This window comes from Sporanaerobacter sp. PP17-6a (assembly GCF_900095615.1).
GTDB lineage: Bacteria > Bacillota > Clostridia > Tissierellales > Acidilutibacteraceae > Acidilutibacter > Acidilutibacter cellobiosedens.
Genome location: NZ_FMIF01000017.1, coordinates 1 through 57,671 on the forward strand (window position 1 = coordinate 1; position 57,671 = coordinate 57,671).

Genomic DNA, 57,671 nt, shown 5'->3' on the forward strand with positions numbered 1-57,671 from the left:
ATAAGTTTTAAGGAATGTGATATGTTTATGATATATTTGTATGGGGATGATTGTGTGCCAAGACAAGCAAGAGTTATAAGCAGTACCGGAATTATCATGTCTTTAGTTCCCTTATTATCGCAGTATATAAGAAATTCAGGATAGTATTAATATTATCTGTAATCTATATAATATCTAACTGTCTGAGATATTTAAACCAATAGATATATTATTAGATTTAAACTATCTATTTATTTTAGTTTATATTTTAATAATATATATTTTTATTTCAAATATATGTAATAGTATAAGAAAAAAATTATATAAAAGTAGTTTATGCAGTGTTCATAGGTGGGGGGACGAATGTTGTTTAGGAAAAAGAGAGTAGTATTTTTGACCATTTTACTGGGTTTAGTTATATTGATTATTATAAAGGGCATTCCCTTTATAGATAGAAATTTTAAATCTTCGAAGAGAGTAATAGTAGTTGATCCCGGGCATGGAGGTAAAGATCCGGGAACTATCGGGTTTAGCGGTAATTATGAAAAAGAAGTCAATTTAGAGATTTCTAAAAAGCTAAAGAAAAAATTAAAGTCAAATGGCTATAAAGTTATTTTAACCAGAGATAGTGATGAATATGTGGACAATCTGTTAAGAGCGAAGACAGCAAATAAAAAGAGGGCTAGGGTATTTATTAGTATTCATTGCAATTCTATGGAAAATAATAGTTCTGTAGATGGGGTTCAGGTACTTTATTATCCAAATAGAGAAAGTACAATTGGGGATTTAAACAATAATGAATTGGCACAAATTATGATGAATTCAATGGTTAATGGAACCGGAGCTAAGGATAAGGGAATAATAGAAAGAAAAAATTTAATTGTACTGAATCAGACAAAAATGCCGGCAATAATAATTGAGTGTGGATTTTTATCTAATAAAAACGAAGAAAAACTTTTGCTAACAGAGGATTATCAAAATAAGATAGTGGATTCAATAATAGATGGATTGGAAGAGTATCTTAGTCTGAATACTGGTAGTGAAATGAGGAAGTAGAGCTTTATTAAGATGGTAATTGTTATTATGTACAGGATATGCTATGATTACATTAATTTGATTCAAAATTATAATTTATTATGTAACAAAAATTTATATTGTATTTATATATAGGAGGTAAAATTAATATGAGCCTGACGGGTGATAAAATTTTTATTCGCTTTTTTGAAGATACAGATGCAGAAGCTTTACTTGATTTACATTTAAGGAACAGTGAGTTTTTTCAGAAGTATTCGCCAACTTTTGACGATGACTTTTACACAATTGATTCAACACGTAAATATATCAGTGATTCAGTAAAGCAGAGAGAAGAAGATAAAGCCTATTCTTTTGGTATATGCTTAAAAGATAACGGAAAATTGGTAGGTGATATATCCATTTTTCATATATTTCGAGGTTCACTCCAGAAATGTTTGATTGGTTATTCATTGGATAAACAATATAATGGTAATGGATATACCACGGAAGCGGTCTCTTTGGTAGTAGAATTTGCGTTTAATGAATTACACCTACATCGTGTTGAGGCAGGCGTAATGTTAAGCAATATAGGTTCAATGCGAGTATTAGAAAAGGCAGGTTTTCATAGAGAAGGTATAGAACAAAAAGGTGTAAAAATTAATGGCCAATGGCAAGATCATCAGATATTTGCTATAATATCAGATAATAACTAAACTTTATTTAGTTAAGTGCATAAAATTTTATTATATTTAGGAGTAGTATAAAATAATCTGTGTTTTTGTGAAAACAAATTCTCTTTCCTGTTGCTAATATTTACAGGAGATTTTTTTGTATATAAATAATGCGTAACTACATTTTTAATTTTCTATAAAGAGTTCTTAGACTTAAACCAAGCTCCTTTGCAGCTTTTTCTTTCCCTTTGACATCCCATCCATTCTTATCTAAGGCATTTATTATTAATTGATACTCGGTTTCTGAAACCCTATCTTTTATATTTGAGTTAGAATTAACATAGTGTGTAATTCTAGTAGGCAGACTACTAACCTGTATTATTTTTGTTTCCTCCATATTTAAGGCATATTCAATACAATTTTCCAGTTCTCTAATGTTTCCCGGCCAGCTATATGATTTTAATGTTTCTAAAGCCTCATCCGATAAAGAGCTAATTTTTTTATTAAGTCTCTTATTATATACATTTATAAAATGATTTGATAATAACTCTATATCACCTATTCTTTTGATTAGAGGAGGTAAGTGTATTTGAATCACGTTTAAGCGATAAAATAGGTCTTCACGAAATTTATTTTCTTCAATCATTTCTTCTAAATCTCTGTTAGTTGCAGCAATAACTCTGATGTCAATAGGTATAGGTGTTATACTTCCAAGTCTTTGTATTGTATGGTTTTGAAGGACTCTAAGTAGTTTTGCCTGCAGATATAGGGGCAATTCTCCGATTTCGTCAAGAAATATTGTTCCGCTATTGGCCAGTTCAAATATTCCCTGTTTACCGCCTTTTTTAGCTCCCGTAAAAGCTCCTTCCTCATATCCAAATAACTCTGATTCGAATAAAGAATCTGGGATATTTGCACAATTTATTGGTATAAATGGATTATCTTTCCGATTGCTTGTATAATGGATGGCCTCGGCAATCATTTCTTTACCGGTGCCGGTTTTTCCGGTTATAAGGACCGATGATGATGAGGTAGACAATTTTATAATCTTTCTTTTAATTTCATTAATAATATTATCATTTGATATTATTTTTTCAAGATAATTAAAATTTGTAGATACAGATAATACCTTATCTTTTTCGAATTTTAAAGAGTAGCCGATTACCTCATCATAAGATGTTAATGGTGATACGTATATTAATCCGTTAAATGTGTTGAGACTAAAATATCTTTTTATAGGCTTTTTAACGGATAAAATCCAATCCGAAACATCTTTTGGTAATATTTGATATATAGATTGAGCAAATAGATCACAATATGGAAGCAGTTCATTAGTTCCTTTATTACAATAAATCAACATCCCATTTGCGTCTATTAGCAAAAAATATTCATATTCATTTGTAATTAATTCATCTATGGCATTATGTAATATTTGAGAATCTTTTTTTGAAGATTCATTTGAAGCGAACATAGATATTAAATTAGAAATGTAGTCTATAATTTCCACATAATTACTGATGTTCTTTTCTATCGTGACATGTCTTTCTTGAGAAAAAGAAGTCATACTGACTACACCTATTGGAATGCTATTTATTTTTATACAAGATAATATTTCAATAGTAGAAGGACAATTATTCACAAATCTGCATCCAATACATGATTTCATATGGCCGGGCTTATTAACTACAATGTTGCCTTGAGTCAAAACCTCTTCAATAGAAGCCGAATGAACAGTTCGGCCTTTCCTTTTAAGATAGGTCCTTGTACTCGTAATTAAATGTGAATCGGCATCAAAAATTGCATATTCTAAATTTGTTAGATTTGACATTGTTGAAACGATATTATCCAGGCTCGGCCTGATGTCTTTTAAAATCATGATATCCCTCCTATTTGACAAATATGACAATTAATTTGACTTAAATGGCAATTATATATGATTATTTTATCACATTACCGGAAAAGAAAATTAAAAATTTTCAAAAAACATTGGAATATAGCATATAAAAATTTTTAATAAAAAAAGTATAAACTAAAATATTGGTATAAAAAATGCGACGTAATATTATAGTCAAAGATAAATTATCTTTGACAGGTAAAATGACAGTTATATCTGAATATGTTTCAGGAATCGGACTGGAAGCCCGGGGAACTAAAAAGTGGTGATAAAGCTGATACACATTGTACTGTGAAGGGAGGAAGTGTAAAAATTGCTTATATAATGATTTAGCATTATGAATAGCAGGCGCCGCACTTGTTGTTGAAAGTGAAGGAATTGCATAAATTTTAATAGGAGGTACCAAGTATGACAAATCATGGATTTAGAAATCATCCGTATATTCCTAACTCAGATGAGGATGTACAAAAGAAGATGTTAAGGGAAATAGGTTTAAAAAATTTAGAGGATTTACATAGTGAGATTCCTGAAGAATTAAGGTTTAAAAGAAAATTAAACTTACCTGAACCATATACTTCAGAATATGAATTGAAAAGAGAAGTTGAGAAACTGTTACGAAAAAATATATCTTCCAATGAATATATAAATTTTTTAGGGGCAGGCTGCTGGCAGCATTATGTTCCGGCTATTTGCGATGAGATAGCTAATAGAGCAGAATTCCTTTCGGGATATGCCGGAGAACCTTATAATGACCATGGAAGGTTTCAAGCCTTGTTTGAATATGAGTCATTGGTTGCCGAGCTTGTAGATATGGATGTGGTGAATGTTCCTACTTTTGACTGGGCGCAGGCTGCGGCAACTGCGTTGAGAATGTCATCAAGAATAACTTCCAGGGAAGATGCTTTAGTAGTCCGAACTATTAGCAGGGATAAGCTGGATATAATTAAGAATTATTGTGATCCCGGAGTAAATATTATTTTAGTTGACTATGATACAAAAACCGGAATGATTAATATGAATGATTTAAAAAATAAGATATCTGATGAAACTGCCGCAGTTTACTTTGAAAATCCTTCATATTTAGGGTTCATTGAAGAACAAGGAAATGAAATTTCCAAGGTTGCCCGCGATGCCGGAGCACTTTCAGTTGTAGGAGTTGATCCAAGCAGCTTAGGTGTAATGGAGACTCCGTCAGCATATGGAGCAGATATAATTTGTGGAGATTTACAGCCTTTAGGAATGCATATGAATTATGGGGGAGGGCAATCTGGATTTATTGCTACAAGAGATGAAAAGAAATTTGTACTTGAGTTTCCTTCCAGATTATTTGGCATCGCGCCAACTATAAAAGAAGGAGAATACGGATTTGGGGATATAGCATATGAAAGGACTTCCTTTGGAAATTTAAGAGAAAAAGGAAAGGAGTATGTAGGTACTCAAACAGCATTATACGGTATTACTGCAGGGGTTTATCTTTCATTAATGGGTCCCCATGGAATGTTTGATTTAGGGAAAAATATTATGCAGAAATCTCAATATGCCATAGAAGAATTAACTAAGATAGAAGGTGTAAAAGGTTCTAAATTCAGTAATGTAAGCTTTAAGGAATTTGTAGTTGATTTCAATGATACGAATAAGACCGTTAAAGAAATAAATGAAAAATTATTAGCAAAAGGCATATTCGGTGGAAAAGATCTTTCTGAAGAATTCCCTGAATTAGGACAAGCGGCGCTATATTGCGTAACAGAGGTTCATTTAAAAGAGGATATTGATACCTTAGTCAATGAAATAAAAAAAATAGTCAGAGGATAGACAGCAGAAAGGGATGATATGATGAAGCGAATTATTAGAAATTCTAAAATCAGAGATTTCCATCAGGCCAGGTGGAATGAACCAATTATAAATGAGCTAGGGCATAAAGGCGAAAGGGGGATAATAGTTCCTCAAACCGAGGAAGCCATTGAAAGACAGGTAGGAGATGGGATATCTAAACTTCCCCAATCTGTGAGAAGAAAGAAACTGCCTAATTTGCCTGAGATAAATCAAAAGAGAGTTCTCATGCATTATTTGAGGCTTTCACAGGAAACTTTGGGAGGTGATATAAATATTGAAATCGGACAAGGCACATGTACTGTTAAATATAATCCGACAATAAATAACAAAATTGCCGATTCCGAAAAGATGACTGAATTGCACCCCCTACAGGATGAGAGTACTGTCCAGGGGATATTGGAAATCATGTATAAAACCGATTTAATGATGAGAGAGATTTCCGGTATGGATTATTTCAGTTTTCAGCCGGGAGGAGGTTCTCAAGCTACTATGACTATGGCCTCAATAGTCAGGATGTATCATAGGTTACGCGGTGAAGAGGAGCAAAGGGATGAAATCATAACGACTATATATTCTCATCCGTCAGACGCGGCGGCTCCTGCGTTAAAAGGTTATAAGATTATTAAGATTATGACGGATGAGAAGGGTCATCCTGATTATGAGGCATTTAAGGCTGCGGTGAACAATAGAACGGCTGCATTTGTCGCAGCCAATCCGGAAGATACCGGAATATTTAACCCAAGGATAAAGGAATTTACTGATTTAGTTACTAAAGCCGGTGGTCTGAATTGCTATGATCAAGCTAATGCAAATGGTTTGTTTGGAGTGGCGAGAGCTAAAGAAGCAGGTTTTCAAATGTGTTATTTTAACCTTCACAAATCTTTTGGAACTCCTCATGGCTGCGGAGGGCCCGGTTCAGGTGCTGTCGGAGTCATTAAGGAATTGAAAGATCTTTTGCCGAAACCGTTGGTTGATTTTGACGGGAAGAAATATTATTTAAACTATAATATTAAAAACAGCATTGGAAAAGTTAAGTCTTTTATTGGAACACCCCAGGTAGTGTTAAAAGCATATTCTTGGATTATGAGCATGGGCGCTGAAGGATTGTATGAGGTTGCAAAGATTGCAGTTTTGAATAATGTTTATTTAATTAAAAAGTTATTGAAGTATAAAGGCCTTACAGTTCCATATGATGTAAATATTCAAAGAATCGAGCAAGCCAGATATTCAATGGAACAGATAACTAAGGATACCGGAATAGGTATTGAAGATATTACAAGAAGAGTAATGGACTTCGGAACGCATATTTGGTCAAGCCATCATCCCTTTTATATTCCCGAACCTATAACACTGGAACCAACAGAATCTCCGTCTAAGGAAGATTTGGACGAGTATATAGAGACAATACATCACATATTGGATGAAGCCTATAATAATCCCGAGATAATTCATAGTGCTCCAAACAATAGTACAATTCATCAGGTTGATGAATCGAGCCTCGATGATCCTGATGAGTGGTGTCCGACGTGGAGAGTATATCTAAGAAAAACTAAGACTGATTAGCCAGGTATGTAATATGAAAACTATTGGCTTAATTATAAATCCGATATCCGGTATGGGTGGAAAGGTAGGGCTGAAAGGAACAGACGGAGCGATTACTTTAAATAAGGCTGTTAAACTTGGAGCTGTTAGGGAGGCTCCATGCAAAGCCTTGAAAGCATTAGAAAAGTTAATTCCGTTGAAAGATGATTTACTGATACTGACTTCATCAAATGATATGGGAGAAATTCAATGTAAATCTTTGGGATTTAACTATAAGATTGTGTACAAGACCGGAAATTTTACAAATTACCGTGATACTATAAATGCCGCAAGGATTTTTGAGAAATTAGGCGTTGAATTGATACTCTTCGCAGGTGGTGACGGTACTGCAAGAGATATTTATAAGGCCGTGGAAATTAGAATTCCTGCTTTAGGAATTCCCACAGGGGTGAAAATCCATTCTCCTGTTTATGCCAACACTCCGGAATTAGCGGGTGATTTGGCTCTTATGTATTTAAAAAACGGTAATTTATGCTTGAAAGATGAAGAGGTCATTGATATTGACGAAAAAGAATTCAGAAATAATAGGGTGGTAACGCGTCTGTTCGGATATTTGAAGGTTCCGTATAAAAAGAGACTGCTGCAGAATAAAAAATCTCCGACTCCTTTAGGAGATGAAGAAAGCCAGAAAGCGATTGCCCTTGATATTATAGATAATATGCTGGAAGGTGTTTATTATGTTATAGGACCGGGGACTACAACGAGAGCAATAATGGAGGAATTGAACTTACCCAACAGCCTTCTCGGAGTAGATATAATTAGAGATAGAAAAATAGTGAAACTGGATTGCAATGAAAGCGATATTTTAGACATTGATTTAGAACGTGTTTGTAAACTGGTTATTGCGCCAACAGGCGGTCAGGGATATCTGCTGGGGAGGGGCAATCAGCAGATCAGCTCTCGAGTAATATCTAGAATTAAAAAAGAAAATATAATAATTATATCATCAAATAGCAAGATTATCGAGTTAAGAGGAAATCCGCTTTTTGTATATACAGGTGACCCTGCAGTCGATAAATACTTAGAGGGCTATTACAGGATTAAAGTTGGTTATGGGAATGATCTTATATATAAAGTTTCAGGAGGTGAGGATGGTAAGACTTTGCTCTAAAATTTCAAAATATTTTGCATAATATTATTTATTTAATGAACAGGAGGATGAGTATGGCTAAATACGAAGATTTAAAAGGCAAAAGAGTAATTGTAACAGGAGGGGCAAGCGGTATAGGTTTTGCTACCGCTAAACGGTTTGCGCAAGAGGGAGCAAAAGTTGTAATTTTTGATGTAAACAAAATTGCTTTAAAAGAAGTTCTTTTAAGTAACCCGGAACTAATCGGAGGGGAAGAGGTAGATGTTTCAAATGAAGAAAGTGTAAGAAATGGTTTTTTAGGATCTGATGAACTTATAGGAGGTATTGATGTTCTTGTTTCCAATGCGGGAATTAGCATAAGAAATTTATTTAAAGATACAACTTATGAACAATGGAAAAGAGTGTTGGATATAAACTTGGGCGGGATGTACTTATGTGCAAAGGAAGCATTGAAGAGAATGGCGGATCAAAAATCAGGAGTAATACTTTTCACAGCTTCAACGAATGGAATGGAAGGACATCCTTTCTATGCAGATTATAATGCTTCCAAAGCCGGTGTTATATTGCTTGGAAGAACTTTGGCCTTGGAATACGCTCCTTATATTCGAGTAAATTCTGTTTGTCCGGGATATGTATTGACTCCAATGCAAAGAGCAGAATATACAGAAGAAATGTTACAAAAAGTAAATGAGGGCATACCTATGAAAAGGCACGCAAAGCCTGAGGAGGTAGCTGGATTATATGTATTTTTGGCATCTGATGAAGCTCAATATATTACTGGACAGCATATTCCATTAGATGGCGGAGAAACAGCTTAATAATTAAAAAAGGAGGCATGTCATGAAATCATTAATTGCAATTTTCAGTTATATGAAACAAGATGAAATAGATATAGAGAAGGAAATTTTAAAAGGAACTGATACGGTTGTTGAGTTTTTCAATTCAGAAGAAGAAATAGAAAAAAGATTTAAGGAAATTAGTGTCCTAATCTTAGCTAATCCTGAAATTAAGCGAGATACAATAAACAGATTGAGCAATTGTAAAGCAATTATCAGACGTGGCGTTGGGGCTGATAACATAGATATAAAATCGGCAACAGAAAACAAAATTATTGTATGTAATGTACCTGATTATTGTTCTTCTGAGGTCTCGGATTTAGCTCTTGGATTAATTCTCAGTTTGGTAAAAAGAATTCCGAATTATATCTCAGATGTGAAAAATGGTATTTGGCATATAGATAGTCCGAAAGTATTGCCTCTGTCAAGGGGATTGCAAAATATGACTCTGGGCTTAGCAGGATTTGGCGGTATTTCAAGAGCTCTTGCTAAGAAAACCAAGAGTTTATTCAGAAATATTATTTCTTCTGACCCATATGTTTCATCTGATATAGCAAAGGAATATGGTGTAGAACTTGTTTCCATGGATAAATTATTTAAATTATCCGATGTTATCTCTTTGCATATGCCAAATACTAAAGAAACTTATCACTTTGTTAATGATGAATTATTGTCTTCTATGAAGGAATCTGCATATTTAGTAAATACTGCCAGAGGACAACTGATTGATGAAATAGCATTGTATAAGGCTTTAAAGAATAGAAAGATTGCAGGGGCTGCATTAGATGTAACAGAGATAGAACCCCCAGAAGTAGATAATCAGCTTTTAGAGTTAGATAACCTATTTATTACTCCACATATTGGATTCTATTCTTTAGATTCCTTTAAAGAATTAAGAATAAAGGCAGCAGAAGAAGCGAGGAGAATCATTATGTCAGAAAAACCACTTCATCAAATAAACCATTTTTAAATATGAAGGAGGTCATGTGATGAAATTACCAACCAAAAGAATGAGTAATATTCCATTTACTGGAGGAATACGAGAAATTTTAAGCAAAGCCGATAAAATGGAGAAAGAAGGTAGAAAGATAATCCACTTGGAAATTGGAAGGCCTGATTTTGGTTCTCCAGAAGTTGCAATACAAGCTTTAATTAAATCAATTAAGGCTGGCCAAATGCATTATAGCGATATTTCAGGAGTTGAAGAGCTTAGAGCTGCAATCGCAGACAATATTAAAAGAACAATCGGAATTGAAGTAAATCCTTATAATGAAATAGTTGTAGGAGTTGGAGCAGTAGAAGGATTAATAAATTCTATGATATCATTACTTGATGTTGGAGATGAAATCATATTTTTGACGCCGTGCTTTCCAGCATACTTTGATGAAGCTTTTTTAGCAGGGGTTATACCTGTAGAGGTGCCTCTTAAGTTTTCAGATAACTATTCACTAGATATTAATGAATTGAAAAGAAAAGTAACAAATAAAACAAAAATGATATTAATTAATAGTCCAAATAATCCTACCGGTGCTATATTGTCAAGAGAAGACTTGGAGAAAATAGCTCAAATTGCTATTGAGAATGACTTATTCGTTGTATCTGATGATGCTTATAGTGAATTCTATTTTGATCAGAAGTGGACAAGCATAGCTACTATACCCGGAATGAGAGAAAGAACTATAATAGTAAATACTACTTCAAAAGCATTTTCAATGACCGGTTGGAGAGTTGGTTATACGATTGCTCGGCCTGAGATAACAAGGTATTTATGCAAGACTCACCAGAACATGACTACGCAACCAAGCACCTTTGCCCAATATGGCGCTGTTGCGGCATATGAGAGTGGTAAATCTTGGACTGAAATGATGGTTAAAGAATTTAAGAGAAGACGGGATTTAGTTATAAGATATTTAGATCAGATACATGGAATAGATTACATCAAGCCTGAAGGAGCATTCTACTTTTTTTTATGTATTGATAAATTAAATATGAGTTCAGATGAATTTTGTGATTATATTATAAGAGAAGCAGGGGTTGCCTTAGTTCCCGGAGATGCATTCAAAGGCGAGAAAGGCCGCCATTTTGTCAGACTAGCGTATGCAAATTCTTACGAAAACATTGAAGAAGGTATGAAAAGAATAAAGAAAGCTATAGAAAAATTATAATTTATTATATTGCATTTGAAACAATTACTCTGTTCATAAACGATGAGCTTAAGTAATTAGTGGATTTAGGAACAATTTAATACGTCAAAAGGGAATTAAGCAAAAAGTATATAAAACTTATTAGAGCTAAAAACAAGAAAGAAGGGAGATTATGGAACATACTAAAATAAAGAAAAAGAGATTTGAAATGCCACATGTATATATAATATTAATGTCAATGATGTTATTGGTAATAATTATGTCATTTATCGTGCCAAGTGGAGAATATGTAAGAACTGTTGATCCTGTGACAGAAAATACAATTGTGGACCCTGATAGTTATCATACAGTTGAAAAACCGACACCAACTTCCCCATTAGGTTTCGGGGTAGCAATTTATAACGGTGCTATGAATGCAGCGTCAATATTTTTTCAAATAATAATGGTTTGTGGTACGTTGGAATTTCTCCAGACAACAGGTGCATTTGAGGCTGGTGTAGGAAAATTAGTTAATACGTTCTCTAATCATATTAGTTTACTTCCGGCTGTAATTTTATTAATTTTTACAATTTTAGGGAATATAGGAATGCAGGATGGATGTCTTCCGTTATATCCAATAGCCGCAGGTATAATGATTAGAGCTGGATATGATAAAGTATCTGCAGTGGGAGCAGGTATCTTGGGAGAGGCTATAGGTTTTAGCGGTGGTGCATTAAACATGTTTACTGTGGGAATATCACAGGAAATATTAGGAATACCGATATTTTCAGGTTTTTCGTTTAGATTGATGGCTTCGACATTATTTTATATAGTAACCGTTTCATACTTATTATGGTATTGCAAAAGAATTAGAAAAGACCCCACAAAAAGTGTAATTGCTGATGAATATATTAATCAATTGTCAACACAAAAAGAATCCGAATCATTACCCTTAACTTGGCAGAGGTCTGTTGCATTAATAGGATTGCTTATTGCAGTGATATTACAGGGGTATGGTCCTCTTAAATTAGGTTGGGGGATTGCTGAAATAACATCTTTATATGTGATTCTAACGTTTGTTATTGTAATTATATTCAAAATCAATCCTAATAAAGCATGCGAAATTTACATGGAAGGTGCAAAAAATATTCTTCCTGCAGCCTTTGTTTTGGCATTTTCAAATGCAATTTTAGTATTAATGAATAATGCTAAAATCATAGATACCGCTATCCATACGTTAGTTCAGGCACTTGAAGGAAAAGAAGAAATTGGGATTTTAATAATCCTATTCTTCGCAATTATGGCTTTTGAATTTTTAGTTTCATCCGGCACTGGAAAGGCCATGCTGATTATGCCAATTTTAAAACCGATTGGTCAGATAATAAATATGAGCAGGCAGCTTATAGTCGTTGTATATCAGTACGCAGAGGGCGCTACACAATATATTTGGCCCACATCCGGTACTCTTTTAGCTGCACTTGGGCTGTGTAAAGTTAGATATCAGGATTGGGTTAAATTTGCATGGAAACCGATTTTGTTGATAACTCTTACAAACATTGTGATGGTTATATTGGCATATAAATTACAAATAGGACCTTTTTAACTACTATTCAAGATTAAGAAAATAGATGCTAAAATTAAAATGTTAGAATAGCTTAATCTATTTTTAAAAGCTAAGACAATCAGATTAAGCTATTCTAAGTAAATATAAAATAAAAGGTGAGTGTATATGAATTTAATTATATTAAACGGAAATATTTATACAATGAATAAAAGAAATCCAAAAGCAGAAGCATTATTTATTGAAGATGGAATATTTAAGAATATAGGATCTAATAAAGAGATTTCAGAATTAATAAATAAAAGCAGCCTTGTAATTGATGCAGATGGGAAAACCATATTACCGGGTTTTATAGATAGCCACATGCATTTAGCCATGTTTGGTTCAAATCTGTATGAATGTAATTTAGTAGGGACAAAATCAATAGAGGAATTAATTAATAAAGTTAAGGATTATATTTCTTCAAAGAAAATTCCGAAAGGAGACTGGGTAATCGGAAAGGGATGGAATGAAGACTATTTTAATGTTAAAAGACTTCCTAACAGATATGACTTAGATAAAATTTCAAAAGAACATAATATTTGTTTAACCAGAGGATGTTATCATATGTGTGTCGTAAACAGTAATGTTTTGGATGAAATTGGGATCAACAAGGAAAATCATGAGATAAATAATGGAATTTTTGATATAGACCAGAATAGTGTTCCAACAGGTATTTGCAGAGAGAGTGCAATGAAGTTGGTATACTCTAAGCTGCCTAAGGTATCTAAAGATAGGTTTAAAGAATATATAAAGCTTGCATCAAACTATGTATTATCAAGAGGTATTACTTCTTTATGCACTGATGATTTTATGCTACCGGGAATAGAGTGGCAGAATGTTATTGATTCGTATACTGAAATGAACAGAGACGGTGAACTAAAAATCAGAGTCTATGAACAATGCCTGCTTCCAACCTTAGAATATATTAAGGAATTTGCTTCTAAAGGATATAAGACCGGGATTGGCGATGATCATTTTAAAATCGGACAGCTAAAAATATTAACTGATGGGAATTTAGGAACCAGAACGGCTTATTTATCGGAACCGTACAGCGATGACAATTCTACTTTCGGGATACCGCAATACACACAAAATGAACTGGATAATTTGATTTTAACTGCAACTGAATCCGGATTGCAAATTGCTTCCCATGCTATAGGAGATAAATCCATAAATATGGTTATTGATGCTTTGGAAAAATTACCGGAAGAATATAAGAAAAGAGATTTAAGAAGCAATATTGTGCATTGTCAGGTTACCAATGACAGGCTGCTGAAAAAATTTAAGAAATTGAACATTGTTGCTAATGTGCAACCTATATTCTTAAACTATGATATTCATATGGCTGAATCTAGGCTTGGGCCAAGCAGAATTACTAATTCATACAATTGGAAGACATTATTGAACGAAGGCATAAAAGTGGCATTGGGTTCGGATAGTCCCGTTGAGCTGCCTGATACAATGCTTGGTATATATTCGGCAGTAACCAGAAAGGATTTAAATGGCTTCCCAAATGGAGGATGGTTTCCGGAAGAAAAATTGACAGTTGATGAAGCACTTCATGGATTTACTATTGATGCTGCATATTCTTCTTTCAGCGAAGATATTAAAGGTTCAATAGAAATTGGGAAATTAGCCGATTTTGTTGTATTATCAGAAAATATATATGAAATTGAACCTGAAAATATTAAGAATGTTAAGGTCTTGAAAACTTTTATTGATGGTAAGTTAGTATTCGATATCGAAAAGATTTAGGTATATTAGGATAATAAGAAATGCTTCGGATGGATTCAATAAATCCATCTACAAAAATATCGATACACAGGGCAAAACAGTAGGAAAAGCTGAGGATTATAAATTAAAGGAAGATAATTGCTGTAAAAGCTATATATATAATAAATATACCTGGTACTGTAAAATATTATTATATTTTTAGGTTCTCGATAATAAGGCTTTCTAAGGATTCAACTCCTTTGGAATTTAAATGTACACCATCTTGGTCAAAGTACTCAGGATGTTTAGAAGCCGTAGAATACCAGTCAATTAATGTCACATTTTCCCGTTCTTCAGCTTTTTCTTTTAAGATTTTGTTGACCTTGCTTTCCCAGGAACGTGGCACACGAATATTTATTAAAAAGATATGTGATTTTGAGAAAGAATCAAGCAATTTATCAATTTGTTTATTTGTAAAATAGCCATTTGTTCCTAATTCAATGATAACCGCTTTATCAGAATCATTAAATGTGGTATACTTAGCAGCTAAGGTTGCTGCTTCCGACATTTGCCTTCCAATTTTTCCGTCGATTGTAATGTTATTATATTTTTCGTTAAGGCTTGGAGCAATATCTAATATAATAGAATCTCCAATAGCTAATATATCCTTATAAGTTCCATTTTCTGCTGATGAGGTTTTTTCATCATTTTCAGTAGATACTTTTATATCCTTTTTATTGAGGTTTTTATTAGAAGCTTTTTTTTCGGGAGTTTGAGCTGTATTTATTTCGGATGAATATGCTTCGGCCTTTTCTAAGTTTGATTTTATTTTTGCCATACTGGTAATACCAATAGCAAGGGACATGATCACTAAAAATGATATTATAGTGGTAGTTTTTTTTGCTGAGATTAAGTAATGGCAATATTCTCGAAACCCAAATTTTCGTATTGGCAGCTCTATAAAACGATATGAGAATTCTGCAATAATACATGTAATAATTAGTTGAAAAAAGACACGTAAGTATGATGGGTTTCCTATTTCATAAATAAGGGTACTTAAGACCATAATAGGATAATGCCAAAGGTATATTTCATAGGATCTTGTACCAATCCAGCGCATAGGTTTCCACGAAAGTATAGGACCTAAAATTCCTTGTGGATGACAAACACATGCTATAAGTAAAGCCGTGTTTAAACTAAACAGAAATAATCCGCCTCTGTATAAAAAGGAATTATATTCATCTATAAATATGACACTAAAAATAAAGATAGAAAAAGAAATAATGCTTATGAGTTTTAACTCATTTTTTTGTTTCGGAGAAACTTCCTTAGTGAAATGTTTCTTGTTTGCCAAAACAGTTGCTAAAAAGCTTCCTATTAATAATTCAAAAGCACGAGTATCTGTGCCATAATATACACGGCTTGGGTCGGCAGTTGGATCATAAAGTATACCCATCAAAGTTGCTGAAAGCAAAGCTCCAATAAAAACTATACGTGAAAACTTGCCGATTTTTTTAGTGATTTTTAGTCCTATTATAAGTATAAATGGCCATAAAATATAGAATTGCTCCTGTACTGCCAAAAACCACATATGTTTCAAGGGAGATGGTGAGCCAAAGCTATCAAAGTAAGAAATCTTGTGAAAAATAAACCACCAATTAGTTGTATATGAAATAGAAGACATTGCATCTCCTAAGAGGCTTGTCAAAAGTCTATGGTTAAAAAGTATTACCCATAAGACAGTGACTATAATCATTAAATAAGCAGATGGTAATATTCTGCAAAGACGATCTTTCCAAAAAGTTTTTACTTTAAAATTTTCTCCTGTTAATAAAATTTTAGAGGTTACTAAATAACCAGATAGGACAAAAAAGATATCAACTCCTAAAAAACCACCTTTAGCCCAACTAAAGGTGAAGTGATAAAAAACTACAGATAAAATTGCAAAGGCGCGAAGTCCATCTAATCCTGTTATGTAACGACGATTGTGTATAGTGTTCAATATGAAATCTCCTCTACTTCCTATAATATTAATTATAACCTCTAACTTAAGTATATTAGTCTATGGTTTAAAAAAGGTTTCAAATAAGTTATATAAAGATTACAATATAGTTACAAATATTATTGCTTCATCTGTAAACATGGATGAGATAACAAAAAAATGTGGAATATCTAAAGAATTACAGCAGTTTACTACTGAGATACCGAATATGTTCTTCGAAAATTCAGAAGAAATTAAAGCCAAGATAAAGAAATATAATGTATATTTATATATTATCAGTTTATATATTTAATTTCATTGGTAATTAGCGGATGGTTTTCCAAAGTCATATAGATGGAAGAGGGCTGAGAAAATGTTTAACAAAATGGTTTGTGAAAACGGCGTTTATGATGAAAATATCATTAGAAATAATGTTGATAAAATTATAATTTTTTATAAGATATATTTTGAGATAAATAAAAGTAATTGAGGAATTATTTTCGATGGATATTGATTATATAAAAGTAAATAAGTTATAATTGAATTTAAATCAATGATATCAAACTTTGTAACATTTTGTAATAAATGATTTTAATAAAAAATTAGTAGCATTTATTACTTTAGCACTTTTAATTTATAATTCGGAGAAAAAAGTTATCTTTTAATTATGAGGTTATAAACTTATATTGTTTGATATTAATGGGAGAGGAGTTCGGTATAAGATGAAGAAAGTTGTTATTGGAGGGGTTTTATCATTAATCGGAACATTAGGCTTATTAACTGTTTGTATCATAGTTGCAAATGATGTGGTGTCGGGATGGAGTACACCGCCTGGGCGTTTTATGACTACGGTATTTTCTTTAGGAATGACTCCTATATTGGTGTTTTAAGGCGAGAAGTCCTGCCTGAAATAAACAATCGTATTTCGTTGATGGCATTATATGGAGCAACATCGGATTGTAAGGATATATTAATAAATTTCATAGAAGAAGTTTATAAAGGTGAAGAATAAGAAGAAAGATTAAAATAATTATTTAAAGAGGTAGAGAAATGAGTAAAATTGTATTTTTTTGTATACCAGCCTATGGACACACCAATCCAACAATAGAAGTGGTCCGTGAACTTACAAAAAGAGGGCATGAAGTATGGTACTATTCCTTTAGTATGTTCCGTAAAAAGATAGAAGGAGCAGGTGCTAAATATATTGAATGTGATAAGTATGTACCTGAACTGAAGGCTGAAGATGAAAAAAAAATAGGAAAGGATTTTGCAGCGCTTATTGAAATGACAGTGGATACTACTATAGCCTTAGACGAGAAAGTTTGCAAAGAACTAAATGAATTTCATCCTGATTGTATTGTTTCAGATTCTTTGTGTTTTTGGGGAAAATTATTTGCAGCTAAACTGAATATAAAATATGTTTGCTCTACCACTTCCTTTGCTTTTAACCAATATACCGCAAAGATGATGAAACAAAATTTAATGGAAATGGTACGGATGATTAAAGGAATGCATCGTATCAAGAAAAAAATTAAACAATTGAATGACTATGGATATGCTGTTGATAATTTTATTTCTCTCATCCAAAATGACAATGAAACATACACTATTGTGTATACTTCAAAGGAGTTTCAACCGTTAGCGAACACATTTTCAAATAAATATTTTTTTGTGGGTCCTTCTGTTTCCGATATATTGGCGGGACCACGAAATAGTGATAAGAAACTTATCTATATTTCCCTTGGGACCGTAAACAATAAAAATAATGAATTTTATAAAAAATGTTTGATGGCATTTGGTGATGGCGAATTTGATGTTATCATGTCCGTAGGCGAAAGCACGGATATTTCATCGTTGGGAGAAATACCTGAGAATTTTGAAATAAAGAACAAGGTTGAACAAATAAAAGTATTACAAAATACAGATGTTTTTATAACACATAGCGGAATGAACAGCGTTAACGAAAGCTTATATTATGGCGTACCGATGGTATTATTTCCCCAGCATCAAGAACAACGCATGGTAGCTGAAAGAGTTGTGACTTTAGGTGCCGGAGTTTATTTAAAAAATGATAACCCCAAAGATATGAAAGAAGCGGTGCAGACGATTCTAGAATATGATTCTTATCAGGAAAATGCCGTAAAATTATCAGAAAGCCTTAAACTATCCGGGGGTGCAAAAAAAGCAGCGGAGGTTATCGGCAGGATTGCAGAAGAATAGATGTGGCTGAAATAGGATAATTTAGATATTAATGACTATATCCTTGGATTATCAACAGATGAATTTATTAATGGACTGCTGGATATAAATTTAAATACGGAGGAATAACAAATGCATTTAGAAAAACCGGAATGGATTAAAGTAAAAATACAAGGTGGAAATGTATCAGGTAAGGTAAACTCTTTGATTTCAGAACTTTCTTTAAATACCGTATGCAATGAAGCCAATTGTCCTAATAGGATGGAGTGCTATGAAAGAGGAACTGCCACATTTATGATATTAGGTAGAAATTGTACCAGAAACTGTACCTTTTGCAATGTAACTAAGAAAAAGCCCGAAAAAATAAACCCCATGGAACCGGAAAACGTAGCTAAGGCTGTAGCTAAGCTTGGTTTAAAACATGCCGTTATTACATCTGTTACTAGGGATGATTTGGAAGATCAAGGAGCTAATCAGTTTGCAAGAGTTGTAGAGAAAATAAGAAAGACTGCCCCAAAGGTAACAATTGAACTGCTTATACCTGATATGCAAGGAAATAAGGAATTAATAGATATTATCATAAATTCAGAACCAAACATACTGAATCATAATGTAGAAACAGTACCGGAATTATATTATAAGATTAGACCTATGGCGGTATTCGATAGATCTATAGAATTACTTGGTTATGTAAAGAAGACAAAACCAAATATGAGGACTAAATCGGGTATGATGTTAGGCTTGGGTGAAACTAAAGAACAGATAATAAATGTATTTAGAAGATTAAGAGAAGTTGATTGTGACATGCTGACATTGGGGCAATATTTGCAGCCCAGCAAATCCCATATTCCGGTAGTGGAATATGTTACTCCTGAAACATTTTACGAATATAAAGAAATCGCGTTATCCATGGGTTTTAAGAGAGTGGCATCGGCACCTCTCGTTAGAAGTTCTTACTATGCAGAGAATTTTTAAGACATGAAGGGGACGGTAAGACTGCAGAAATATTTCTCTCCGCTTTTGTTCAAAATATTTTTTCCCTCTGTAACGAAACATTCGTTTTTGGGATATATAAGCAGAATCAATTAAAAGGAGGCGAGGTAGTGGGTGCCCGCATTGAAGAAATATACAAAGAATACGCCCAAAGCGTGTACAAATGGAGGTCGAACAGCATTTAAAGGAATGTGACGATTGCCGCTCGGACTATGAAAAGATGAAATCTCCTGTCAATATACCGCTGCCGCCAACGACGGATAAAGAGGTAGACTTTTTGAAGAAAGTTAGGCGCAAGGCCTGGTGTATCGCTGCCTGTCTCTTTGTCATCGGGATATTGATTGGCATTGCCGGCATTTACATTGGGGAAACCGATGACGCACCCGGCGCTGCGCTAATTGGTATCCTGCTGATGATAGGATTAGTGGTGTTTGGCGTAAGAGCTGCTTGGCGCAGACGTTGATGGCAAAGTAAAATTTGTCTTGACAATTGATATCACTATATTTAATATAATAGATGAGAATTGAATATAAGAATGAATAGGGCTAGGGAAGCAGGGTGAAAATCCCTCACGGTCCCGCCGCTGTAAAGGAAGAGTCTTTTCTAAATGTCACTGGGAAACTGGGAAGACAGAAAAGATGATGAATCTTAAGTCAGAAAACCTACCTATTTATTAGCAGAAATAACTCTACGGTGGATGGAGAAAGCTGATTATTATTTTAGAAGAATTTTTGCTTTATTGAATTTTATATAATAAAGATTATTTAATAAGCTTATAAGAACTTCATTAGCCATGATTATTGCTTTAATGAAGTTCTTATTTTTTTATAAAAAGAGAGGATGAAAAAGGTGAAGTTCTATAAAAGGATATTGTTGCCATTAGTTGTGATTATGTTGATATTTAGCGTTTCGGGGTATACTAAAACTACTGAGACAGGCGGGTTGAGCAATACTCAAGACCTTCCCATAACTGTAGAGGGAAATAATTATCCGTTAAAGATAAAGGATTTTCTCAAGAAAGAAACTATCTTAGAAAAGAAACCGGAAAAGGTAGCTGTTTTATCAGGCACCCCCTTAAATATATGGTACGATTTGGGGGGAAAATCCATATGTACGTCTAATATAACAGATAATTTAAAATTGATATCCGAATATAAGAAGGAAATAAACGATCTTCCACAGATAGGGCCTGTATATTCCATAGATATGGAATCCGTAGTATCCCTTAAACCGGATTTAATTATAGCTCAGGCCGGCACTCAAGGGACACAGGCGGATAAATTAAGGGATATTGGGTTTAAGGTGATTACTACTAATATAAGAAGCTATGATGATGTAATAGCAACTTATAATGCCTTCGGCAAGATACTGGGAAATGAAAAATCAGCTGAAGCAAAGATAGAAGCTCTAAAGAATAAGAAAGAAGAAATAGTATCTAAACTGCCCAAAGACAATAAATCCGTGGTCATATTATATATAACAGCCAAAACTATTGCTGTTAAGTTGGACAATAGTATAGCAGGAGATGTAGCTAAAATTTTAAAACTTGACAATATTGCATCCGATTTGCCTCCCGATACTATAGGCTCGGAAACTACTCCGTTGGATGTGGAATACATAGTGAAAAAGAATCCTGATTATGTTCTGGTTACAAGTATGATATCTGATGACGAAGAGGCCAAAAAGACTATGGAAGAGGAATTTAAGAGTAACCCCGTATGGAAGGGAGTAAAAGCCGTTCAAGAGGGACGAGTTATTTATCTTCCCCAACAGTATTTCTTATATAATGCAGGTCCTTATTATAGTGAAGCAATAGAATATATGGCAAAGAGTATATATCCGGAAATATATGGAGAGGTGACTCATCAGGATGGAAAATGATATTTCTCTCAGGGACAAAAAGGGATTTAAAATAACTGTTATTGCTATCTTAGCGATGCTCTTCTTTATATCTTTTATATTAGGGCTTACAAAAGGAACTCTTGAGGTAGAGGTGAAGCGGATATTTGAAGTTATTTCTAAGGATGACGGAAGTCCAGAGAGAATGGTAATTTGGAATATCAGGCTTCCAAGAATGATATTGGCAGCTTTGGTAGGAATAAATCTTGCTCTGTCAGGTGCTATTTTACAAGGGGTAATGAAGAATCCCTTAGCTGATCCCAGCATAATCGGTATAAGCAGCGGAGCAGGACTATTTGGAATTATTGTATTGGTCGTTTTTCCCCAGTATATAAAAATGGTGACTATTGCAGCTTTTATGGGAGCCATGTTGGCTGCCTCCATAATATATCTTTTATCCTGGAAAGGCGGCATAAAAACTATAAGGGTAGTATTAGCAGGAGTAGCTGTATCGTCTCTTTTTGCCGCAGGGATTTCAGGAATATTGGTCTTTTATAGTGATCGGGTCCATGGAGCATTGAATTTTATGAATGGAAGTTTATCATCAAGAAGCTGGCCGGAAGTTTGGACTATTTTACCTTACACTATAATTGGTTTTGTTTTAGCAAATATATTTGCGGACAAACTTAATATTTTGATATTGGGGGACGATGTTGCACGGGGTATTGGCTTAAATGTTGAAGCAACAAGATTTGGATTTACGGCTTTAGCCGCTTTTCTTGCGGCAAGTGCAGTAAGTGTTGTGGGACTTTTAGGATTTGTAGGGCTTATAGTGCCTCACAGTATAAGGTTAGTTATTGGGAACGATTATAGATACATGTTTCCTGCAACTGCTTTATTTGGCTCTGTACTCCTAATGCTAAGCGATACTTTTGCAAGAACTGTTTTAAGCCCCATGGAGATACCGGTAGGAATTGTAATGGCGGTACTGGGAGTTCCTTTCTTTTTATTCTTGCTAAGAAGGGAGTAAAAGGCTAAAGATGAATAAGAATATTATATTATCAATTGAGGGTTTAAGCGTAAGCTATAAAAATAAAGATGTTTTAACGGATATAAATTTACAGATAGAAAAAGGGAAGGTCTATTCTATTATTGGTCCAAATGGCTGTGGAAAGACTACTTTAATACGGACCATTAACAGAAGTATAAAACCTAAAAAGGGAAAGATTTTTTTAAATGGAGAGAATATATTCAAAATGAAAAACAAAGATGTAGCTAAAAAGATAGCCATATTAAATCAAAATAATAATACGATGAACGATGTAACTGTAAAAAGATTAGTTCAATATGGGCGATATGCTTATAAAAATTGGTGGGAGACCGTTGACGGAAAAGATAGTGAAATAGTTCAATGGGCAATGGAGAAGACGGGAGTGATAAAGCTTCAGAACAGAAGAATTAATACCCTTTCAGGAGGAGAAATGCAAAGGGTGTGGATTGCTATGTCTGTTGCACAAAAGCCGGAGATACTTCTGCTGGATGAACCTACTACTTATCTTGATATATGTAACCAATTAGAGATAATGGATCTCATAACGAAGCTAAATAAGGAAGAAGAAATAACTATAGTCATGGTACTCCATGATATAAATCATGCGGTCAGATATTCAAACGAACTCATTATAATTGACGATCACCAATATACGCAAAAGGAGATCCCTGGATTATATTAAAAAGCGGAGCAATTGAAGAAGTCTTTAAAGTTAAAGCCGAAATAACAATGGATGAAGATACGAAAAAACCGAGATTTTATGCGAAAGAATGCATTTAGAAAGTATAGGGAGGTCCTATGGTGAAGATTACTTTTATAACTGTATCAACCCCTGGAATTAAATCCTTAATTGAAGCAGGGAAGGAGATAAACCGACAATATCCTAATATTCTTGATTTAAATCTTTATTACGGAAAAGAAGAGATGAATGATGAAAAATCCAAAAAAATGGCAGAAGATATTAAAAACAGCCATTTGGTTTTTGTAGATTTAATGGGAAGCCCTTCAAGTATAGCGAAAAGCGTATATATAGGTCTTGAAAGCTGCAATGGGAATATAGTTCCTTACGGAAGTTCCGCAAGAGAGTATATGCGTCTCGGAAGTTTTACTATGAAGGGCATGACAGACGGGAAAAACAAAAAGAAAATGAATATGGCTGCCATTGAAAAGATGAAGAGTACGGCGGAAACGCTCGGCAAAATAATGCCGGGCAAGATGAGGGATATGAAAAATTATTTTAGTATACTGAAATATTTTAAGGTAGCGGATAAGTCAAATATTCTCAATATGCTTTACCTCATGTTGAGGGATTATGGAAATATAAATGAAATACCGAGACTGCTGGAACCGAGGGAAGTAGAAGAAGTTGGTATATGTAATCCTGAGACTATGAGATTTTATAAAAATTATGAAGAGTATGAAAAGGACTTTCCCTTTGATATTAAAAAACCCACAGTAGCGATTCTTTTCTACGGCCATAAATATCCTGTAGATACATCGTCCTGTGTCGGAGAAATCAAAAAAAGAATTGAGAAATTTGCAAATGTCATTCCTATTGCAATTTCAGGAGCATTTACAAAGAATGAAAAGAAGATTAAAGATGTGATATTAAAATCCACCAAAACATCTGTGGATATAATACTGAACTTCATGTCCTTCAGGCTTGGAGCAGGTCCCATGGGCGGAGAACCTCAAGCAGGTATAGATCTGCTAAAAAAAGCAGATGTCCCGTATTTTCATCCTTATTTTATGTCAAGAAGAAGGATTAAGGAATGGGAAGAATCAATACAGGGCTGCAGCACATCAGAAATGATGATTTCCGTTATGCTGCCGGAATTAGACGGATGTATCGAAACATATCCTGTCGGGGCTATGACAGAGCCAAGATATGACATGGAATTTGATATTAGAACCGATGAACTTGTGATAATAGAAGAAAGAGTAGACAAATTGATATCCAGAATCAGGTCATATATCAATCTTAGAAAAAAAGAAAATAAAGATAAAAGGATAGCTATTATATGCTATAATTATCCTCCTGGAGAAAGTAATATATTCGGAGGAGCATTTTTAGATACATTTTCATCTGTTGAAAATATATTGAAAAATCTAAAAGATAAAGGTTATAAAGTAAATCCTCTCACTAAAGAAGAACTCATGGGGATATTTACTGCCGGGGGTATAGTTAATTCAGGGAAATACAGTGATAGTTGGGAAAAAATGATTAAATATCCGGATAAAAAATATAGAGAAGAATTAAAGAAAAGTTCTGATTATGAAGACATAATAAAGGAATGGGGACCGTCACCCGGCAGTATAATGGTCAACGATAATAATGAGTTTTTGATTCCCGGGATAATTGAAGGGAATATATTTATAGGATTGCAGCCCACGAGAGGAGTACATGAAGAAATTGAAAAAGTATATCATGATAAAACCTTGCCTCCCCATCATCAGTATTCGGGTTTCTATAAATGGATTAAAGACGAATTCAAAGCAGATGCAATCATTCATGTGGGAACCCACGGCACCTTGGAATTTTTAAAAGGAAAGGAATGCGGTATGAGCGGAAATTGTTATCCGGACAAGCTTCTATCGGATATTCCTCATATATATTTATATTATTGCGGTAATCCCTCTGAGTCGACCATTGCTAAAAGAAGATCCTATGCAAATATAATAAGTTATCAGCCGCCGGTATTTGTACAAGGGGAACTTTACGGAGAATTTGCGGGATTAATATCAATGATAGACAATTATCATCAGTCTTTATCATTAGCTCCCCAAAGCAGCGATGATATATTATCAAGTATATGGGAGCTGGCTGAAAAACTTAATATGCCGAAGAACCTCGATAATATAGAAGGAGAATTATACAGAATGAAGAAAAGCCTCATACCGAAGGGACTCCATATATTCGGGAAAGGGTATACCCCTGAAGAAGCGAGGGAATATGCAAAAGGTCTGCTGAGGTACAACAGAAACGGCATTTTAAGCATCAGGGAATTAATTACAAGAGCTAACGGATGTAGTTTAGATGCTCTCTTAGATAATGATCAGTATGAGACTATAAGAGAGATTGATGAAGAAGCAGAAAAAATTATTGATTATTATTTTGAAAATAGAAAGCTGAAAAAGTCAAAATATATAAATGAAAATAATAAAGATGAATTTATAAAATCCTTGGAATACGGGTGTACAATTATTGAATCATCTCAAAAAAATTATGAAATGGAAGGCTTGATGAGGGTATTGGAGGGAAAGTATAATCCTGCAAAGTTGGCGGGAGATATATACAGGCATCCTGAAATATTGCCTTCAGGATATAATCTGTATCAATTTGATCCCAGGCTTATACCCACTAAAATTGCATATAAGAGAGGGGAAAAGATATGTTTGAATACTCTCGATGCTTATAAAAAAGAAGAGAATTCCTATCCCTTATCTACTGCCGTGGTGCTGTGGGGGCTCGAAACTTCGAGGACTCAGGGAGAAACTTTTTCCCAGATTTTAGCCTATCTGGGGGTCAGGGTTTCGGAGAGCAGCAATGAATGGGATCCAAAATATGACATTATTCCCATTGAAGAACTGGAAAGGCCCAGAATAGATGTAACAATAAATATATGCGGTTTTTTCAGAGACATGTTTCCGAATTTGATAGTAAGCCTTAATGAGATATTTGAAAGGCTTTGGAAATCGGACGAAAGTGATGAGGAAAATTATTTCAAAAGGAATTCAAAAAGAATATACAAAAAGCTTCTTGATAAAGGCTATGATGAAGAGGAAGCAAAAGAACTGGCTATTTCCAGGGTATTCGGCCCTAAGGAAGGAAGCTACGGTACGGGAATAACCAAGATAATAGAAACAAAAAATTGGGAAAAAGAAGAACAGTTGGGGAAAGCTTATATAGACAGTCTGCAACATGTGTATAACGGAAAGGTTCATGGTAAAAGAGTAGAAGGGCTTTATGAAGAAAACCTGAAAACCGTAGAGATTATTTCTCAAATAAGAAGCAATCATGAATATGAAATTACGGATTTGGATCATTATTACGAATACTTCGGAGGATTATCGAAATCAGTGGAAATGGTAAAGGGGCAAAAAGCCAAAATGTATATAACCGATACGACAGGGGACAGGGTTCTCAGCGAAAGTGTGGAGAAATCCATAGAAAGAGGAATAAGGACAAGGGTATTAAACCCAAAATGGATTGACGGAATGCTCGAGCACAAATATCACGGCGTTCAGAAAATTGCCGACAGATTTGAAAATGTTTTAGGCCTTGCGGCAACTACAAATAGTGTGGAAGAGTGGATTTATGAGGATATGTATGATTCCTATGTGGATAATGAAGAACTTAGGAAAAGGCTTATTGAGAATAATCCCTTCGCTTATATGGATATACTTGAGCAGATGACGGAGTATTACAACAGAGGATATTGGAAGGCGGATAAAGAAAAGATAGACAAGATTAAAGAGCTCTATTTGGAACTTGAGGGCAATATTGAAGAGAATTTATAAAGAAAGGATGCAAATATATATGGAAAACAACGGGTTGATATATCCTTTTTCTGCTATAGTGGGACAAGAAGATATGAAGAAGGCTTTGATATTAAATATTATAAATCCTCGTTTAAATGGGGTTCTGATAAGAGGGGAGAAAGGAACAGCAAAATCTACGGCAGTAAGAGCACTGGCGGATATTCTTCCTGAGAGGGAACAAATAGCAGACTGTATTTTTTCCTGTGACCCTAATGATGATAGCTTTTGGTGCGAAAACTGCAGGGCTAATTTCAACAAAGAAACCGGAAAAATCAAAAAAGGGAAAATGAGAGTGATTAACCTCCCCGTCAGTGCCACGGAAGACAGGGTTGTGGGGACATTGGATATAGAGCAGGCAATAAAAAAAGGAGAGAAAAGATTTGAACCGGGAATCTTGGCGGAAGCCAACAGAAATATTTTATATGTAGATGAGGTAAATCTTTTGGATGACCATGTGGTTGATGTACTGTTAGACGCAGCAGCTATGGGGGTTAACTCCATTGAAAGAGAAGGAATCTCCTATACTCACCCCTCAAGATTTGTCCTGATAGGAACCATGAATCCTGAAGAAGGGGATTTGCGGCCTCAGCTCATAGACAGGTTTGGACTTGTGGTGGATGTACGGGGTGAAAGAGATGTTGATTCACGGGTTGAAGTAATTAAACGAAGACTTAGTTTCGAGGCAGATCCCAAAAAATTCGTAAAAGAATATGAAAATGAACAGAAAGAATTGGCCGGTCGGATGGAAAATGCGAAGAAAATATTAAATGATGTGGTTTATTCGGAAGGATGCTTAAGTGTTGCAGCAGAAATTGCCATAGCCATGAAAGTAGACGGTCATAGGGCGGATATAACTTTTATGAAGGCAGCAGTAACCAATGCTGCTTACAGAGGAGATACAAAGGTAGATAAAGAAGATCTTTTTATAGCCGCAAAGCTGTCCCTTCCCCATAGAATGAGAAAAAAACCATTCGAGGAGGGAGTCATTGATTTTGACAGAATCAATGATATTATTGAAAAATCGGTGTTGTAAACGGAAAGGAATGAGGTTTAACTATGTTTAGCAATTGTTTTCCTTTTTCGGCGGTATTGGGTCAGGATAGGATTAAAAGGGCTTTGATACTGAATATAATTAATCCGAACATAGGCGGGGTTCTTATAAGCGGAGAAAAGGGGACAGCTAAGTCTACATTGGTAAGAGGATTTTCAAATATAATTGATTCTATGGATGTAGTGGAGCTGCCTTTAAATATTACCGAAGATAGGCTTGTGGGAAGTATAGACATAAAAAAGGCCGTAAATGATGGGCAAAAAACATTTGAAAAGGGAATTCTATATAAAGCCCATAATCAGATATTGTATGTTGACGAAATAAACTTATTAAGCGAGCATATCGTAAATATACTTTTAGAAGTTTTATCCACCGGAATTAATGTAGTAGAACGGGAGGGAATATCATATAGCCATCCTTCAAAATTTATATTGGTAGGTTCCATGAACCCAGAAGAAGGTCTTTTAAGACCTCAGTTGTTGGACAAGTTCGGTTTGTATGTGGAAGCTAAAGGAGAAACAAATGTAGAGAATAGAACAGAAATTATTAGAAGGCGGTTGGAATATGAAAAGAACCCTAAGAAATTTTGTTTAAAATGGGAAAAGAAAGATATAAAGATAAAAGAAATAATTGATATGGGCAAAGAAATAATAAAGAGGATTAAAGTAGAGGATGAGGATTACGGATTTGCAGTGGGCCTGGCAAAGCAGGGGAATTGTTTGGGACACAGGGCAGATATAATATTAATTGAAACCGCCAAAGCTATAGCGGCTTTTAATCAAAGAAATAGGATAATGGAAGATGATATTAAAGAAGCAGCATCTTATGTACTGCCTCATAGAATAAGAGAATTGACACCTCTTGAAGAGTCAGAAACATCTATGGATGATAATAGAATGGAAAGAAACAATACCGAAAATTCTCCGAGGGAGGATAGCGATACAGTTCAGAAACCTTTACCTGAAGAAGAAAATATGACTTCAGATACTAAAAAAGAAGGAATAAAAGAAAGTATAGAGGACATTGTAGGCGGAAAGCAAAAGATAAATATTAATATGGACTTCGGAAAAAAATTCAGCAATAAAGGTTCGGGAAAGAGAGCCAAAGTAAAGACGGATAGCAGTAAAGGAAGATATGTAAAGTACAAGATGCCTAAGGGAAAAGTAAAGGATATAGCTTTTGATGCCACTCTTAGGGTAGCGGCCTGTAATCAGAGAAACAGGGATAAAAAGGGGATGGCTATATGCATAAAGTCTCAGGATATACGAGAAAAGGTCAGAGAGAAACATACAGGGGCAACGATTTTATTTACGGTAGATGCAAGCGGCTCTATGGGAGCAAAGAGAAGGATGGGAGCTGTAAAGGGAGCGGTGCTTTCATTATTAAAAGATGCGTATCAGAAGAGGGACAATATTGGCGTTATTGCCTTCAGAAAAGATAAGGCAGAAGTACTATTGAATATTACAAGAAGTGTGGACTTAGCCGAAAAATGCCTCAAAAAATTGCCTACGGGAGGGAAAACACCCTTAGCCGCAGGGCTTTACAGCACATATCAGGTTCTTAAAGCAGATAAGATAAAAAATCCCGATTCTTTGCAATATCTTATTATAGTTTCCGACGGGAAGGCAAATGTTCCTCTGAAATCGGAAAATGCTTTGGAAGATGCCTTTATCATGGGAGAAAAAATAAGGAATGAAGGCATTAAAACTATGGTAATCGATACGGAAAGAAACTATATTGAATATGGGTTTGCAAAGGAATTAGCAAAAAAGATGGACAGCGAATATATAAAAATCAGTCAAATATCAAAGACGGATATTAATGCAAGTATAAAAAGTTTGCTTGATATAAATAGATAAAAAGGAGGAAAATGGTATGAAAAAAAGTATATTATTATTGATAGTTGTATTAGCAATGGGTATAATGTCAGGCTGCGGGAATAAAAATGAGAATGAGCAGAGTAATGTACCTGCAGATAATACCCCAAAGGAATCAAAGTTTGAGGAGAAAGACGGTCTTTTAGTGTACTTGGACTTGAAAAACAGTCCTTTTGAAGAATCAGGCCTAAATATATCGATTAAAAAGGGTGAAGACGGTTATGCCGATTTTGTAAAGACCGATTTAAAGGGAAATGAAACTAAAGATTATTACAAATTTGATTATTCAACAAATACTGTAGAAAAATATTATTATGTTTCCGCAATGGGAACGGCATATTACTACTATTATGATTTAGAAAAAGATGAGCTATCAAAAGTGGAAGACGGGGACCATAATGATGTTACCGAAAAAATGAAGAGTTCGGGCAGATGGGACTCTGCCGCAGAAAAAGCAGCAGAAGAGATAAAATCTCTTCAGGATTATTTCAAGGAAAAATACGGTTCGACAATAGAAGAAGCTGTTTTACAATAACATGGGCAGCACAAGGGGACGGTTTGAGATCACTGAAAAACGATGTAATAATATGTAAGATAGTTAGAATCAATTAAATATGAAAAGCAAAATCCTCCTTAATTTAGTATAATGGAATTGATAAGAAACCATACCAAAAAGGAGGATTTACTATGCTTAAAGACAAAAATAATCAGTTAAGCATCTACTCAATATTATATAATAAAATACCTCAAAATCATATACTAAAATTAATAAATAATTCCATAGATTTAAGTTTTATAACAAAATTACTTGAACTACGGATAAGTATTATGGAAGGAAGATCGGCCAAAAATTCTGAGCTTATCATAAAACTGCTGGTTTTAATCTACATTCTTTAAAACGAAAAGCATGGCTGGGCACCGGCAGTTTTCAACCGCTAATGCGACAGCCTCTTATTATGGTTTCTAACTTCTTAATTTTATTCATCTAACTTCCAATTATCTCTCGTAATAGCCATTAAGTAAAAGTCTCTGTAATCACCTTGTACAAATTCATACTTCTTTAATATTGCCTCCTGCTGAAATCCGATTTTTTCACCAATCTTTTTCATCCCTATATTGTCAACTCTGGTTTTATATTGAATTCTCATAATGTTTTGAGTCTTAAAAAGATAATTCACAAAAAGTCTTAAAGATTCTGTACCAATTCCTTTTCCTCTTGCCGATTTTTCTGCAATGAGTAAACCAATTTCAAGGGTTGTACTACTGCCCAAAACTCTTATAAAATTGATTTCGCCTAATGGCTTGCCTTCTTTATCTTCAATGATTGCATAAAACCTGGAAGGATTCCCTATACTTTTATTGAATAATTCGAAAAACTGTTCTTTATACACCATTTGCATATCCATAAATTCTCCGAGATGTGTTTGGTCCTGTAACCACAAATAAAAACAATCAAGATCCTCTTTTTCTAATGGCCTTATTCTTATATTAGTTCCTTTTAACATAATTAAGCCTCCGTCTTATTTATTAATTTTTTGTTGATACTGAGATAACAGGTCTGTGCATTACTTACCATATTATACTATGTAGTACTGAAGTCATCAATTAATTTTTGATTAAATCTTCAATTCGGCAATCTATACTTTGCGTAAATGGGTCTCAAAAAAGGTTTCCTTAGTTTATTAGTATTTTAATAGAAATTTTTTTATATATAAGTTTACTTAAATTTAATATTTTATTAAAAATATCTTTATATTCATAGTGTATAATCAAAAAATAAAAGGAGGTGAATTAATGAAAGAGTTAAATTTATGCATTGATATTGATGGGACTGTTACTGAAGCATATGATTGGATTCCTATAGTAAATCGATATTTCAATACTACAATCACTCCTAATGATGTAACTGTATATGATATATATAAAATTTTAGGAGTAGATAAAGCTGATTATGATTTATTTTATGATTTATATGGGGAAGCATTACATTTGGAATGCAGAATCAGAAAAGGTGCAAAAAATGTTATAGATAGCTTATACCAAAAACACAATATTCACTTTGTCAGTGCCAGAGAAAAAAGAATGAAATATGTAACTCATATATGGTTTGACCACTATAAAATACCAATGGATTCATTGACATTATTGGGAAGCCATAACAAAGTTAGTACTGCAAAGGCTTTAAACTGTGATATATTTATAGAAGACAGATATGAAAATGCAATTCAACTTGCTCAATCCGGATTTGAAGTGCTCCTTGTGGACTGTAACTATAACAAAGGACCTTTGCTCCATAATATTACCCGTGTATCAGACTGGTTTGAAATAAGAAATATAATAGAAAATAAAAATTATGAATTTAAAAACAGCATAGCTCTATAAAATCCGGAACAACACAAAGGTTGTTCCATACATAATAGTGGTATGAGCAAAGCCCTCCTTAATTTGGTATAATATGATTAATATAAAACCATACAAAGGAGGATTTATAATTTTTAAAAATAATAATAAGTTAATCATCTGTTTAATATTGTCCGATAAAATATCACAAAATCATATAAATGAAGCTATTATTTTTTTTATGTAAATATTACAGTAAATTTACTGAAAATTCTGAACTTATGGCAAAATTGAAGATTGTTAAAAAGAGGTGAAACTAAGACTGTGGAATTAATTTTAGAATATAATTTTATCAATAATTAGGGTAGAAAGAGTCCGCGGATATGATAGAATAAAATAAGAATTTCAAAAGTTGCTTTAAAAAACATAATATAAGGGAAATCAAAATTTAACGGAAGATGGTAGGGGGAATAGTTACGACTAAGATTGATTTATATTGTTGGTCTGATCAGTGTCCGCATAATAGTTTAGCAAGAAATTTGTTATATAAACTGATGTGTAAGGGAAAATACGATATTAGTTTCTATGATATTTCAAAAGAATACGATATAGCTAAAAGAATGAATATGTATTCTCCGACATTGGTTGTATTTGATAATAAAATTAGGTGGAACGGGCCTATTTCTTTAAGTACAATTCAATCTATAGCTGAAGGTAATATCCCAGAAAATAAGCCTTATAAGGTTGATTTAGGTAAACATATAATAAAAGGAAATGTTGAGATGCTTACAGAAAAAAATATTTTTGACACATGTATTTGCTGTGCTCCATCTCAAAAAACAAGTTGCTGTTATAGTAAGGCTGAATGGATTAAGCAGATAAGAAAAGAGTTCAACTTGCCATATTTAGGAGTGCTGCATTATTACAATAATAAATGTGTAGGCGGGGCAGAATTTGTACCGTCATTGGCTGTTCCATACCCGATAATTAAAGGCAAAGATATTGCATTTTTAACTTGTTCTTATCTTTCGGGAGAAGAGCATGATTTTAGAAGTTATCCATTAAAAAAATTGGAAGAAAAGTTATCATCTTTAAACTATAAATCGTTAGTTGCAATAGTGTCGGAATATGTTGTTTTTCCCAATGGAACTCTTAACTGGTTCAAAGAAAAGGGCTATATTGACTTAGGTGAAGTTTATTATGAAGAAAGAGATTTTGCAAGGATGCATTTAATAAAGAAAGATTTATATTAGGGCTTAGAAAAACTCAGCAAGTTAGCATTATTGACCTCAAGAAATATCAGGCATTAATTTAACAAAATATTTCAGACAGTGGATTTACGGTACGGAATCTTCGAAGTTTTTATATGAAAGAGTTGAGGTATCAGATATTGTTAATAATTATAAAATACATACCGATAGAGTCAGGAAAAATTGACATATATTGATGAAAGGGTGATATTTATGGATATAATATTAAAAAGAAGAACAAGGGATCATGTTATTACTTTTTGGGAGAAAACCCAAGACGAAGAAATAAGAAGATTGTTTCCATTTAGTATTGAATCTTTAGAAAAAGCATTGATATTGTTTAAAGAGTCTTTGAGAGAAGATGCTCTGAGCTACGGCAAAGTAATTTATTTTAAAGGAAAATATATCGGAGATATCTGGTGTTATAACATAGATGAAAGCGATGAGAAATCAGCTATGATAAGTGTTGTCATCTTTGAAAAAGAACTCTGGGGCAAAGGCATAGCAACAGAAGCTGCAAACACTTTTTTAAAAGAAATATTTGATAAGTTTGACATAGAAAAAATTGGAGCATTTACATATTCTAATAATTATGGTTCAATAGGTTTGTTAAAGAAAGTCGGATTTTCTGAAATTGAAACATTTGTTGAAGACGGTATTGAATCAAAATATTTTGAAATACAAGGGATAGATTAGAAAGATACCGAAAAATGAAATAATATTTTATGGAGAAAGGAGCCATCGGTGAAGTGAAAAACAACAAAAAAAAGTATTTACTCATGATACTATGTATTATAACAGTCTTTATACTATCTTCATGTAGTAAGGATATTGGACAAAAGGAGAGCATAGATGATAGTCCTATAGATAATACTACGGAGAGTAAAAACACAAAAAGTGCTTCTTATAAAAAAATAGAAGATTATCTATGGAAAGAAGCAAAAGATACATTTTCACCCTACTATGAATTAATCTCCTATGAAATTACGGATTACAAAGAAGATGCTAAAGATGATACGGTGGAAGGGGTATTAAATTATAAAATTATATATAAGAATTATGATAAAGATCCTGATACTGTAGGTTATATTAAGGAAGCCAAAGAAAAGAATGATCCCAATTATAAAACATACTATGATGAATATTTGCAACAAAAGGAAATGAATATGGAAATAAAAGCTGTTATAGATAAAGAAGGCAATATAACACTTTATGGAGATAATGACCCTACTGAAAAGAGAGAATGGACAGAGCTTAAAATGTCAGATTTTATAATAGGCAATAAATAAAATTTGGTGCCGGTATTCAGACTCCTGCTGTGAATGCTATATATCCCCAGCTTGTTCTCCAAGAATATCTATCACAGCAACAAAAAAATATCAGTTAACGACTAAATTCAGAGAGCCTTTTTATTGGGTCTCTCTACTGGAGGTATCGTATGAAAAGTAAAGACGTTTTACTTGTATTAACGGATTTATGGGCAGATTGGGAAGCAGCTTATGCAATTGCGGAAATTAATTCTTCCGAAAAATATACTGTTAAAACAATTGCAATTGATAATAAACCTAAGCAATCTATTGGTGGAATTAAGGCAGAAGTGGATCTTTTAATTGGAGAATATTTTGATTTTTCACATTGTGCCCTTATCATCCTTCCGGGAGGACTGAGATGGAAAGAAAATGATTATCATCAGATTATAGATTTTGTAAAAAGCGGTTATGAAATGAATGTTCCCATTGCCGCTATATGTGGTGCTACTCAATTTTTAGCTAAAAACGGTTTTTTAGATGAAGTATATCATACAGGTGATACCTTTGATTATTTCAAGGTACTTGAGGGATACAAAGGACATGATAAGTTTCAAACCAAACAGGTTGTTATGGATAACAATATTATTACAGCTAATGAAACAGCAGCGGTTGAATTTGCTGCCCAGATATTTTCACTTCTTAAGATTGACAATAATTCTGAAATTGATAAATGGAAAAATTATTACCAATGCGGTCTATTTTAAAATAGTTTAAGCCGAAAGAAACATAAGACCAAGAGAATGGCTGAAAAAGGATAAGTCAAATACCGATATTCAAAGAGGTGTTTCATCTGTTACCGATAAAACACCTCTTTGGTTTATTTTATTTTTATCAGCATTTTGGATACCACCCTATTGTTTTGTAAGGAATTGTAAATTCAACAATGCCGGTAGAATAAGGAGCAATATCATATTGTTGATAGTAGATAACCAATCCTTGAGGGGTAAGATAAAAATTTTGCTGATTAAAATTTTTTAATATTAAATTTTTATAGTCATCAAAATATATGCCCGGATTCTGTTTCATGTTATATTCTGCCTGTTTTATTATTTCTTCGGTAAGCAGACGTTCATAATCTGTACCTCGTTTGAAGAAAGTATAAAGAGGTATATTCGTGCCGCTGGATAGCTCCCATGTATCCGAGCTTCTCACCGTACTTCCATGGGCACCTCCCGTGAACTCATACTTGTCAATATATACACTTAAAAAACAATTCTCATTATAAGCTATGTTATATTTCATATAAGCTTCGTAAGGATGAAATGGAAAACCGTCAGTCTGTGAGTCAATATAAGTTTTAATGGCCTGTTCATGCAAATAATCGGTATATTTTACATATCCGTTGACATTCATAGTTATTTGATTGTTGATAAGATGCTCTGAATATGAATTATGTTCTATGCTTACTTTCGGATATTTGATATTAAGTGTCATCACTTTAACATCGTCATGTTTAAATGTTTTATTAATTTCTTTCATTGTAATGTTTGCTTTATAAGAGTTTTTACTCATTTATATCCCTCCAATTTTATATATAATATGTTCAATATATAAGAAAGGCTACTAAACACAAGGGGAGATGGTTTAAAGAGACGATATTTTGATAGCAAAATAGATACTATAGAATGATTTTATAAATTTGAATGAAAATTAAATGTAATTATGATAGGATAGTAAGAAAGAGAGAAAAAGAAAAATTTATATTTAGTGAGGGTTAAAGTTTATGGAATGTATAGAATGTTACAGCGAGAACAGTCGCATCACACCTTTACTGGAAGCAAGAAAGTGTTTGGAAAATCATAAGCAATATATTTGCGGAACTTGTGGGAGATGTATTTGCATTGATATGGATAAAAAAAGAAATGTGCAAAGATGGAATTTTCCCTTTAAGTCTTTAGAGATAGCAAAGTTATATTTAAGAACGGCAGATTATTCTACAAAGAAACCCTGCGGAATTTATGAAATAGTTAACATAAAAGGAAGAAAGTCATATAAGATATTTTCAACAGTTTCAGAATTAGCAGCTTATCTTGCAAAGAATAAAGATAAAAAATGTGAGTCAATGAAACCTATTTACATTAAAGACGAATATAAAGATTTTCCAAATACAAAAATTAAGTTCCTTACTAAAGAAGAAGTAGAGCAATATATTGCTGAGCGAGAGAATTCAAAGACATTAAGATAAAAATCTTAGTGTTTTTGTTTTTATATTTAATATTTAGCAAAACAGGAACAGCTTTTTTTCAAAGCTATTGTTATAATAAAATTACCGCATAGGGAAGGTTGGTGAAGTTGGCATTGAATTATAGAAAAGATATTGAGAAGTGTATTAAATTCATTGAAGAACATATCAAAGAAAATATTACCATTGAAGAAGTTGCTAATCAATCCGGGTATTCTCTCTATCATTTTTGTAGAGTTTTTAGCCTATGTAAAGGTATGTCCGTTATGGAATACATTAGATGGCGCAGATTATCTTTAGCAGCAGTAGAATTATTCAAAGGCAGAAAAATTATTGATATTGCTTTGGACTATGGATTTGAAACACCTGGCGGTTTTACCAAAGCTTTTCGTAAAACATTTGGCTATAGCCCTACGGAGTATATGACACGAATGACTGGATATGCTGATACAAAAATAACATTTGAAATTGGAGGTTATATTATGAATCCTGTTATTGTAAAGAAAACTGCATTTAAAGTTGCCGGCTATGGAATTAAGACCAATATTACTGGGGCAACATATACAAAAGATATTGCATCCTTCTGGGTCAATTACAATGGTGAAAATTTAGAAAATAAAATGTACAAAATTTTAAATCCACCTAAGCATGGTGAAGTGGGATTGTGTGTTCCATTGTCTGAAGACGGAAATGCAATATATCTTTTAGGTGTAATTGTCGATGACTTTTCAAAGGTAGAAGAAGACATGATAACAGTAAAAGTTCCGGAAGCCGAATATGCCGTTTTTACGACGACTCCCGTTGATACTACAAAGGATAAAGAACAAAAGGAGTTTGCGGAAATTATTGCAGGCACATGGAAATATATTTTTGAAGATTGGTTTAAAGAAAGTGGATATATTTATGATGAAAGCAAACTCGATTTTGAATTCTACGATGAACGTTGTCATTACAGAAAAGATACAGTCATGGATATTTATGTTCCCGTTAGAAAAGCAAAATAAATAGTAGAAGGGGATGGTTTTTTGCGTTATTTATTCCAAACCGTCCCCATAAAACCTTTTGTTCAGCCATTTTCAATACTCTTTATTGTTAAGAATCAAAGAGGTAACTTTTACGCTTATAGATATTACAGCAATAATTATTAAAATATTTATGATAAATAATAAAACATCAGATATATTTTCCAGTATATACCTTTAGTTTTTCCTAAGGAAGATATGTATAAATTGAGAATCTATAGGGATAAATTAGGCTGTAATATGAAAAGAAGTCTATTTTAGATTTAAAATTAAAATTTTATGAAATTTGTAAAAAATATATTGACTGGTCTGTAAATTATATGGTATTTTTACAATGTAGTTAGTTTCATCTAACCTTTTGAATAGAAAAATTCTTGTAGAGATATCATAATTAAATAATATGTTGCACAATTATATATGCAGGTTAGTTTAGACTAACTTATTATTCGATTTCGGATAATAACAATATCAAGAAGAAAAGGGGATATGTCATGAAACAGAAAAACAATGTAACTGCAAAACCCAAAACAGGTATGCCAAGGCTGCTTGAGCTGGCAGCTACGAAAAAGTCACTGATGATTTCCTCGGTAATTTTTTCTGCACTGGCCGCTGTGGCCTCGTTTATCCCATACATTGCCATTTACTATATTGTACGGGAGATCATGGGAACTTATCCAGACTTCGGAGAGCTTGACATGCAGAGGGCTATCGGTTTTGGATGGATAGCTTTCGGAGGCATCATTCTCAATATTCTCTTATATTTTGCTGCATTGATGTGTTCACATTTAGCTGCCTTTGGTACGCTGTATGAGCTAAAAGTAAATTTTGCATCCTATCTTGCCAAAGTACCCTTAGGGTTTCACGTACTTGTAGGTAGCGGTAAACTGCGTAAAATTATGGATGAGAATATTGAAAAGATCGAGGGGTTTATTGCCCACCAGCTTCCGGATATTGTAGCATCTTTTGTGGCACCGGCGGTGATGATTGCCATTTTACTTTCCGTAGACTGGCGTTTTGGATTGTCGGCCATATTAGGTGTTGCCATTGCCTTTGTAATTGAAATGAAAGCATATGGCAACGAAGGAGCTAAGGCTATGATGGAAAAATATCAGGATTCGATGGAAGATATGAACAACGCTGCGGTGGAATATATTCGAGGTATTACTGTGGTTAAAGCTTTCAGACAGACAGTGTATTCCTTTCGCAGGATGCATAGCGCTATTAAGGAATACACCAATATGGTCATTCCCTATACGTTGAGCTGGGAAAATTACATGTCAGCCTTTACTACTATCGTCAACAATATTTATCTATTTCTAATACCCGTTGGTATCTTAATCGGAATTCATACAACAGATTATGTGCTTTTTGCCAGTAAGTTTATTTTTTATCTGATATTTGTACCATCTATTGCTACGGTGATGTTGAAGATCATGTATGTTTCAAGCAACGGAATGCAGATAATGGGGGGCGTAGAACGTATGGACAAAATTTTAAGCGAACCGCATCTACCACAGCCGATAAATCCTAAAACAATCGATCAATATGAAATTGTTTTTGAAAATGTGTTTTTTTCATATACAGGACAGGAAGCCGCAGCCTTGTCCGATGTCTCATTTCGGGCAGAAGAAAATCAAATTACGGCTATTGTCGGTCCGTCAGGTGGAGGAAAAAGTACCGTTGCACATCTTATCCCTCGCTTTTTTGACGTATTAGGAGGAAGCATTAAAATCGGAGGGGTGGATATAAAGGACATGAAGAGTGAATACCTGATGGAGAAAGTCAGCTTTGTATTTCAGGATGTATTCCTTTTTAAACAAAGTATACTTGATAATATTCGAATTGGGAATCAAAATGCTACGGATGAACAGGTAGTGGCTGCTGCCAGGGCGGCTCAATGTCACGAGTTCATTGAAAAATTGCCTGACAAGTATCATACTGTTATAGGTACAAGAGGAGTGCATCTTTCAGGAGGAGAACAACAGCGTATTGCCATTGCAAGAGCTATAGTGAAGGATGCACCCATTGTCGTACTGGACGAGGCCACTGCATTTTCTGATCCCGAGAACGAATATCTGATTCAACGGGCTTTTGAAAAACTGATGCAGGGCAAGACGGTAATCATGATAGCCCATCGATTGTCAACAATACGCAGTGCCAATAAAATAATAGTAATGGATAAGGGCCGACTTATTGAACAGGGAAGCCATGACGAACTCATTGCAATAGAGGGTAAGTATTTTCACATGTGGAATATGTATACCCAATCACTTAATTGGAAAATAAACAAAAGGGGGGATAGGGTTCATGCATAAACTTAAGGACTTTTTAATGCTGACAGATAAAGGATACTCGGATTTAAAGAGGGCGATTACTGCTTGCACCATTACAAATCTTGCATTAATGTTACCTTTTGCCGTAACTATTCAGATTTTTACCGAGCTGTTAAAGCCTCTTATGGGGCAGGAAATTTCCTGGACACGGATGTGGTTTTTTTTAGGGTGCGGTATCGTTGCCGGAATTTTAGTGTTTATCGCCAACAAAAATGACTATAAAAAAACATATGTGACATCATACTTAGAAGCCGAAAATTCAAGAATCAGTGTTGCGGAACGTATACGGAAATTGCCCATGAATTTTTTTAATTCTAAAGATCTCACGGAACTTACCACAAACATCATGGCCGACTGTTCTACCACCGAACATGTATTGAGCCATATTATACCTCAATTGTGTGCTAATGCAGTTTCCATTACGCTTATTTGCGCCATGCTTGCTATTTTTGATTGGAGAATGGCACTTGCCGTTTTTTGTACCGTTCCTATATCCTTTTTTATCATTTTAGGCAGTAAAAAAATTCAGAACATGTTAAGTGAAAAGCATGTGGAAGCAAAGCTGAAGGCCTCCGGTCAGGTGCAGGAATATTTGGAAGGAATTAAGGTCATTAAAGCCTGCGGATTGGATGGCTCCAAATTTTCGGCATTGGATAACGCACTGCGTCTGATGAAAAAAATGGCTATTAAAATGGAATTTGGTACAGGGATATTTGTCACCGGGGCTCAGATGATTCTACAGGCCGGAGTAGGACTTACTGTTTTTGTAGGTGTTCACTTATTGACGAATGGGGAAATTGAATTGATTCCCCTGCTGATGTTTTTTGTTATCGTCGTCCGAATTTACGGTCCGGTTATCGTTGAGCTTACTCTTCTTCCAGAGCTTTTTTATCATCGTGCCGCCACAAAACGTATGCGCGCATTGATGACTACTCCTATAATGGAAGGGGATACGGAAAAGCAGATTACGAGATGGAATATTGATTTCGAAAATGTGTCTTTCAGCTACAATACCAGAAATCCTCGGGAAGATGCGGTAATCAAAAATCTGACGGTGTCCATTCCATCCGATGCTATTACAGCGTTAGTAGGACCTTCAGGTTGCGGAAAAAGTACTATTTCAAGGCTGATTGCACGGTTTTGGGATGTCAATCAAGGATGTGTTAAAATCGGCGGTGTCGATGTGAAAACTCTCGATCCCGAACATTTGATGAGTTATATGTCCTTCGTATTTCAGGATGTTATTCTTTTTAATGATACGGTTTATAACAACATCCGTATCGGAAATATGGATGCGACGGAAGAACAGGTTATGGCTGCTGCACGGGCAGCACGCTGTGATGAATTTGTAAATGAATTGCCGGACGGTTATCAGACTATGCTCGGCGAGAATGGCAGTACTCTTTCTGGAGGTGAACGGCAACGAATTTCAATTGCCCGTGCACTTCTGAAAAATGCACCTATTATTCTTTTGGATGAAGCTACGGCGTCTCTTGATCCGGAAAATGAGGTATTGATTCAACAGGCTATCTCTAAGGTGATTGAAGGGAAGACAGTGATTGTCATTGCCCATAGGTTAAGAACCATTGCTGGTGCCGATAAAATTATTGTATTAGACGAGGGTATGCTGGTGGAAGAAGGTAACCATGATACTTTGATGAAAAACAAAGGTTTGTATGAAAAAATGTATCGTATTCAGCAAGAAAGCTTGGGCTGGAGTGTATAGGTTATAAAAAAAGTAAAGTCCGTAATGGATCCAGTTTGTAATATATCTATTATCTATATGGATCCATTACGGACCATATAAAATATTGGAGATATATTATTTTCATCAAAGAAGTATCAAATCAATCAGATTAAACACTGTCTCTGATTATCTTTATAGGGTACTCATTAAAGAGCCGCCTAAAAGATTTACCGGATGCTTTTTACGAACCTTACATAGCTTATAATCTCCAAAATAAGAAATTATATTCATAAAATTTTTTGATTATAATCATAAAAAAATCATATTTTTTCGATGTATACTTGATTTAAATGGGTTTTAATGAAAAATTCCTTAATATACTAAAACAGGGAATTTTTTAATTCCTATAAAAATCGAATGTATTTAATATTATTTGGCAACAGTTTTTTATTTATTTTTTCTTATAATACTTAAATTTAATCTTTTTTTATTTTGCTGAAATCCCAACCTTGTGTTTTTCTTAAATTTTTCTTTCTTTCACTTTGAATGTTTGCATACTGCAAATAGGCAACTGCCGAGAGAATATAGCAAATGATTGTGCTTTTGGGTATTTTAGCTGAAATTCTGTCTAAATCCATTTGGTAGGTTTTCTCTTCCTCTTTTGTCAAATTGAAGCCTTCCGGGTTGTTTAAGGCATTTATAATATCTATGCCTCTTTTTCCTTCAAGAACATAGGTCGCCGACAATATTATACTAATAACAAGCAGAACAATGAATATTATATTCTTATAAGATTTCGCACTTCCCTTATAACTTATAAAAAAATTTTTTAATATAAAAATAAAATTGAATAGGACTAATATAAAGTTTAACGGAACTAATATTTTAAGCTTAGTCACTATATCCCCTCCCTTTTACATAAAAAATATATAAATATACTTCTATATATTTTTAATATTTCCTCTTTAATTTATTGCTTTATTTACCAGAATAAAAGGGAACGTTCCAAAATAGTTCTGAAATTAGGGATTATATTACATTAAAAAATATTGTTTTTATATTAACGCCATTTTTTGTTAAAATATTAAGTGGAGATGTCCAAATACATAAGAATATGAAGGAGGTATAAAAGACATGAATGGGTTATTTTTACAAGGGGGAGGAGCTAAAGGAGCTTTTCAGGCAGGAGTGATATACGGTTTATATGAGAAGGGATATAAATTTGATATAATATCCGGGACATCAATAGGTGCTATCAACAGCTATTTTATTTATAAAAATCAAATAGAAGAATTGAAAAATTTTTGGTTAAAAAACAGATTTAAGAATTTCAACGAAGGTATGACGTCTGATAAAGTAATTGATAATCAGGGTATTATCGATTATTTAAGTAAATTAGAAGGTTTAAATGAAACGGTAAAAAACATATATGTGAACTATGTTCATGTCCAAAACAAAGAGTTTAAAGAAATGGTTGTAGATATAACTAAAGTTTCAGATGAATGTAAGCTTAAGGCTGTAAAATATAGTTCACTGCTTCCATATCGGATGAAAGAATATAATTCTATTGAAGATGTTAAGAATAACTTTGATTCTTCGGTCATGCGAAAGAATTTTTATGAAGATTTAAAGTTGAATGTATATGAAGGATATAATTTAGATGGGGGAATTGCAAATAATGATTTTCTCAATCCGTTTATAAAAAATAATGTAGATAGGTTATATCTTATCGTTTTTCACAAAAATTATCGGGTACCGGATTATATAAAAACCATATATTCAATGGATGATATTATAATCATTGAGCCCAAAACAGATTTTAAACCCAATGATACATTAAGACTTGAACGTGATTTTCTAAATGATATATTTGAAGAAGGATACAGCATAAGCAAGAAAATATAAAACAGAAGGTTTAACCTTAATATGAAACGATTTTAGAAAAAATCCGTACTTGACGGAAATAGTTGAATAATATATAATATAACAGTGTTATATAGAGGTGAGATTTTGAGTCAGGATGAATTGTTTACGAAACAAAATATTTTAGAAGCCGGAAAGAAGGAATTCCTTACAAAAGGCTTTAAGTCAGCATCCCTTCGTAAGATTGTGAAGGAGGCCGGAGTAACGACGGGGGCATTTTATGGTTATTATCCCAATAAAGAAGCATTGTTTTCTGATTTGGTAGAAGAACCGGCAAAGACAGTTATGGACAAATTTATGGAAGCTCAGATTGCCTTTTCTGAATTGTCTGCGGAGAAACAATGTGAACAAATGGGTAAGATGTCTGGAAATGCAATGAAATGGATGGCAGAATATATCTATGATCATTTTGACGCATTTAAATTGATTATCTGTTGTGCGGAAGGAACGAAATATGAAAATTATATTCACAGAATGGTAGAAGTCGAAGTAAAATCAACTTATCAGTTTATATCCACATTGCAATCGTTGGGATATTCCGTTCGGAAGATTGATAAACAGTTATGTCATATACTTGCCAGCAGCTTATTTTCCGGATTTTTTGAAATGGTTGTTCATGATATGGAGAAGGAACGGGCGATGAAGTATTTGAAAGACTTAGAGGAATTCTATATTACAGGATGGCAAGGAATTTTAGGGCTGTAGAAGCTCTAAATTTTTCTCATGAAGTTAGTTTAAACTAACTCAACCCAAATAAAAAGGAGTGTGCATTTTATGGAGAAATCAAAAAGCTTACTTTTTTATGCAGGCAATTATAAAATTTTGACTTACCTTGCTTGCATTTTTTCGGGAATTAGTGCATTATTGGCACTTATACCTTTCATTTATATTTGGAAGGTAGTGGAAGAAATCTTTCGGGTAGCGCCGGATATTACGAAAGCAGAAGGACTTCCTCATTACGGACTCATGGCAGTCGTATTTGCTGTATTGAGCATGTTAATTTATTTTGCAGCATTGATGTGTTCCCATATTGCCGCTTTCCGTACGGCAAGGAATATGAGAAGTATGGCATTGAATCATCTGATGAAATTGCCGCTTGGATTCTTCGAAGAAAATGGCAGCGGAAAACTCCGCCGTATTATTGACGAAAGCTCGGGGCAGACAGAAACCTATCTTGCACACATGCTTCCTGATTTGGCCGGAGCTTATGTAACACCTGTCGGCGTTATTGTATTGCTGTTTGTATTCGACTGGAGATTAGGGATTATAAGTCTTATTCCTTTTGTTATAGGTATTGTGTTTCTTATGAAAATGATGGGGCCGTCTTTGGCGGGGTCCATGAAGGAATATCAGAACGCATTGGAAGATATGAACAATCAGGCAGTAGAATATGTACGGGGCATACCTGTCGTAAAAACTTTTCAACAAAGTGTTTATTCTTTCCGAAATTTTCATGAATCAATTCTTCGCTATAGAAAATGGGCAATAAATTATACCATCTCTTTGCGAATGCCCATGTGTGGATATACTGTCAGTATCAATGGAATCTTTGCTTTTTTAATCCCAGCAGGTGTACTGTTGATTTTATCCGCAGTGGATTATAAGGCCTTTCTTTTAGACTTTATTTTTTATATTATTTTTACTCCGATTTGTACTGTAATGATGAACAAGATTATGTTTTCCAGTGAAAATGCTATGCTGGCAAAGGATGCGCAGAGACGAATTGAATCTATATTAAATGAAAAACCTTTTGAAAAAGCAAAAAGTCCGGCAGTACCGAAGAAAAATGATATTTCTTTTGAACATGTTTCCTTTACTTATAAAGGTGGAAAAGTTCCGGCATTAAAAGATGTGTCATTTCAGATCAAAGAGGGGAAGACAGTTGCTCTTGTCGGTCCGTCCGGAGGGGGGAAGACCACAGCAGCAAGTCTTGTGCCGAGGTTTTGGGATGTAGATGAAGGAAAAGTTTCCATTGGAGGGGTGGATGTACGAAATATGGATGAACAGGAACTGATGAACCGTGTTGCATTTGTTTTTCAGGACAATCACCTTTTTAAAACAAGTATTCTGGAAAATATTCGTATTAGTAAACCGTCTGCCAGTCGGGAAGAGGTATTGACGGCAGCAAAGGCAGCTATGTGTACGGATATTATTGATAAGCTTCCTAATGGAATGGATACAGTTGTGGGAACAAAAGGTGTATATCTTTCAGGCGGGGAAATTCAAAGAATTACTCTTGCCCGTGCGATTTTAAAGGACGCGCCGATTATTATTTTGGACGAGGCCACAGCTTTCGCAGATCCGGAGAATGAATATCAGATTCAGAAGGCATTTGATAGGCTGACAAAAGGAAAAACAATTTTGATTATTGCACACAGACTTTCCACTGTAAAAAATGCCGATCAAATTCTTGTTATTGTGGATGGTTCTATTGCAGAACAGGGAACTCATCAGGAACTTCTTCAAAAAAATAAGGTTTATGCAAGAATGTGGACAGAATATGAATCCTCTGCCACATGGAAAGTAACAGTAAAAGGAGGTGCCAAGGCATGACAAATTATTTAAAAAATAAATTTGCTTTAAGTGAACAGGGAGCAAAAGATTTGCATAAGGCAATCTGGAGCTGTACGGCAACGGATATAAGTTTGATGTTTCCGGTTGGCATTTTGTATTTGCTATTAAAAGAACTTTGTCTGCCACTCTTTAACGGAGGAAGCATGGAACTGAATTTATGGATGTATGTGGGGTTGTCCGTTTTGGCCCTTGGCATCTTATTTGTTTTAGAATATATTCAGTACAATAGCACTTTTCTTGCATCCTATTCAGAGAGTGCGAACCAGAGAATCAGTTTAGCAGAACTGCTCCGTAAGTTGCCTTTATCTTTCTTTGGGAAAAGAGATTTGTCGGATTTGACAACCACAATTATGTCTGACTGTGCCATGGTGGAAACAGCATTTTCCCATTATATACCGGAATTGATAGGTGCTGTTCTTTCTCTAATTCCTGTCGGAATCGGGTTATTTGTTATAGACTGGTCTATGGCTTTGGCACTTTTATGGGTAATTCCGGTTGCTTTTTTCATTGTGTTTGCTACCAAAAAGCTGCAGGATGGTTTTGGGAGAAGAACAAAAGCCAAAAAACTTGCATATGTTGACGGAATTCAGGAATATATAGAAAATATCAAGGACATAAAGGCAAGCAACCAGAACAGAAGTTACTTACGAAATTTGGAAGAAAAGCTTGCTGTTTTTGAAAAAGTTTCTATAAAAGGTGAATTGATTACTGGGATTTCTGTTACTAGTGCACAGATGTTTTTGAAGATAGGAATTGCTACAACTGTACTGGCAGGTTCAATATTTTTGGCAAAGGGTAGCATTGATTTTCTCACATTTTTGATTTTTCTCATTGCAGCATCCCGTGTCTATGAACCGTTAGCTGCTTCGCTACAAAATCTTGCGGCGGTATTTAGTACGTTGCTGACTGTGGAACGTATGCGTGAGATCCGCAATCAACCAATACAGGAAGGTTCTGAACAGACAGAATACAAAGGATATGATATTGTATTTGAGCATGTAGGATTTTCTTACCATAGAGGGGAAACAGTATTGGAGGATGTTTCTTTTACGGCAAAGCAAGGGGAAGTGACTGCTCTTGTGGGGCCATCGGGCGGCGGCAAATCCACTGCTGTAAAGCTAACGGCACGGTTTTGGGATATTCAGAAAGGGAAAATCACATTAGGCGGTACCGATATCAGTACAGTTGATCCGGAAACCTATTTAAAGAATTTTTCTATTGTTTTTCAGGATGTCGTTTTGTTTAACAATACGGTCATGGAAAATATCCGCCTCGGGAAACTAAACGCAACGGATGAGGAAGTTCTGGCAGCAGCAAAGGCAGCGCAATGTGACGAATTTGTTTCCAAGATGCCGAAAGGCTACCAAACTATGATTGGTGAAAATGGCTCTGCCTTGTCCGGAGGTGAGAGACAGAGAATTTCTATTGCCCGCGCATTGTTAAAAAATGCTCCGGTTATTTTGCTGGATGAAGCTACAGCTTCACTGGATGTAGAAAATGAGTCTCTTGTTCAGTCGGCTATCAGTGAGCTGATAAAAAATAAGACTGTGCTGATTATTGCCCATCGTATGCGTACCGTAGCAGGAGCTGATAAAATTGTTGTTCTTTCGGAAGGCCATGTTGCAGAACAGGGGACACCGAAAGAATTGATGAAACAGGAGGGCATTTACCGTCATATGGTAGAACTTCAGACAGAAAGCCAGAATTGGGCACTGAACGGATAAACCGAAAATTGGAATTATCAAAAGAGGAAAATATTAAAAATTAATATTTTCCTCTTTTGCTTATATTTTATATTTTTAGTTCATTATAATCGAAAATAATTTTTTCTCCATCATTTATAACGATACAAGGTATTCCTATCTTTCCTGCTTCTTTAATTGTATTGAATTCAGGACGGGTGTCTCTATACTTTAAAAACCTCTTTAAGTTCATCAGGCTGTCAGTAATATCTAAATATGCGAATTTAACATTATTACCCGAAAAAAACTCTTTTGCAGGTCCACAGTCTGGACAATACTTACTTCCAAATAAAATTATTTTTTCCATATACATCACTCCTTGAATTGCTAGTTTTTTATATACCTTATCTTTTATAATTATTATAGCATTATTATTATAATATTTATTGAAGGATATTTTGAATTTATAAGAAGATTTGCTTTTAACAATATTTTTGGTTAGAGTTAAATCCTATGATATAATATGTTCAGAATATATAAACTATATTATCAAAGATTTTATGCTATCAGGAATAAAAATATAATTATAATTATATTTTGAGGAGAGATATCAAATTGAAAAACACGTTGCAGGATATTTTAATTTTTCATTGTTCCGAATATCCGGAAATGGAGCTTCAGGATTATATAAAACTGATTTATCAAAATGAATTTGGAAGCGGTCATATGATTTCTAATGTGTATGATAGCGAATTGTTTTTAAAATCAGAGTATGAAGAAATATTAAAGGAAGAAAGCCGAGGGGAAAATTCGTCTTTTATTGAATCGATAGGGAATCACCTTTGCCGGGTATACCTTAATCCGGCTAAAATAACATTTAATTTTCTTCCTATGTTAAACCGGCTATTTGTTGCTACGGCTAACACTCATAAAGGCTCTATTCCCGAGTTCCAAAGAAAGGTTTCTTTTTTGCATGAAATGGCAGCAACGGGGCTTCTTCCGTTAAAAGAAGAAACGGTAAAATCATATTTGAAAGAGTATTTTTCTTTAGGCTGCCCTCCAATGCATCACAGCAAAACTTACAGGGAAAAATATAATCCCCACTACCGGGTGATAAAGATGTTATATGCTTTTTATTTTCCTGTTTTTCAATCCATACAAGAATTAGAGAATAAAGATAAACGTGTAATCATCGGAATAGATGGCAGATGTGGAAGCGGAAAGTCAATGCTTGCCGATTTGTTGTCGGAAGTTTTTTCATGTAATATATTTCACATGGATGACTTTTTCCTTCCTAACTCCCTTTGCACAGAAGAGCGCCTTTCCAGACCTGGAGGGAATATAGATTATGAACGATTCATGAAGGAAGTAATGGATCCTCTGTCAAAAGGACGGGATGTATGCTTTCAACCATTTAATTGTATAACTCAGAAATTTGGACGGCCAATAAGGAAATCTCCCAAATTTATTTCTGTAATAGAAGGCAGTTATTCTTTTCATCCTATTCTTAGTGATTTTTATGATCTGAAAATATTTTTGACATGTTCTAAAGAAGTACAGAAAAGAAGGCTTTTAAACAGGGAAGGAGAAGAAAAACTGCATCATTTTTTAGAACGCTGGATTCCGATGGAAGAATATTATTTCAGTACTTATAATATCGAAAATAATTGTAATTTAAAATTGGATACAACTGACTTTTGTGGATAGTGATAAGAAATTGAGATATAGATTTATACCCGAAAATATTCCAAATTTCTTATTGACCGTACGAAGATTATGTTATAATAATTAGTAAATTACGAATGAGGAGGTAACGCTATGGGTACTGTAGTAGAAAAATTCGGAGAAATGGTAAGAAAAAATGTTGAAAAGAACCCTTCAAGAGCATTGGAACTATTAAGGGCAGGCTATTTTATAAGTGGTAAGCAGATGAAGTACCTGCCAAAGCATCAGTTGCTTCCTCACCAAAAATATGCTGCTGTAGTCAGTAACCGTGCAATTCGGGCACCTCTTACAAGTCCGGATCATTCAGCTGTAGTAAGTGTGTTTACACCCTGCGAGTTATTACATGCTATGGGCATCATGCCTCAGTTTACTGAGGGACTTGCTTGTTACATTAACGGAGCCAAAGCAGAGAGTGCCTTTATCAGATTTGCCGAGAATGCCGGTATTCCGCAAACCTATTGTTCTTACCATAAAATTCTCATTGGAGCGGCATTATCAGGTGTTTTACCTAAGCCTCGTTTTGTTGTGAATACCACTCTTGCCTGCGATGCTAATAACAGTACCTTCCGTCTGTTGGCGGATATATGGAAGGTACCCCATTTCACTCTTGACATTCCCTATCGTAGCAGTGATAGGGAGGTTTCCTATGTGGCGGAACAGATGAGGGAGTTTGTACTTTTTTTGGAGGAAACTTTAAGCCAAAAACTTTCAGAGAAAATGTTACGGAATGTCATTCGAAGGGAAAACAGATCAATCCGGCTGTATCAGGAATTTTTCAACGAGCTTTCACAAAAGGTTTTGCCTAACGATATGACCTCGGAAATGTATAAAATTTTTCTTACTCATGTTTTATTAGGAACAGGAGAGGCTGAGCATTACTTTGAACTTCTGGTGGATGATGCACAGAAATCAGAACCATCAAATAATGAAATTCGGATCTTATGGGTACATTCTCTTCCTTTTTGGCAGAGATCCATGAAAAATATCATTAACTTCAATCCGAGAGTCCAGCTTTTATGCTGTGATTTAAATTTTGATGTTATGGTTGAACTGAATGAAGAAAACCCTTATGAGTCCATTGCAAAAAAACTTCTTTCTCACTCCTTGGGAGGAGAAAATACTCGGCGTACGGATAGGATTCTTGAAATGGCAAAATTACTTCATGCTGACGGCATTGTATATTTCTGTCATTGGGGTTGTAAACATACTTTGGGTGGTGCTAATGCTGCAAAGTGTATCCTTGAAGATGCAGGATTTCCTACATTAATTTTGGACGGTGACGGCTGTGATAGAGGAAACGTTAATGACGGTCAAATGAGTACCCGAATGCAGGCATTTTTAGAGATACTGGAGGCAAAAAAATGATAGAATATATATGTAAATACACCCCTGTAGAAATTCTTAAAGGATTTGGAGTAGAACCTATGTCATGGAATTGTTCTGTTGATAACTTAGATCAAGCAGATAAAATTATTCATCGGAACATATGCGCCTTTTCCCGGGCATTAATTGAACATAGGGTAAGGGAACCTGAAAATGTGCTGATTTTGACCAACTGCTGTGATTCTATAAGACGTGTTAGAGATGTGCTCGCTTCACGAGGTCAGACTGTTTTTATCCTTGATTTACCTCACAGAGATGATCAGTGCTCAAGAAGATTATATAAAAAAGAACTGCTTCGCTTTATTGATGAATTCTCTGCTTATTCAGGTAGAAAATTTGATTTAACTTGTTTCAAGGCTGCCTGCGGGAAACTTCCTTTGCCTATATCCGGTCCGACAGTTGCACTTCTTGGGGCAAGGATAAACAATAGGCTGCTTGACCGTATCCAAAAGCTGTCTCCGCTTCCCGTTATAAATCTTACTTGTACAGGCAATCGGAGAATCGGTATTGCTCCTCAGACAGACGATATAGAGAAACTGATGGATTGGTATGCCAGCGAATTGCTTTCCCAGATACCCTGTATGCGTATGACAGAAATTGCCTCACGGCAGGAACTTATTAATGATCCGAATATTTGCGGAATTATATATAATACTATCAGTTTTTGTGATTATTACGGGTTTGAATATAAAATGTTGCGTGAAAAATTTTCTTTACCCATGTTGAAAATTGAAACCGATTATACAGGGCAGGGAGATGCACAGTTGGAAAATCGAATGAGTGCTTTTTTTGAGAATTTAAATGTATTATCTAAAAGGAATACATGTTCATATCCTAAAAATGAGAATTACAGTAAGAAGTTTTATATTGCGGGAATCGATAGCGGTTCGACTTCCACAGAAGCAGTAATCTTGGACAGTGAGCATAATATAGTTTCATCTGCTGTAGTGCCGACAGGTGTTAGCGTGCCGGATAGTGCAAAAAAGGCGTTTAAGGTGGCATTGCAAAAAGTGTCCTTGTCCGAAGAACGGATTGTTCGTACAGTTTCTACCGGATACGGACGTACTGCCGTGACTTTTGGGAACCGGGATATTACGGAGATTACCTGCCACGGAAAGGGAGCTTATTTTCTGAATCCGGCCATACGCACGGTTATTGATATGGGGGGACAAGACAGTAAAATTATCAGATTGAATTCGGATGGTTCGGTGAAGGATTTTGCGATGAATGATAAATGTGCTGCGGGAACAGGACGTTTTCTGGAAATGATGGCTCAATCTCTCGGCATTACCCTTGAAGAAATCAGCCTTTGCGGTCTAAAATGGGATGAAGAAATTACTATTTCGAGTATGTGTTCTGTTTTTGCTCAATCGGAAGTTGTCTCCTTGATTGCATCGGGAAAGAAATTGTCGGATATTGTGCACGGCTTGAATGTTTCCGTTGCATCAAAGGTGATTGCCCTTGGAGGACGAACCGGAGTGGAGCCAGGCTATATGATGACAGGCGGTGTTGCAAAAAATATAGGAGTTGTCCGGGCAATTGAGGAAAAACTTGGGGTTACGATTTATGTGCCTAAGGAGCCGGAAATTTGCGGTGCTCTCGGTGCAGCTTTGATAGCAATGGAGGATATCATGAATGAGTCTTGACTTGTACTCTTGCAAAACAACCGGCATGGAAAAACGTCAATCCGAAATAAATCAGCAGGAGGAAAGATAATAAAAAGCAGTGGGTTATGTTCCTCACTGCTTTTTATTATAATTTGTAATTACAATTCGAAGAAAAAAGGATTTTTTATTTGGTGTATTCCCCATATATCGACAGCCATTCTATACATCGCTTTGGCATGGATTCTGTCATGCCAAATAAAGCGACGGAGGACTTTTCGAAGTGTCCATTGTTCATCGCAGCTACCGTCAAATATTTGATTTTCAAGAAGAACTGGCATAGCCTCAACAGATTTGAGAGCATTAATACGGTTTTCTGAAATATCCGGCAAGTTATTAATATTAATGCCTATTTCCCTAATGTAATATGAAACTACATTGTTGGCATGAATATACATTTCGTTAGCGGTACGGGGAATTTCACCGTAAAATGTTTTTCTTGGATTTAAAGATGTTTGGTGCTTGTCCGGAATGGAATCATAAAGTGCCTTGAAATCCTTTGCAGACTTTATGACCAATAATTTCAATTTTTTATATTCATCTATATTGAGGGGAAATTTTTCAGATTCAAATAGAACGTCTGAATCGGCGTCACAGATTTGTAGATTACTTTTCTTTTCCTGAACAATTTGTATTTCGGACTTTTCTTTATTACAAAATTTTTTTCCCGTTGACCACATAATATACTGCTTAATTTCTTTATCAAACTTGTTCAGAGCTTCGTCTTTTGTCCTTCAACGGACGTAAGCTCCTATGTAATTGCTCGAATGAATTAAGTATCCCTCATCATTATATTCAATAACTGCTTTAATAAGTAATGGCATCTGCAGCACCTCTCAATCCTATTTGAACTAAATTTCAATATAATATATTATATCATGTAAATTATTATAGAAATAAATTGTTTTGCCTCAAAAAGAAAAATAAATAAAATACCTATTATTTTATTTAAGCACCTCTTTCCCAGAAGAAAAAAAGGTGCTTAAATAAAAAACAATTAAAGCTGTTTTTTTCTAAATATTGTAATGGAACTACCGACCATAATTAGAATACATATGACGGAAGTCAATACGGCATAGAAAAGGTTAGATGGCTTTACCGCCCGTGTCAGCAAGTCAACATTCTTTGCGGCAAGAGAGGAAGGATTATATTTTTGTATAGTAGATGCCATATTGCAAGCTGTTAATACTGCAACAACACCGCCTGTTATAAGTAAGGGACCATAATTATTTTTTATCAGTGTTGAAGCAAATAACAATACTGATAGTAGAAACATTCCAAAGAGCCATAAGCAAAAAACAGAAAACAATAAATTAGATGTTTGATCACCCGGGAATAAGTAAACCGTATATCCCCAGCAGACAATAAAAGCCAGCATATAGCTTAGCGTCCAGACAATTGCCATTGAAGTGAACTTGGACAAAATGACTGTACTTCGTAATAATCCCTTTGTCAGCATATTGATCAGCGTTCCCTTAGATAATTCTGTCGCCAAGATTCCATGGAACAGGATAACCATTACAATTAATCCCATCTGAGAGATGTTTTTGAAAAATTGAGTCCATGAATCTATTGCAGTCGGATTGGTTATGGATATGGTTATTCCTTCTGTTGTAAATGAAGAGAATATTTCCGGAAGCAATTTTGCCGTCAGGGGACTCATCATTCCAAAGACGAAAAAAACAATCAGCATGATAAACAATTTATATGTCCGTATGCTTTCGATAATTTCTTTTTTTAGGAAAATAAAATAGTTTCTCATTGTATTGCCTCCATAAACAAGTTTTCCAAAGTTGGTTCCATGATTTCAAACTTAATTGGAGTTATCTTTTTTTTAGCCAGCAGAGCAATTAGAAATTGGCCGTCCTTTTTTATGTCCAATACCTTTATGGTTATGGTATTTTTATCTTTCTTTGCTGTTATTTCAGGTGATTTTAATTCTTCACAATCCATAAAGGATTCAGCATCATCGGCCTTTGCAAATTCTATAACAAAACCGTTGTGTCGATGTTTTTTCTTTATATCGGAAAGGGTACCACAGAGGGCTAATTTTCCATCATGTAAAAGAGCCACATGATCACAAATACGCTCAACATCTGAAAGAATATGAGTGGAAAAAATAACCGTTGTTTTCCCCTTTATTGCAGATAAAATATCAAGAATTTCCTTTCTGCCTATAGGGTCGAGGGCAGAGGTTGGTTCATCACATATCAACAATGAAGGCTCATTAAAAAGGGCCTGTGCAATTCCGAGACGTTGCTTCATTCCCCGTGAGAAGCCGCTGATTCTTCTGTTTACCTTTTCTAAGCCCACGAGGGATATCAGTTCTTCACTTCTATTCTTAATTTTTGAATTTGATATTCCGGCAATTTCACCGCACAATTTAAGGTACTCCATTGGGTTCATATATCCATAGAACTCAGGAACATCAGGCAGATAACCGATGGAGACATTACTTTTCCTTTCTCCATAAGATACTTTTTCACCATGCACAACAATATCACCGCTATCGGGCTTTAAAAGCCCTAAAATCATTTTCATGGTTGTGGTTTTTCCCGCACCGTTTTGCCCTACAAAACCAAATACTGAATGTTCGGGAACAGATAAATCCAAACCTCTTATCACGGAATGATTACCAAAGCTTTTACAGAGATGTTTAATTTCTAAAATATTCATTAATCCTCACCTCTACCAAAAACAAAATAGATAATGGGACCGATAATCTGAATAAATAACACGATAAAGGACCACATGATTTTGTTTCCGAAACGATAGTGAGGATGCCTGATTACATGGATAAACGCAGTAACGGCCAGCACAAGTTCCGCAATAATAAGGGGAATAAGAAAAGGCCAATATTCCTTTAGAATTTCCATTATAATACCTCCTGACAATTATTTTTTAGTTTTTCAATTATTGTCTGAAAACGGCTATCACCTGAAAGTACTGCAAACGCAGGGTTATTTACAATCACATCAGTCATACTTTGCTTTATCGTTTTTTCATCTCGGGGCAGTTGTATTCCCAAATCAAGTTCGTCCAGCCAGTTATCCAGCAGATCAAAGAAATGATCCCCCTGTAGGTGCAGAGGATATATATTTCCTGTGACGATTTCCGTGTATTTTTCCAGCATATCGAGGGCCTCATTGTTTCTTTTCTGTGTAATATACCCTTGAGCAGCGGATATATAGGTATTGATAAAAACTGCCGGATGCAGATGCTTGAAATCGAAGGCTTCTGCTGTTATAAGAGCACGTTTCAGTACTTCATCAAATCTTTCCGGTTCGTCTGCACACAGCAGTAGATAATTAGGGAAAAAATTAAACAGGATAACAATATTTTGATAGATTCCAGCCTGTAAAGCAGTTTTTGCATCTTTTATTCTTCCTGTCATTTGGTATGCAGAAGCTAATAGTAATTCAGGAGGCAGTATCTGTGTATTCATTCCTTCAAGCAATTCTAGTGCAGCATTTGGATCATTAGTAGCAATACAACACAATGCCTCCATATACAATGCCTGCTTAGTCAATGACACATCATTGCTTTCATTCTTTACACGGATGAAAAGTTCCTTTGTTTCACGAATCAAGAGTGTCGTCTTGTCCGGATCTTTTGGTAACACACTATGATTTAATATAAGAATACCCATTTGCAGCAGCAGAGGAAAACAAGCAAAATATTTTTTTATAATTTGACGACAGTGTCCCATTACTTCGTCAAAGGGTTTTGATGCAAAGTCAGCGGACAGCTTCAGATATAATTTCCGAATATCCTCTTTTATCATTTGTGGTTCGTAGTCCATCAGATCATCAATGCTGATATTAAAATATGCTGCAAGTTCCGGAAGAAAAGTTATGTCAGGATAGCTTTGTCCTGTTTCCCATTTGGAAACAGAGGCTTTTGAAACCCCTATATAATTAGCAAGTTCATCTTGTGTGATTCCCTTTTCTCTTCGTTTTTTCACAAGAACTTTTGCAATATTTATTTCTTTCATAAAAATCACCTCTATATTTATTTTATCCGATAAATAGAAACTTACAATGGATTAGTGGCTGATTTTGGTTGAAAAAATCAACCTATGAGATACATAACGGATTCCTTAAAATATGAAGAATAATTTTGTACGAAATAATGATAAAAGAGCAATTATTTATTAATAATTTTAACAAAAATTAAGATATATCATTCAGAAATTATATGGGATAAGGGAACAAATAAAATTGAGATAAATTATGGCCAAAAAAATTTATTGAATCTTCATAAAAAATTTTGTGCGAAGATTAGGAATAACATTACAAAACATACATAAATAAGATAATACAAGCAAAAACTACACAGCAGTTTTAATATATTGGAAAAGATGAATGTTTTCCGCTGCGTTTCATAAACGCGAACTGCTATATGGTTTTGGCGAGTAACAGAAGTAAATTTTAATAATTTAACAGGGGGTTGTTATATGTTATACCTGCAGAGCAAGAAAGTTAATCTTAATGCATCAGAGGAATTTGACGTAGGCTTTCATATCAAACCTAATGCCGGATTTCTGGTAGGTTTTAGTGATTTGATATATACATACTCAGATAAAAAAGACCATCATGTCAAAGAGATTGCTTTAGAGATAAATTCAAGTATTATTGGCACAAATAAGATCCGTGTTAATGTTAATGCTGATATGATTGATAATGGCAAGAATCAGTCTAAAACC

50 protein-coding genes and 1 riboswitch are annotated in these 57,671 nt (G+C 34.5%); of the genes, 38 read left to right on the top strand and 12 right to left on the bottom strand.

Translation table 11 applies throughout. The features are described 5' to 3' along the window. The first annotated feature begins 345 nt into the window (after positions 1–345). Both PP176A_RS08425 and PP176A_RS08430 read left to right on the top strand, forming a co-directional pair. Positions 346–1,035: an N-acetylmuramoyl-L-alanine amidase family protein gene (locus tag PP176A_RS08425; protein ID WP_159429052.1), complete on the top strand. Its 690-nt coding sequence runs from the start codon at positions 346–348 to the stop codon at positions 1,033–1,035. Between the two features lie 128 nt (positions 1,036–1,163). Continuing rightward, the gene (locus PP176A_RS08430) at positions 1,164–1,706 is read left to right on the top strand and encodes a GNAT family N-acetyltransferase (protein WP_071140036.1); all 543 of its coding nucleotides are present in this window, start codon (positions 1,164–1,166) and stop codon (positions 1,704–1,706) included. A gap of 136 nt (positions 1,707–1,842) precedes the next feature. On the opposite strand, the gene PP176A_RS08435 is transcribed toward PP176A_RS08430, so the two are convergent. Then, positions 1,843–3,540, bottom strand: a complete 1,698-nt coding sequence (locus tag PP176A_RS08435) for a sigma-54 interaction domain-containing protein (RefSeq protein ID WP_071140037.1) — start codon at positions 3,538–3,540, stop codon at positions 1,843–1,845. Positions 3,541–3,966: 426 nt separating this feature from the next. Between PP176A_RS08435 and gcvPA the strand changes: the two genes are divergently transcribed. The 8 genes from gcvPA (at position 3,967) to PP176A_RS08475 (ending at position 14,400) form a co-directional block, all read left to right on the top strand. Then, the gene (gcvPA, locus tag PP176A_RS08440) at positions 3,967–5,370 is read left to right on the top strand and encodes an aminomethyl-transferring glycine dehydrogenase subunit GcvPA (RefSeq protein WP_071140038.1); all 1,404 of its coding nucleotides are present in this window, start codon (positions 3,967–3,969) and stop codon (positions 5,368–5,370) included. Between the two features lie 21 nt (positions 5,371–5,391). Continuing rightward, positions 5,392–6,954 carry an aminomethyl-transferring glycine dehydrogenase subunit GcvPB gene (gene gcvPB / locus PP176A_RS08445; protein WP_200796101.1) on the top strand — a complete coding sequence of 521 codons (1,563 nt, stop codon included), beginning with the start codon at positions 5,392–5,394 and terminating at the stop codon, positions 6,952–6,954. Between the two features lie 13 nt (positions 6,955–6,967). Beyond that, positions 6,968–8,104 (top strand): ATP-NAD kinase family protein, encoded by a 1,137-nt coding sequence (locus PP176A_RS08450; RefSeq protein ID WP_071140040.1) that lies wholly within the window; start codon positions 6,968–6,970, stop codon positions 8,102–8,104. A 53-nt stretch (positions 8,105–8,157) separates the two neighbouring features. Continuing rightward, positions 8,158–8,901, top strand: a complete 744-nt coding sequence (locus PP176A_RS08455) for an SDR family NAD(P)-dependent oxidoreductase (protein ID WP_071140041.1) — start codon at positions 8,158–8,160, stop codon at positions 8,899–8,901. 22 nt (positions 8,902–8,923) lie between these two features. Then, positions 8,924–9,889: a C-terminal binding protein gene (locus tag PP176A_RS08460; protein WP_071140042.1), complete on the top strand. Its 966-nt coding sequence runs from the start codon at positions 8,924–8,926 to the stop codon at positions 9,887–9,889. A gap of 19 nt (positions 9,890–9,908) precedes the next feature. Beyond that, on the top strand, positions 9,909–11,084 hold the full coding sequence (locus tag PP176A_RS08465) for a pyridoxal phosphate-dependent aminotransferase (protein WP_071140043.1): 1,176 nt from the start codon (positions 9,909–9,911) through the stop codon (positions 11,082–11,084). Positions 11,085–11,235: 151 nt separating this feature from the next. Then, positions 11,236–12,645, top strand: coding sequence for a YfcC family protein (locus PP176A_RS08470; protein ID WP_071140044.1), 1,410 nt, complete (start codon positions 11,236–11,238; stop codon positions 12,643–12,645). Positions 12,646–12,771: 126 nt separating this feature from the next. Then, complete coding sequence (locus PP176A_RS08475; protein WP_071140045.1) at positions 12,772–14,400, top strand: amidohydrolase; 1,629 nt, start codon at positions 12,772–12,774, stop codon at positions 14,398–14,400. 169 nt (positions 14,401–14,569) lie between these two features. Here PP176A_RS08475 and PP176A_RS08480 read toward each other — a convergent pair whose 3' ends face one another. Continuing rightward, the gene (locus PP176A_RS08480) at positions 14,570–16,360 is read right to left on the bottom strand and encodes an acyltransferase family protein (RefSeq protein ID WP_234958886.1); all 1,791 of its coding nucleotides are present in this window, start codon (positions 16,358–16,360) and stop codon (positions 14,570–14,572) included. 701 nt (positions 16,361–17,061) lie between these two features. Between PP176A_RS08480 and PP176A_RS16230 the strand changes: the two genes are divergently transcribed. The 12 genes from PP176A_RS16230 to PP176A_RS08540 all read left to right on the top strand — a co-directional run bounded on the left by PP176A_RS16230 (position 17,062) and on the right by PP176A_RS08540 (position 30,788). Next, positions 17,062–17,229, top strand: a complete 168-nt coding sequence (locus PP176A_RS16230) for a hypothetical protein (protein ID WP_159429053.1) — start codon at positions 17,062–17,064, stop codon at positions 17,227–17,229. A 160-nt stretch (positions 17,230–17,389) separates the two neighbouring features. Then, positions 17,390–18,559, top strand: a complete 1,170-nt coding sequence (locus PP176A_RS08490; protein ID WP_071140048.1) for a macrolide family glycosyltransferase — start codon at positions 17,390–17,392, stop codon at positions 18,557–18,559. A gap of 111 nt (positions 18,560–18,670) precedes the next feature. Then, on the top strand, positions 18,671–19,513 hold the full coding sequence (gene lipA, locus PP176A_RS08495; protein WP_071140049.1) for a lipoyl synthase: 843 nt from the start codon (positions 18,671–18,673) through the stop codon (positions 19,511–19,513). A 181-nt stretch (positions 19,514–19,694) separates the two neighbouring features. Beyond that, a complete protein-coding gene (locus tag PP176A_RS16055; protein ID WP_143037670.1) occupies positions 19,695–19,994 on the top strand; it encodes a hypothetical protein in 300 nt (99 codons plus the stop codon). Positions 19,995–20,055: 61 nt separating this feature from the next. Further along, a riboswitch (cobalamin riboswitch) is annotated at positions 20,056–20,215 on the top strand. A 165-nt stretch (positions 20,216–20,380) separates the two neighbouring features. Beyond that, a complete protein-coding gene (locus tag PP176A_RS08505; protein ID WP_200796102.1) occupies positions 20,381–21,412 on the top strand; it encodes an ABC transporter substrate-binding protein in 1,032 nt (343 codons plus the stop codon). Next, positions 21,402–22,400, top strand: coding sequence for a FecCD family ABC transporter permease (locus PP176A_RS08510; RefSeq protein ID WP_071140051.1), 999 nt, complete (start codon positions 21,402–21,404; stop codon positions 22,398–22,400). Before PP176A_RS08505 ends, PP176A_RS08510 begins: the two co-directional genes overlap by 11 nt. A gap of 10 nt (positions 22,401–22,410) precedes the next feature. Beyond that, positions 22,411–23,103 carry an ABC transporter ATP-binding protein gene (locus PP176A_RS08515; protein WP_200796103.1) on the top strand — a complete coding sequence of 231 codons (693 nt, stop codon included), beginning with the start codon at positions 22,411–22,413 and terminating at the stop codon, positions 23,101–23,103. Positions 23,104–23,222: 119 nt separating this feature from the next. Beyond that, positions 23,223–26,942, top strand: coding sequence for a magnesium chelatase subunit H (gene bchH, locus PP176A_RS08520; RefSeq protein WP_071140052.1), 3,720 nt, complete (start codon positions 23,223–23,225; stop codon positions 26,940–26,942). Positions 26,943–26,961: 19 nt separating this feature from the next. Continuing rightward, on the top strand, positions 26,962–27,996 hold the full coding sequence (locus tag PP176A_RS08525) for an ATP-binding protein (protein WP_071140128.1): 1,035 nt from the start codon (positions 26,962–26,964) through the stop codon (positions 27,994–27,996). 23 nt (positions 27,997–28,019) lie between these two features. Then, positions 28,020–29,873, top strand: coding sequence for a magnesium chelatase subunit D family protein (locus tag PP176A_RS08530; protein ID WP_071140053.1), 1,854 nt, complete (start codon positions 28,020–28,022; stop codon positions 29,871–29,873). Positions 29,874–29,889: 16 nt separating this feature from the next. Further along, a complete protein-coding gene (locus PP176A_RS08535) occupies positions 29,890–30,426 on the top strand; it encodes a hypothetical protein (protein ID WP_071140054.1) in 537 nt (178 codons plus the stop codon). Positions 30,427–30,578: 152 nt separating this feature from the next. After that, complete coding sequence (locus tag PP176A_RS08540; RefSeq protein WP_071140055.1) at positions 30,579–30,788, top strand: hypothetical protein; 210 nt, start codon at positions 30,579–30,581, stop codon at positions 30,786–30,788. 80 nt (positions 30,789–30,868) lie between these two features. Here the strand turns inward: PP176A_RS08540 and PP176A_RS08545 are convergent, their stop codons facing one another. Next, positions 30,869–31,396, bottom strand: coding sequence for a GNAT family N-acetyltransferase (locus tag PP176A_RS08545; protein WP_071140056.1), 528 nt, complete (start codon positions 31,394–31,396; stop codon positions 30,869–30,871). 289 nt (positions 31,397–31,685) lie between these two features. Here PP176A_RS08545 and PP176A_RS08550 point away from each other — a divergent pair, with 289 nt between their 5' ends. From PP176A_RS08550 to PP176A_RS08570, 5 genes are all read left to right on the top strand, one after another. Continuing rightward, on the top strand, positions 31,686–32,273 hold the full coding sequence (locus PP176A_RS08550) for a 5' nucleotidase, NT5C type (protein WP_071140057.1): 588 nt from the start codon (positions 31,686–31,688) through the stop codon (positions 32,271–32,273). Between the two features lie 416 nt (positions 32,274–32,689). Continuing rightward, positions 32,690–33,484 (top strand): hypothetical protein, encoded by a 795-nt coding sequence (locus PP176A_RS08555; RefSeq protein ID WP_071140058.1) that lies wholly within the window; start codon positions 32,690–32,692, stop codon positions 33,482–33,484. A gap of 210 nt (positions 33,485–33,694) precedes the next feature. Next, entirely contained in the window at positions 33,695–34,177 is a 483-nt protein-coding gene (locus PP176A_RS08560) for a GNAT family N-acetyltransferase (protein ID WP_071140059.1), read from the top strand. A 53-nt stretch (positions 34,178–34,230) separates the two neighbouring features. Further along, entirely contained in the window at positions 34,231–34,770 is a 540-nt protein-coding gene (locus tag PP176A_RS08565) for a hypothetical protein (RefSeq protein ID WP_114217894.1), read from the top strand. Positions 34,771–34,919: 149 nt separating this feature from the next. Next, entirely contained in the window at positions 34,920–35,495 is a 576-nt protein-coding gene (locus PP176A_RS08570; RefSeq protein WP_071140061.1) for a DJ-1/PfpI family protein, read from the top strand. Between the two features lie 127 nt (positions 35,496–35,622). Here the strand turns inward: PP176A_RS08570 and PP176A_RS08575 are convergent, their stop codons facing one another. After that, positions 35,623–36,303 carry a DUF3298 and DUF4163 domain-containing protein gene (locus PP176A_RS08575; RefSeq protein ID WP_083381875.1) on the bottom strand — a complete coding sequence of 227 codons (681 nt, stop codon included), beginning with the start codon at positions 36,301–36,303 and terminating at the stop codon, positions 35,623–35,625. Positions 36,304–36,514: 211 nt separating this feature from the next. On the opposite strand from PP176A_RS08575, the gene PP176A_RS08580 reads away from it, so the two are divergent. Next, positions 36,515–36,976 carry a hypothetical protein gene (locus tag PP176A_RS08580; RefSeq protein ID WP_071140062.1) on the top strand — a complete coding sequence of 154 codons (462 nt, stop codon included), beginning with the start codon at positions 36,515–36,517 and terminating at the stop codon, positions 36,974–36,976. Positions 36,977–37,083: 107 nt separating this feature from the next. After that, on the top strand, positions 37,084–37,977 hold the full coding sequence (locus PP176A_RS08585) for an AraC family transcriptional regulator (protein ID WP_200796104.1): 894 nt from the start codon (positions 37,084–37,086) through the stop codon (positions 37,975–37,977). A 460-nt stretch (positions 37,978–38,437) separates the two neighbouring features. On the opposite strand, the gene PP176A_RS16520 is transcribed toward PP176A_RS08585, so the two are convergent. Further along, complete coding sequence (locus PP176A_RS16520) at positions 38,438–38,629, bottom strand: hypothetical protein (protein WP_234958897.1); 192 nt, start codon at positions 38,627–38,629, stop codon at positions 38,438–38,440. On the opposite strand from PP176A_RS16520, the gene PP176A_RS08590 reads away from it, so the two are divergent. Together PP176A_RS08590 and PP176A_RS08595 are read left to right on the top strand one after the other, a co-directional pair. After that, positions 38,571–40,310 (top strand): ABC transporter ATP-binding protein, encoded by a 1,740-nt coding sequence (locus PP176A_RS08590; RefSeq protein WP_441296105.1) that lies wholly within the window; start codon positions 38,571–38,573, stop codon positions 40,308–40,310. The genes PP176A_RS16520 and PP176A_RS08590 overlap by 59 nt on opposite strands. After that, positions 40,303–42,054 carry an ABC transporter ATP-binding protein gene (locus PP176A_RS08595; protein ID WP_071140064.1) on the top strand — a complete coding sequence of 584 codons (1,752 nt, stop codon included), beginning with the start codon at positions 40,303–40,305 and terminating at the stop codon, positions 42,052–42,054. The genes PP176A_RS08590 and PP176A_RS08595 overlap by 8 nt, the downstream gene beginning before the upstream one ends. A gap of 437 nt (positions 42,055–42,491) precedes the next feature. Here the strand turns inward: PP176A_RS08595 and PP176A_RS08600 are convergent, their stop codons facing one another. Beyond that, on the bottom strand, positions 42,492–42,914 hold the full coding sequence (locus PP176A_RS08600; protein ID WP_071140065.1) for a hypothetical protein: 423 nt from the start codon (positions 42,912–42,914) through the stop codon (positions 42,492–42,494). 235 nt (positions 42,915–43,149) lie between these two features. On the opposite strand from PP176A_RS08600, the gene PP176A_RS08605 reads away from it, so the two are divergent. From PP176A_RS08605 to PP176A_RS08620, 4 genes are all read left to right on the top strand, one after another. Then, positions 43,150–43,920 carry a patatin-like phospholipase family protein gene (locus PP176A_RS08605; RefSeq protein WP_071140066.1) on the top strand — a complete coding sequence of 257 codons (771 nt, stop codon included), beginning with the start codon at positions 43,150–43,152 and terminating at the stop codon, positions 43,918–43,920. Between the two features lie 105 nt (positions 43,921–44,025). Next, positions 44,026–44,643: a TetR/AcrR family transcriptional regulator gene (locus tag PP176A_RS08610; protein WP_071140067.1), complete on the top strand. Its 618-nt coding sequence runs from the start codon at positions 44,026–44,028 to the stop codon at positions 44,641–44,643. A 69-nt stretch (positions 44,644–44,712) separates the two neighbouring features. Beyond that, positions 44,713–46,491 carry an ABC transporter ATP-binding protein gene (locus PP176A_RS08615; protein ID WP_071140068.1) on the top strand — a complete coding sequence of 593 codons (1,779 nt, stop codon included), beginning with the start codon at positions 44,713–44,715 and terminating at the stop codon, positions 46,489–46,491. After that, a complete protein-coding gene (locus tag PP176A_RS08620; protein ID WP_071140069.1) occupies positions 46,488–48,236 on the top strand; it encodes an ABC transporter ATP-binding protein in 1,749 nt (582 codons plus the stop codon). The genes PP176A_RS08615 and PP176A_RS08620 overlap by 4 nt, the downstream gene beginning before the upstream one ends. A 67-nt stretch (positions 48,237–48,303) precedes the next feature. Here the strand turns inward: PP176A_RS08620 and PP176A_RS08625 are convergent, their stop codons facing one another. Beyond that, positions 48,304–48,561: a glutaredoxin domain-containing protein gene (locus PP176A_RS08625; protein WP_071140070.1), complete on the bottom strand. Its 258-nt coding sequence runs from the start codon at positions 48,559–48,561 to the stop codon at positions 48,304–48,306. A gap of 248 nt (positions 48,562–48,809) precedes the next feature. On the opposite strand from PP176A_RS08625, the gene PP176A_RS15890 reads away from it, so the two are divergent. From PP176A_RS15890 to PP176A_RS08640, 3 genes are all read left to right on the top strand, one after another. Next, positions 48,810–49,901, top strand: coding sequence for a uridine kinase family protein (locus PP176A_RS15890; RefSeq protein WP_083381876.1), 1,092 nt, complete (start codon positions 48,810–48,812; stop codon positions 49,899–49,901). Positions 49,902–50,012: 111 nt separating this feature from the next. Then, positions 50,013–51,284, top strand: coding sequence for a 2-hydroxyacyl-CoA dehydratase subunit D (locus tag PP176A_RS08635; protein ID WP_071140071.1), 1,272 nt, complete (start codon positions 50,013–50,015; stop codon positions 51,282–51,284). Beyond that, a complete protein-coding gene (locus PP176A_RS08640) occupies positions 51,281–52,948 on the top strand; it encodes an acyl-CoA dehydratase activase (protein WP_071140072.1) in 1,668 nt (555 codons plus the stop codon). The genes PP176A_RS08635 and PP176A_RS08640 overlap by 4 nt, the downstream gene beginning before the upstream one ends. A 119-nt stretch (positions 52,949–53,067) precedes the next feature. On the opposite strand, the gene PP176A_RS08645 is transcribed toward PP176A_RS08640, so the two are convergent. The 5 genes from PP176A_RS08645 to PP176A_RS08665 all read right to left on the bottom strand — a co-directional run bounded on the left by PP176A_RS08645 (position 53,068) and on the right by PP176A_RS08665 (position 56,960). Further along, the gene (locus tag PP176A_RS08645) at positions 53,068–53,646 is read right to left on the bottom strand and encodes a hypothetical protein (RefSeq protein ID WP_234958890.1); all 579 of its coding nucleotides are present in this window, start codon (positions 53,644–53,646) and stop codon (positions 53,068–53,070) included. 317 nt (positions 53,647–53,963) lie between these two features. Continuing rightward, positions 53,964–54,728 (bottom strand): ABC transporter permease, encoded by a 765-nt coding sequence (locus tag PP176A_RS08650; RefSeq protein ID WP_071140073.1) that lies wholly within the window; start codon positions 54,726–54,728, stop codon positions 53,964–53,966. Continuing rightward, entirely contained in the window at positions 54,725–55,642 is a 918-nt protein-coding gene (locus PP176A_RS08655) for an ABC transporter ATP-binding protein (RefSeq protein ID WP_071140074.1), read from the bottom strand. Before PP176A_RS08655 ends, PP176A_RS08650 begins: the two co-directional genes overlap by 4 nt. After that, positions 55,642–55,842 carry a PLDc N-terminal domain-containing protein gene (locus PP176A_RS08660; protein ID WP_071140075.1) on the bottom strand — a complete coding sequence of 67 codons (201 nt, stop codon included), beginning with the start codon at positions 55,840–55,842 and terminating at the stop codon, positions 55,642–55,644. Before PP176A_RS08660 ends, PP176A_RS08655 begins: the two co-directional genes overlap by 1 nt. Next, positions 55,842–56,960, bottom strand: a complete 1,119-nt coding sequence (locus PP176A_RS08665) for a helix-turn-helix domain-containing protein (protein ID WP_071140076.1) — start codon at positions 56,958–56,960, stop codon at positions 55,842–55,844. The genes PP176A_RS08660 and PP176A_RS08665 overlap by 1 nt, the downstream gene beginning before the upstream one ends. Positions 56,961–57,671: the final 711 nt, after the last annotated feature.

Coding starts and splice junctions, on each gene's coding strand:
- PP176A_RS08430 (WP_071140036.1), top strand. CDS start 1,164: ATGAGCCTGACGGGTGATAAAATTTTTATTCGCTTTTTTGAAGATACA.
- PP176A_RS08435 (WP_071140037.1), bottom strand. CDS start 3,540: ATGATTTTAAAAGACATCAGGCCGAGCCTGGATAATATCGTTTCAACA.
- gcvPA (WP_071140038.1), top strand. CDS start 3,967: ATGACAAATCATGGATTTAGAAATCATCCGTATATTCCTAACTCAGAT.
- gcvPB (WP_200796101.1), top strand. CDS start 5,392: ATGAAGCGAATTATTAGAAATTCTAAAATCAGAGATTTCCATCAGGCC.
- PP176A_RS08450 (WP_071140040.1), top strand. CDS start 6,968: ATGAAAACTATTGGCTTAATTATAAATCCGATATCCGGTATGGGTGGA.
- PP176A_RS08455 (WP_071140041.1), top strand. CDS start 8,158: ATGGCTAAATACGAAGATTTAAAAGGCAAAAGAGTAATTGTAACAGGA.
- PP176A_RS08460 (WP_071140042.1), top strand. CDS start 8,924: ATGAAATCATTAATTGCAATTTTCAGTTATATGAAACAAGATGAAATA.
- PP176A_RS08465 (WP_071140043.1), top strand. CDS start 9,909: ATGAAATTACCAACCAAAAGAATGAGTAATATTCCATTTACTGGAGGA.
- PP176A_RS08470 (WP_071140044.1), top strand. CDS start 11,236: ATGGAACATACTAAAATAAAGAAAAAGAGATTTGAAATGCCACATGTA.
- PP176A_RS08475 (WP_071140045.1), top strand. CDS start 12,772: ATGAATTTAATTATATTAAACGGAAATATTTATACAATGAATAAAAGA.
- PP176A_RS16230 (WP_159429053.1), top strand. CDS start 17,062: ATGAAGAAAGTTGTTATTGGAGGGGTTTTATCATTAATCGGAACATTA.
- PP176A_RS08490 (WP_071140048.1), top strand. CDS start 17,390: ATGAGTAAAATTGTATTTTTTTGTATACCAGCCTATGGACACACCAAT.
- lipA (WP_071140049.1), top strand. CDS start 18,671: ATGCATTTAGAAAAACCGGAATGGATTAAAGTAAAAATACAAGGTGGA.
- PP176A_RS16055 (WP_143037670.1), top strand. CDS start 19,695: ATGGAGGTCGAACAGCATTTAAAGGAATGTGACGATTGCCGCTCGGAC.
- PP176A_RS08510 (WP_071140051.1), top strand. CDS start 21,402: ATGGAAAATGATATTTCTCTCAGGGACAAAAAGGGATTTAAAATAACT.
- PP176A_RS08515 (WP_200796103.1), top strand. CDS start 22,411: ATGAATAAGAATATTATATTATCAATTGAGGGTTTAAGCGTAAGCTAT.
- PP176A_RS08525 (WP_071140128.1), top strand. CDS start 26,962: ATGGAAAACAACGGGTTGATATATCCTTTTTCTGCTATAGTGGGACAA.
- PP176A_RS08530 (WP_071140053.1), top strand. CDS start 28,020: ATGTTTAGCAATTGTTTTCCTTTTTCGGCGGTATTGGGTCAGGATAGG.
- PP176A_RS08535 (WP_071140054.1), top strand. CDS start 29,890: ATGAAAAAAAGTATATTATTATTGATAGTTGTATTAGCAATGGGTATA.
- PP176A_RS08540 (WP_071140055.1), top strand. CDS start 30,579: ATGCTTAAAGACAAAAATAATCAGTTAAGCATCTACTCAATATTATAT.
- PP176A_RS08545 (WP_071140056.1), bottom strand. CDS start 31,396: ATGTTAAAAGGAACTAATATAAGAATAAGGCCATTAGAAAAAGAGGAT.
- PP176A_RS08550 (WP_071140057.1), top strand. CDS start 31,686: ATGAAAGAGTTAAATTTATGCATTGATATTGATGGGACTGTTACTGAA.
- PP176A_RS08555 (WP_071140058.1), top strand. CDS start 32,690: ATGGTAGGGGGAATAGTTACGACTAAGATTGATTTATATTGTTGGTCT.
- PP176A_RS08560 (WP_071140059.1), top strand. CDS start 33,695: ATGGATATAATATTAAAAAGAAGAACAAGGGATCATGTTATTACTTTT.
- PP176A_RS08570 (WP_071140061.1), top strand. CDS start 34,920: ATGAAAAGTAAAGACGTTTTACTTGTATTAACGGATTTATGGGCAGAT.
- PP176A_RS08575 (WP_083381875.1), bottom strand. CDS start 36,303: ATGAGTAAAAACTCTTATAAAGCAAACATTACAATGAAAGAAATTAAT.
- PP176A_RS08580 (WP_071140062.1), top strand. CDS start 36,515: ATGGAATGTATAGAATGTTACAGCGAGAACAGTCGCATCACACCTTTA.
- PP176A_RS08590 (WP_441296105.1), top strand. CDS start 38,571: ATGATTTCCTCGGTAATTTTTTCTGCACTGGCCGCTGTGGCCTCGTTT.
- PP176A_RS16520 (WP_234958897.1), bottom strand. CDS start 38,629: ATGTATGGGATAAACGAGGCCACAGCGGCCAGTGCAGAAAAAATTACC.
- PP176A_RS08595 (WP_071140064.1), top strand. CDS start 40,303: ATGCATAAACTTAAGGACTTTTTAATGCTGACAGATAAAGGATACTCG.
- PP176A_RS08605 (WP_071140066.1), top strand. CDS start 43,150: ATGAATGGGTTATTTTTACAAGGGGGAGGAGCTAAAGGAGCTTTTCAG.
- PP176A_RS08615 (WP_071140068.1), top strand. CDS start 44,713: ATGGAGAAATCAAAAAGCTTACTTTTTTATGCAGGCAATTATAAAATT.
- PP176A_RS08620 (WP_071140069.1), top strand. CDS start 46,488: ATGACAAATTATTTAAAAAATAAATTTGCTTTAAGTGAACAGGGAGCA.
- PP176A_RS08625 (WP_071140070.1), bottom strand. CDS start 48,561: ATGGAAAAAATAATTTTATTTGGAAGTAAGTATTGTCCAGACTGTGGA.
- PP176A_RS08635 (WP_071140071.1), top strand. CDS start 50,013: ATGGGTACTGTAGTAGAAAAATTCGGAGAAATGGTAAGAAAAAATGTT.
- PP176A_RS08640 (WP_071140072.1), top strand. CDS start 51,281: ATGATAGAATATATATGTAAATACACCCCTGTAGAAATTCTTAAAGGA.
- PP176A_RS08645 (WP_234958890.1), bottom strand. CDS start 53,646: ATGTGGTCAACGGGAAAAAAATTTTGTAATAAAGAAAAGTCCGAAATA.
- PP176A_RS08650 (WP_071140073.1), bottom strand. CDS start 54,728: ATGAGAAACTATTTTATTTTCCTAAAAAAAGAAATTATCGAAAGCATA.
- PP176A_RS08655 (WP_071140074.1), bottom strand. CDS start 55,642: ATGAATATTTTAGAAATTAAACATCTCTGTAAAAGCTTTGGTAATCAT.
- PP176A_RS08660 (WP_071140075.1), bottom strand. CDS start 55,842: ATGGAAATTCTAAAGGAATATTGGCCTTTTCTTATTCCCCTTATTATT.
- PP176A_RS08665 (WP_071140076.1), bottom strand. CDS start 56,960: ATGAAAGAAATAAATATTGCAAAAGTTCTTGTGAAAAAACGAAGAGAA.